General features: G+C 68.9%; 50 protein-coding genes, 1 tRNA gene and 9 pseudogenes (1 of these 60 cut by a window edge). 25 read left to right on the top strand and 35 right to left on the bottom strand.

The annotated features are described in order from the left end of the window. The 19 genes and pseudogenes from IPG65_RS03695 to IPG65_RS03605 all read right to left on the bottom strand — a co-directional run. Positions 1–339: pseudogene (locus IPG65_RS03695) on the bottom strand (NADH-quinone oxidoreductase subunit J); the annotation flags it as partial. 78 nt (positions 340–417) lie between these two features. After that, a pseudogene (nuoI, locus tag IPG65_RS03690) lies at positions 418–912 on the bottom strand (NADH-quinone oxidoreductase subunit NuoI); the annotation flags it as partial. 15 nt (positions 913–927) lie between these two features. After that, positions 928–2002, bottom strand: a pseudogene (nuoH, locus tag IPG65_RS03685) (NADH-quinone oxidoreductase subunit NuoH). Further along, positions 1999–4111, bottom strand: a pseudogene (gene nuoG / locus IPG65_RS03680) (NADH-quinone oxidoreductase subunit NuoG). Before nuoG ends, nuoH begins: the two co-directional pseudogenes overlap by 4 nt. 25 nt (positions 4112–4136) lie before the next feature. Further along, entirely contained in the window at positions 4137–5480 is a 1344-nt protein-coding gene (gene nuoF, locus IPG65_RS03675; protein ID WP_293187911.1) for an NADH-quinone oxidoreductase subunit NuoF, read from the bottom strand. A 3-nt stretch (positions 5481–5483) separates the two neighbouring features. Continuing rightward, positions 5484–5972, bottom strand: coding sequence for an NAD(P)H-dependent oxidoreductase subunit E (locus tag IPG65_RS03670; RefSeq protein ID WP_293187950.1), 489 nt, complete (start codon positions 5970–5972; stop codon positions 5484–5486). A gap of 26 nt (positions 5973–5998) precedes the next feature. After that, positions 5999–7252 (bottom strand): NADH-quinone oxidoreductase subunit D, encoded by a 1254-nt coding sequence (locus IPG65_RS03665; RefSeq protein ID WP_293187910.1) that lies wholly within the window; start codon positions 7250–7252, stop codon positions 5999–6001. A 22-nt stretch (positions 7253–7274) separates the two neighbouring features. Beyond that, positions 7275–7883, bottom strand: coding sequence for an NADH-quinone oxidoreductase subunit C (locus IPG65_RS03660; protein ID WP_293187909.1), 609 nt, complete (start codon positions 7881–7883; stop codon positions 7275–7277). Positions 7884–7885: 2 nt separating this feature from the next. Further along, positions 7886–8365: an NADH-quinone oxidoreductase subunit B family protein gene (locus IPG65_RS03655; protein ID WP_293187908.1), complete on the bottom strand. Its 480-nt coding sequence runs from the start codon at positions 8363–8365 to the stop codon at positions 7886–7888. Between the two features lie 36 nt (positions 8366–8401). Beyond that, complete coding sequence (locus tag IPG65_RS03650; RefSeq protein ID WP_293187907.1) at positions 8402–8761, bottom strand: NADH-quinone oxidoreductase subunit A; 360 nt, start codon at positions 8759–8761, stop codon at positions 8402–8404. Between the two features lie 57 nt (positions 8762–8818). Further along, positions 8819–8903, bottom strand: a tRNA-Leu gene (locus tag IPG65_RS03645). Between the two features lie 126 nt (positions 8904–9029). Continuing rightward, positions 9030–9467: a preprotein translocase subunit SecG gene (gene secG / locus IPG65_RS03640; RefSeq protein ID WP_293187906.1), complete on the bottom strand. Its 438-nt coding sequence runs from the start codon at positions 9465–9467 to the stop codon at positions 9030–9032. Between the two features lie 38 nt (positions 9468–9505). Further along, positions 9506–10250 (bottom strand): annotated as a pseudogene (gene tpiA, locus IPG65_RS03635) (triose-phosphate isomerase). Continuing rightward, positions 10247–11266 (bottom strand): NAD(P)H-quinone oxidoreductase, encoded by a 1020-nt coding sequence (locus tag IPG65_RS03630; protein ID WP_293187905.1) that lies wholly within the window; start codon positions 11264–11266, stop codon positions 10247–10249. The pseudogene tpiA and the gene IPG65_RS03630 overlap by 4 nt, the downstream one beginning before the upstream one ends. 60 nt (positions 11267–11326) lie before the next feature. Continuing rightward, a complete protein-coding gene (pnp, locus tag IPG65_RS03625; protein ID WP_293187904.1) occupies positions 11327–13528 on the bottom strand; it encodes a polyribonucleotide nucleotidyltransferase in 2202 nt (733 codons plus the stop codon). 218 nt (positions 13529–13746) lie between these two features. Next, positions 13747–14013, bottom strand: a complete 267-nt coding sequence (gene rpsO, locus IPG65_RS03620; RefSeq protein ID WP_293187903.1) for a 30S ribosomal protein S15 — start codon at positions 14011–14013, stop codon at positions 13747–13749. Positions 14014–14104: 91 nt separating this feature from the next. Continuing rightward, positions 14105–15030, bottom strand: a pseudogene (locus IPG65_RS03615) (DMT family transporter). A gap of 77 nt (positions 15031–15107) precedes the next feature. Next, entirely contained in the window at positions 15108–15899 is a 792-nt protein-coding gene (locus IPG65_RS03610) for an AraC family transcriptional regulator (RefSeq protein WP_293187902.1), read from the bottom strand. After that, a pseudogene (locus IPG65_RS03605) lies at positions 15899–17057 on the bottom strand (pyridoxal phosphate-dependent aminotransferase). The gene IPG65_RS03610 and the pseudogene IPG65_RS03605 overlap by 1 nt, the downstream one beginning before the upstream one ends. A 76-nt stretch (positions 17058–17133) precedes the next feature. On the opposite strand from IPG65_RS03605, the gene IPG65_RS03600 reads away from it, so the two are divergent. The 7 genes from IPG65_RS03600 to IPG65_RS03570 all read left to right on the top strand — a co-directional run bounded on the left by IPG65_RS03600 (position 17134) and on the right by IPG65_RS03570 (position 23938). Further along, positions 17134–17403 (top strand): hypothetical protein, encoded by a 270-nt coding sequence (locus IPG65_RS03600; RefSeq protein ID WP_293187901.1) that lies wholly within the window; start codon positions 17134–17136, stop codon positions 17401–17403. Between the two features lie 339 nt (positions 17404–17742). Next, positions 17743–20664: a monovalent cation/H+ antiporter subunit A gene (locus IPG65_RS03595; RefSeq protein ID WP_293187900.1), complete on the top strand. Its 2922-nt coding sequence runs from the start codon at positions 17743–17745 to the stop codon at positions 20662–20664. Then, positions 20664–21077 carry a Na+/H+ antiporter subunit C gene (locus IPG65_RS03590; RefSeq protein WP_293187899.1) on the top strand — a complete coding sequence of 138 codons (414 nt, stop codon included), beginning with the start codon at positions 20664–20666 and terminating at the stop codon, positions 21075–21077. The genes IPG65_RS03595 and IPG65_RS03590 overlap by 1 nt, the downstream gene beginning before the upstream one ends. Next, a complete protein-coding gene (locus tag IPG65_RS03585; protein WP_293187898.1) occupies positions 21077–22783 on the top strand; it encodes a monovalent cation/H+ antiporter subunit D in 1707 nt (568 codons plus the stop codon). The genes IPG65_RS03590 and IPG65_RS03585 overlap by 1 nt, the downstream gene beginning before the upstream one ends. After that, positions 22780–23274 (top strand): Na+/H+ antiporter subunit E, encoded by a 495-nt coding sequence (locus tag IPG65_RS03580; protein WP_293187897.1) that lies wholly within the window; start codon positions 22780–22782, stop codon positions 23272–23274. Before IPG65_RS03585 ends, IPG65_RS03580 begins: the two co-directional genes overlap by 4 nt. Beyond that, positions 23271–23549, top strand: a complete 279-nt coding sequence (locus IPG65_RS03575) for a K+/H+ antiporter subunit F (protein WP_293187896.1) — start codon at positions 23271–23273, stop codon at positions 23547–23549. The genes IPG65_RS03580 and IPG65_RS03575 overlap by 4 nt, the downstream gene beginning before the upstream one ends. Then, on the top strand, positions 23546–23938 hold the full coding sequence (locus IPG65_RS03570) for a Na+/H+ antiporter subunit G (RefSeq protein WP_293187895.1): 393 nt from the start codon (positions 23546–23548) through the stop codon (positions 23936–23938). The genes IPG65_RS03575 and IPG65_RS03570 overlap by 4 nt, the downstream gene beginning before the upstream one ends. 127 nt (positions 23939–24065) lie before the next feature. Here the strand turns inward: IPG65_RS03570 and IPG65_RS03565 are convergent, their stop codons facing one another. The 3 genes from IPG65_RS03565 to IPG65_RS03555 form a co-directional block, all read right to left on the bottom strand. Beyond that, complete coding sequence (locus IPG65_RS03565) at positions 24066–26423, bottom strand: YgiQ family radical SAM protein (RefSeq protein ID WP_293187894.1); 2358 nt, start codon at positions 26421–26423, stop codon at positions 24066–24068. Positions 26424–26548: 125 nt separating this feature from the next. Then, positions 26549–27049: a CHRD domain-containing protein gene (locus tag IPG65_RS03560; protein ID WP_293187893.1), complete on the bottom strand. Its 501-nt coding sequence runs from the start codon at positions 27047–27049 to the stop codon at positions 26549–26551. A gap of 34 nt (positions 27050–27083) precedes the next feature. After that, positions 27084–27689 carry a CHRD domain-containing protein gene (locus IPG65_RS03555; protein WP_293187892.1) on the bottom strand — a complete coding sequence of 202 codons (606 nt, stop codon included), beginning with the start codon at positions 27687–27689 and terminating at the stop codon, positions 27084–27086. Positions 27690–27939: 250 nt separating this feature from the next. On the opposite strand from IPG65_RS03555, the gene IPG65_RS03550 reads away from it, so the two are divergent. Further along, a complete protein-coding gene (locus tag IPG65_RS03550) occupies positions 27940–28371 on the top strand; it encodes a PaaI family thioesterase (RefSeq protein ID WP_293187891.1) in 432 nt (143 codons plus the stop codon). A 339-nt stretch (positions 28372–28710) separates the two neighbouring features. Beyond that, positions 28711–33213 carry a right-handed parallel beta-helix repeat-containing protein gene (locus IPG65_RS03545; RefSeq protein ID WP_293187890.1) on the top strand — a complete coding sequence of 1501 codons (4503 nt, stop codon included), beginning with the start codon at positions 28711–28713 and terminating at the stop codon, positions 33211–33213. Positions 33214–33483: 270 nt separating this feature from the next. On the opposite strand, the gene IPG65_RS03540 is transcribed toward IPG65_RS03545, so the two are convergent. After that, complete coding sequence (locus IPG65_RS03540) at positions 33484–33945, bottom strand: histidine phosphatase family protein (protein WP_293187889.1); 462 nt, start codon at positions 33943–33945, stop codon at positions 33484–33486. 58 nt (positions 33946–34003) lie between these two features. Beyond that, positions 34004–34843, bottom strand: a complete 840-nt coding sequence (locus IPG65_RS03535; RefSeq protein ID WP_293187888.1) for a GNAT family N-acyltransferase — start codon at positions 34841–34843, stop codon at positions 34004–34006. A 133-nt stretch (positions 34844–34976) separates the two neighbouring features. Here IPG65_RS03535 and IPG65_RS03530 point away from each other — a divergent pair, with 133 nt between their 5' ends. The 4 genes from IPG65_RS03530 to IPG65_RS03515 all read left to right on the top strand — a co-directional run bounded on the left by IPG65_RS03530 (position 34977) and on the right by IPG65_RS03515 (position 38429). Then, a complete protein-coding gene (locus IPG65_RS03530) occupies positions 34977–36755 on the top strand; it encodes an exo-beta-N-acetylmuramidase NamZ domain-containing protein (protein ID WP_293187887.1) in 1779 nt (592 codons plus the stop codon). Between the two features lie 14 nt (positions 36756–36769). Next, entirely contained in the window at positions 36770–37156 is a 387-nt protein-coding gene (gene arsC, locus IPG65_RS03525) for an arsenate reductase (glutaredoxin) (RefSeq protein ID WP_293187886.1), read from the top strand. A 65-nt stretch (positions 37157–37221) separates the two neighbouring features. After that, positions 37222–37836 carry a chromate transporter gene (locus IPG65_RS03520; RefSeq protein ID WP_293187885.1) on the top strand — a complete coding sequence of 205 codons (615 nt, stop codon included), beginning with the start codon at positions 37222–37224 and terminating at the stop codon, positions 37834–37836. Next, positions 37833–38429 (top strand): chromate transporter, encoded by a 597-nt coding sequence (locus IPG65_RS03515; RefSeq protein ID WP_293187884.1) that lies wholly within the window; start codon positions 37833–37835, stop codon positions 38427–38429. Before IPG65_RS03520 ends, IPG65_RS03515 begins: the two co-directional genes overlap by 4 nt. Positions 38430–38503: 74 nt before the next feature. Here the strand turns inward: IPG65_RS03515 and IPG65_RS03510 are convergent, their stop codons facing one another. Beyond that, positions 38504–39154 carry a TetR/AcrR family transcriptional regulator gene (locus IPG65_RS03510; RefSeq protein WP_293187883.1) on the bottom strand — a complete coding sequence of 217 codons (651 nt, stop codon included), beginning with the start codon at positions 39152–39154 and terminating at the stop codon, positions 38504–38506. 113 nt (positions 39155–39267) lie between these two features. Between IPG65_RS03510 and IPG65_RS03505 the strand changes: the two genes are divergently transcribed. From IPG65_RS03505 to IPG65_RS03460, 10 genes and pseudogenes are all read left to right on the top strand, one after another. Beyond that, positions 39268–39642, top strand: a complete 375-nt coding sequence (locus IPG65_RS03505) for a VOC family protein (protein WP_366932114.1) — start codon at positions 39268–39270, stop codon at positions 39640–39642. Between the two features lie 165 nt (positions 39643–39807). Beyond that, complete coding sequence (locus tag IPG65_RS03500) at positions 39808–40257, top strand: VOC family protein (RefSeq protein ID WP_293187882.1); 450 nt, start codon at positions 39808–39810, stop codon at positions 40255–40257. A 7-nt stretch (positions 40258–40264) separates the two neighbouring features. Then, the gene (locus tag IPG65_RS03495) at positions 40265–40852 is read left to right on the top strand and encodes a dihydrofolate reductase family protein (RefSeq protein WP_293187881.1); all 588 of its coding nucleotides are present in this window, start codon (positions 40265–40267) and stop codon (positions 40850–40852) included. 39 nt (positions 40853–40891) lie between these two features. Then, positions 40892–41302: an SRPBCC family protein gene (locus IPG65_RS03490; protein ID WP_293187880.1), complete on the top strand. Its 411-nt coding sequence runs from the start codon at positions 40892–40894 to the stop codon at positions 41300–41302. A 31-nt stretch (positions 41303–41333) separates the two neighbouring features. Then, positions 41334–41720, top strand: a complete 387-nt coding sequence (locus IPG65_RS03485; protein WP_293187879.1) for a VOC family protein — start codon at positions 41334–41336, stop codon at positions 41718–41720. Between the two features lie 57 nt (positions 41721–41777). After that, complete coding sequence (locus IPG65_RS03480) at positions 41778–42125, top strand: GFA family protein (RefSeq protein WP_293187878.1); 348 nt, start codon at positions 41778–41780, stop codon at positions 42123–42125. Positions 42126–42167: 42 nt separating this feature from the next. Continuing rightward, complete coding sequence (locus IPG65_RS03475; protein ID WP_293187877.1) at positions 42168–42614, top strand: SRPBCC family protein; 447 nt, start codon at positions 42168–42170, stop codon at positions 42612–42614. Between the two features lie 82 nt (positions 42615–42696). Beyond that, the gene (locus IPG65_RS03470; RefSeq protein ID WP_293187876.1) at positions 42697–43074 is read left to right on the top strand and encodes a DUF1428 domain-containing protein; all 378 of its coding nucleotides are present in this window, start codon (positions 42697–42699) and stop codon (positions 43072–43074) included. Between the two features lie 37 nt (positions 43075–43111). Further along, a pseudogene (locus tag IPG65_RS03465) lies at positions 43112–43561 on the top strand (SRPBCC family protein); the annotation flags it as partial. Positions 43562–43601: 40 nt separating this feature from the next. Continuing rightward, positions 43602–44446: pseudogene (locus IPG65_RS03460) on the top strand (MFS transporter). On the opposite strand, the gene rlmB reads toward IPG65_RS03460, so the two are convergent. The 10 genes from rlmB to IPG65_RS03410 form a co-directional block, all read right to left on the bottom strand. After that, positions 44443–45198: a 23S rRNA (guanosine(2251)-2'-O)-methyltransferase RlmB gene (rlmB, locus tag IPG65_RS03455; RefSeq protein ID WP_293187875.1), complete on the bottom strand. Its 756-nt coding sequence runs from the start codon at positions 45196–45198 to the stop codon at positions 44443–44445. The pseudogene IPG65_RS03460 and the gene rlmB sit on opposite strands and share 4 nt — an antisense overlap. Positions 45199–45396: 198 nt before the next feature. Next, on the bottom strand, positions 45397–46662 hold the full coding sequence (locus tag IPG65_RS03450) for a DUF1254 domain-containing protein (RefSeq protein WP_293187874.1): 1266 nt from the start codon (positions 46660–46662) through the stop codon (positions 45397–45399). 145 nt (positions 46663–46807) lie between these two features. Then, the gene (locus IPG65_RS03445; protein ID WP_293187873.1) at positions 46808–47845 is read right to left on the bottom strand and encodes a DUF1254 domain-containing protein; all 1038 of its coding nucleotides are present in this window, start codon (positions 47843–47845) and stop codon (positions 46808–46810) included. 118 nt (positions 47846–47963) lie between these two features. Then, positions 47964–48128, bottom strand: a complete 165-nt coding sequence (locus IPG65_RS03440) for a hypothetical protein (protein WP_293187872.1) — start codon at positions 48126–48128, stop codon at positions 47964–47966. A gap of 15 nt (positions 48129–48143) precedes the next feature. Further along, a complete protein-coding gene (locus tag IPG65_RS03435) occupies positions 48144–49427 on the bottom strand; it encodes a DUF1254 domain-containing protein (protein WP_293187871.1) in 1284 nt (427 codons plus the stop codon). Then, positions 49424–50728: a DUF1254 domain-containing protein gene (locus tag IPG65_RS03430; protein WP_293187870.1), complete on the bottom strand. Its 1305-nt coding sequence runs from the start codon at positions 50726–50728 to the stop codon at positions 49424–49426. Before IPG65_RS03430 ends, IPG65_RS03435 begins: the two co-directional genes overlap by 4 nt. Before the next feature lie 4 nt (positions 50729–50732). Next, positions 50733–51710, bottom strand: a complete 978-nt coding sequence (locus tag IPG65_RS03425) for a tripartite tricarboxylate transporter substrate binding protein (protein ID WP_293187869.1) — start codon at positions 51708–51710, stop codon at positions 50733–50735. 32 nt (positions 51711–51742) lie between these two features. Then, a complete protein-coding gene (locus tag IPG65_RS03420) occupies positions 51743–51868 on the bottom strand; it encodes a hypothetical protein (RefSeq protein WP_293187868.1) in 126 nt (41 codons plus the stop codon). A gap of 36 nt (positions 51869–51904) precedes the next feature. Next, positions 51905–52714, bottom strand: coding sequence for a helix-turn-helix domain-containing protein (locus tag IPG65_RS03415; protein ID WP_293187867.1), 810 nt, complete (start codon positions 52712–52714; stop codon positions 51905–51907). A 168-nt stretch (positions 52715–52882) separates the two neighbouring features. After that, a complete protein-coding gene (locus IPG65_RS03410; protein WP_293187866.1) occupies positions 52883–53614 on the bottom strand; it encodes an ATP-binding cassette domain-containing protein in 732 nt (243 codons plus the stop codon). A gap of 33 nt (positions 53615–53647) precedes the next feature. Between IPG65_RS03410 and IPG65_RS03405 the strand changes: the two genes are divergently transcribed. Together IPG65_RS03405 and mnmH are read left to right on the top strand one after the other, a co-directional pair. Next, a complete protein-coding gene (locus tag IPG65_RS03405) occupies positions 53648–54256 on the top strand; it encodes an arylesterase (protein WP_293187949.1) in 609 nt (202 codons plus the stop codon). Then, positions 54253–54955, top strand: partial view of a tRNA 2-selenouridine(34) synthase MnmH gene (gene mnmH / locus IPG65_RS03400; protein ID WP_293187865.1) — the 5' portion only. It continues 356 nt past the right edge of the window; 703 of the gene's 1059 nt are visible here — the first part of the coding sequence; its start codon is at positions 54253–54255; its stop codon lies beyond the right edge, outside the window. The genes IPG65_RS03405 and mnmH overlap by 4 nt, the downstream gene beginning before the upstream one ends.

Here is a 54955-nt window from a genome sequence, read left to right as displayed (position 1 = left end):
CGCGTTGGTGACCGTCTCCGGCACCACCGGCGCCCGCCCCGCCCGGAAGCCACCGAACAGTACACGGCCATCTCCAGCGAGATCAGGCACCGATCGCCAGCGCCAACGGAAAGTGGCGCTATAAGCTCCGCCGCAGGCTGTCGATGTGGATGTCGAGCATCATCACGACGAACAGGAACAGCACCATCACCGCGCCCAGGTAGACCAGCACCAGACCGCAAGAACCTTGGCCTTGAGCAGCAGCCAGATCCCAGCAGCCTGCGAGAAGGCCAGCATGAGGAACAGGACCGCATGCATCGGTTGCGTTGCCGTGATCACCCTGAATGCCGCGAACAGCATCACCAGGGAGAACACGTAGAAGAAGCCGGTCTGACGTCCATGAATCTTTATCGGTAGTGCAAGCCCGCGTTCAGCGGTTTTGGCGTCCGCCGCCTTGGCTGCGGCGATTTCGGGTTCGTAGCGGTCGCCCACGGCCAGCAGCATGTCCTTGGAAGTACAGATCGCCGCGCTTCGCCGTGGTATTCGAGGATGTGGTCCGACGATGGGAGTCCACCGGGCAGCTTTCCTCGCAGAAGCCGCAGAAGATGCACTTGGTCAGGTCGATGTCGTAGCGCGTGGTGGCGGCGGGAGCCGTCGGCTCGCCCTGCCGGCCTCGATGGTGATGGCCAAAGCCGGACACACGGCTTCGCACAACTTGCAGGCAATGCAGCGCCCTCGCCATTCTCATAGCGGCGCAGGGCGTGCAGGCCGCGAAAGCGCGCGACAAGGGCGTTTTCTCCTCCGGGAACTGAATCGTGACCTTGCGGCTGAACGCGTAACGGCCAGTCAGGGCCATGCCTTGAACAGTTCCACGAGCATGAAGCTCTTGAAGAAATCGCGGATCGAAAAAGGTGAAGCAGCAACGGAAGCCATGACTTGTCCTGCCCTTCAATGCCAGATGTTCCAGGGGCTGAGCAGCCAGCCCCCGACGATGACCAGCCAGACCAGCGTGACCGGAATGAATATCTTCCAGCCGAGGCGCATGATCTGGTCGTAGCGAAAGCGGGAAGGTGGCGCGGATCCAGATGAACATGGACACCACCACGAAGGTCTTCAGGCCCAGCCAGATCCACCCCGGGATGAAGCCCAGCGCCTCGAAGGGCGGCAAACCAGCCGCCGAGGAACATCAGCACCGCCAGAATGGACACCAGCCACATGCTGGCGTACTCCGCCAGGAAGAAGATGGCGAAACCCATGCCCGAGTACTCGACCGTGGCCGGCCACGATCTCGGCCTCGCCCTCGACCACGTCGAAGGGATGGCGGTTGGTCTCCGCCACGCCGGAAATCAGGTAGACCAGAAAGATCGGCAGCAGCGGCAGCCAGTTCCAGGAAAGGAAAGCGAGGCCCTTGCCCGGCCATGCCCTTGGCCTGCCCCATCACGATGTCAGGTGAGGTTCATGCTCCCGGACACCATCAGCACCACCAGGAAGCAGAAGCCCATGGCGATCTCGTAGCTCACCATCTGCGCCGAGGCGCGCAGCGCGCCGAGGAAGGCGTATTTCGAGTTGGATGCCCAGCCGGCGATGATGACGCCGTACACCTCGATCGAAGTGATTGCCATCACCACCAGCAGACCGGCATTGACGTTGGACAGCGCCGGTCTCGGGCCCGAACGGAATCACCACCCAGGCAGCCAGCGCCGGCATGATGGCCATGAGCGGCCCCAGGAAGAACAGGCCCTTGGCCGCCGCCGTGGGCTGGATGATCTCCTTTGGTCAGGAGCTTGACCGCATCGGCGATCGGCTGCAGCAGGCCCCAGGGACCGGTGCGGTTGGGGCCATGGCGCACCTGCATGAAGCCCAGCAGCTTGCGCTCCCAGAGCGTCAGGTAAGCCACCGCGCCCATCAGAGGCAGCAGCACCACCACGATCTTGATCAGGTTCCAGACCACCGGCCAAACGATGCCTGACCACCACGTGCCCGCGAACAGGTGCAATCCGAAGTTGTAGATCGCGTCGATCATGCCCCGGCTCCCTGGCGCGCATCGGCCGTCATCTGCAGCGAGAGCGCGCGGCGCACGATGCCATCGAGCTGATAGATGCCCACCGGCTGCAGCGCCACCGGCTGCGGCCGGACTTCGATGGGCGCGGAAGTGCGGTTGCTCAGGCGCTCGCCAGCGATCGACCCCATGGCCGCGCCTTCCATCGCCTGCGCCAGCACTTCCTGCGAGGTCTGGTACGCAGGCTGGACCACGCCCAGCATGTCGCCGAGGACTCGCAGCACCTTCCACCCCGGACGGGTTTCACCCAGCGGACGGACGACCGCGTGGAAGCCCTGGGCCCGGCCTTCCGCGTTGACGAAGGTGCCCGATGTCTCCGGTGAACGGCGCAATCGGCAGCAGCACGTCGCTGACGTCCAGGTTGGCCTTGAACGGACTGAGCGTGACGACCATGTCGCAGCCGCTCAGCTCCACGCCCCGGCTGTCGGGTCCGGGCTCGCAGTGGAGCAGCAATGCCGCCTTCAGGCCGCCCGCCAGCATCTGGCCGGCATTCAGGCCGCCAGCGCTCGGTAGCGCCCACCGCCTGGGCGCCGACCGTGTTGGCCGCCTCGGTCAGGTAGCCCACGGTGGCGCCGGTCTGCTCGCCGATCCATTGGCACAGCGCCAGCAGGCTGGACGCCGCTGGATGCTGCGCCGCCGCGTTGCCCAGGAGGATGGCCTTGCGTTCGCCCGACAGCAAGGCCTCGGCGATCGCCTGCGCCTCTTCGGTCGCCTGGCCCGGCACGGGCGCCACGTCGCCTTTGCCGCCCGCGACGGCAGCCGCCACGTCGGCCAGCAACTGAACCCACTCGCCGGGCTCGCCGATGGAGGCCGCCGCCAGGGGCATGGCCCAGGCCCCGGACTGGCCGAGAAGTGCTACCGAAGTAATAGCCGCCACCGCTGCACCGTTGCGGGCTGCCTGCCGAATTCGCCCTGCAAACAGCGGATGGTCCTTGCGCAGGTTGGACCGACGATCAGGGCCGCCTGCAGTTGCGACAGCGAGGCGATCGACGTGCCCAGCCAGCGCACGCCCTCGGCCGGCGCGAACTCCGTGTGCCGCAGGCGATGGTCGATGTTCTGGCTGCCCAGGCCGCGCACCAGCGCGCCGGCGAGGTAGAGCTCCTCCAGCGTGCTGTGCGGGCTGACGAGGGCGCCGATGCGCTCCGCGCCATGCTCCGACTTGATCTGATTCAGGCCGTTGGCGACGTACTCCAGCGCAGTCTGCCAATCAACCTCCTTCCACTCGCCGCCCTGCTTGAGCATGGGCCTGGTCAAGCGGTCCTCGCCGTTCAGCGCCTCGTACGAGAAGCGGTCGCGGTCGGCGATCCAGCACTCGTTGACGTCCTCGTTTTCCAGCGGCACCACGCGCATGACCTGGTGGTTCTTGACCTGCACGATCAGGTTGGCACCCGTGGAGTCGTGCGGGCTGATGCTCTTGCGACGCGACAGTTCCCAGGTGCGGGCGCTGTAGCGGAACGGCTTGCTCGTCAGCGCTCCGACCGGACAGATGTCGATCATGTTGCCGGACAGCTCGGAATCCACCGAATTGCCCACGAACGTCGTGATCTCGGAATGCTCGCCGCGGTGGGCCATGCCCAGTTCCATCACCCCGGCGATCTCCTGGCCGAAGCGCACGCAGCGCGTGCAGTGGATGCAGCGGTTCATCTCTTTCATCGAGATCAGCGGCCCCACGTCCTTGGGGAACACCACGCGCTTCTCTTCCTCGTAGCGCGAACCGGAATCACCGTAGCCCACCGCCAGATCCTGCAGTTGGCACTCGCCACCCTGGTCGCAGATCGGGCAGTCCAGCGGGTGGTTGATGAGCAGGAACTCCATGACCGATTTCTGCGCCTTGAGCGCCTTGCCGGTTTGGGTGCGCACGATCATGCCCTGCGTGACTGGCGTGGCACAGGCGGGCATCGGCTTGGGAGCCTTCTCAACGTCCACCAAGCACATGCGGCAGTTGGCGGCGATGGACAGCTTCTTGTGATAGCAAAAGTGCGGGATGTAGGTGCCGGCTTTCTCGGCCGCATGCATGACCATGCTGCCTTCGAGCACCTCCACCTTCTTGCCGTCGATTTCGATTTCAACCATGGGCTTAGAGTCCGGTTCCGTTCGCTCAGGCGGGGTGCTTCTGCGCGGCTTCGATCTTGGCCGCGAACTCGTGGCGGAAGTGCTTGAGCATCGCGCGCACCGGCATGGCCGCGGCGTCGCCGAGCGCGCAAATCGTGCGACCCATGATGTTCTCCGCCACGTTGTCGAGCTTGGCCAGATCCTCCGGCTGCCCTGACCATGCTGGATGCGATCGACCATGCGCCACAGCCAGCCCGTGCCTTCCCGGCAGGGCGCACTGGCCGCAGGATTCGTGCATATAAAAATACGATAGGCGCAGCAGCGTCTCCACCATGTCGCGCGAATCGTCCATCACCATGACCGCGCCGGAGCCCAGCATGGAGCCCGCCTTCGCGATGGAGTCGTAGTCCATCGTGCACTGCATGATGAGTTCAGCCGGCAGCACCGGTGACGAGGAACCGCCGGGAATCACCGCCTTCAGCGGTTTGCCACCGCGCATACCGCCAGCCAGTTCCAGCAGCTTGGCGAACGGCGTGCCCATCGGGATTTCGTAGTTGCCAGGACGCTCGACATCGCCCTGGATCGAGAAAATCTTGGTCCCGCCGTTGTTCGGCTTGCCGCACTCCAGGTACGCCGGGCCGCCATGGCGAATGATCCATGGCGTCGCGGCAAACGTCTCGGTGTTGTTGATCGTGGTCGGCTTGCCGTACAAGCCAAAGCTGGCAGGGAACGGCGGCTTGAACCGAGGCTGCCCTTTCTTGCCTTCGATCGATTCGAGCAGCGCAGTTTCTTCGCCACAGATGTAGGCACCGAAGCCATGGTGCGCTTGCAACTGGAAGCTGAACGCGCTGCCCATGAGGCCCTGGCCCAGGAACCCTGCCTCGCGCGCCTGCTCGATCGCGGCCTCGAAGCGCTCGTAGACCTGGAAAACCTCGCCGTGGATGTAGTTGTAGCCCACGCTGGCGCCCATGGCGTAGCCCGCGATGGCCATGCCCTCGATCACCGCATGCGGGTTGTACATGAGGATGTCGCGATCCTTGAAGGTACCGGGTTCGCCCTCGTCAGAGTTGCACACCACGTATTTCTGCCCGGGGAAGTTGCGCGGCATGAAGCTCCACTTCAACCCCGTCGGAAAGCCCGCGCCGCCGCGCCCGCGCAGGCTCGAAGCCTTGAGTTCGGCAATGACCTCGTCCTGCGTCATCCCGGCTCCGCCGTCCCGGCCCAGAATCTTGCGCAAGGCCGCGTAGCCGCCGCGCGCCTCGTAGTCCTTCAGCCCCCAGTTGCTGCCGTTCAGATCGGCGCAAATCTGCGGGTTGATGTGACGGCCATGGAAGCAGGTCTCAACGCCCTTGGCCTGGAACTGCGCGAGGATGTCATTTACACGCGCCATGGCTCAGTCCTCCGCCTCGCGCAAGCCCTCGACCAACTGGTCGAGTTTGTCGTTGGACATGAAGCTGCACATGTGCCGGTCGTTGACCAGCATCACGGGCGCATCGCCGCAGGCACCCAGGCACTCGCTGGGCTGCACGGTAAACACGCCGTCGGCGGTGGTGCCATAGGGCTCCACGCCCAGCTTGCCGCAGAGATGCTCCAGCGCCTGCGGGCCACCGGCGAACATGCACGGTGCATTGGTGCACACGTTCAGCTTGAAGCGGCCCACCGGCTTCTGGTTGTACATGTTGTAAAACGTGGTCACTTCCTGCACGGCCATGGGCGCCATGCCCAGATAGTCGGCAATCGCCTCCTCGCTCTCAGGGGTGACCCAGCCCTGCTCCTGCTGCACGATGGCCAAGCACGCCATCACGGCGGACTGCTTGCGCTCCGGCGGGTACTTGGCGACCTCGCGCGCAAAACGTGCGCGCGTGGCCTCCGACAAGGGCATTGAAGCCACGGAAACGGCGGATGCGCTCATCGATCGATCTCTCCAAACACGATGTCCAGCGTGCCGATGATGGCCACGGCGTCAGCCAGCATGTGGCCCTTGGCCAATTCGTCCAACGCAGCCAAGTGGGCAAAGCCGGGGGGCCGGATCTTCAAGCGATAGGGCTTGTTCGCGCCGTCGCTGATCAGGTAGATGCCGAACTCACCCTTGGGGTGCTCCACCGCCGCATAGGCTTCGCCCTCGGGCACATGCATGCCTTCGGTGAAGAGCTTGAAGTGGTGGATCAACTCTTCCATGCTGGTCTTCATCGCCTCACGGGAGGGCGGCGCGACCTTGTGGTTGTCCACGATCACGGGGCCGGGATGGGCGCGCAGCCAATCCACGCATTGCTTGATGATGCGGTTGGACTCGCGCATCTCCTGCACGCGCACGAGGTAGCGGTCGTAGCTGTCACCGGTCTTGCCGATGGGAACGTCGAAATCGACCTGATCGTAGACGTCGTACGGCTGCTTCTTGCGCAAGTCCCAGGCGATGCCCGAACCCCGCAGCATGGGGCCGGTCAATCCCAGATTGAGCGCGCGCTCGGCCGTCACGACGCCGATGCCCACGGTGCGCTGCTTCCAGATGCGGTTGTCGGTGAGCAGGGTCTCGTACTCGTCCACGCACTTGGGGAAGCGCCGGGTGAAATCCTCGATGAAGTCGAGCAGTGAACCCTGGCGATTGACGTTCAGATCGTCGATCACCCTGGCATTGCGGATCTTGCTGGCCTTGTATTGCGGCATCGTGTCCGGCAGGTCGCGGTAGACGCCGCCCGGACGGAAATAGGCCGCATGCATGCGCGCGCCCGACACCGCCTCGTAGACATCGAACAGATCCTCGCGCTCGCGGAAGGTGTAGATCAGGATGGTGGACGAGCCGCAGTCGTTGCCATGCGAGCCCAGCCACATCAGGTGGTTGAGGATGCGCGTGATCTCCGAGAACATCACGCGGATGTACTGCGCCCGGATCGGCACCTGGATGCCCAGCAGTTTCTCGATGGCCAGGCAGTAGGCGTGCTCGTTGCACATCATGGACACGTAGTCGAGACGGTCCATGTAGGGCAGCGACTGGATGAAGGTCTTGTACTCGGCCAGCTTCTCGGTCGCGCGATGCAGCAGGCCGATGTGCGGGTCGGCGCGCTGCACGACCTCGCCGTCCAGTTCCAGCACCAGGCGCAGCACGCCGTGCGCGGCCGGGTGCTGCGGTCCGAAGTTCAGGGTGTAGTTTTTGATCTCGGCCATGGAAATGTGACTCGCCTGCGGCTCAGTGCAATCCGCCGTAGTTGTCCTCGCGGATCACGCGGGGCGTGATTTCGCGCGGCTCGATCGACACCGGCTCGTAGATCACGCGCTGGCGCTCGGGGTCGTAGCGCATCTCGACGTGGCCCGAAAGCGGGAAGTCCTTGCGGAAGGGGTGGCCGATGAAGCCGTAGTCGGTCAGGATTCGGCGCAGGTCGGTGTGCCCCTCGAACATGATGCCGTACAGATCGAAGGCCTCGCGCTCGAACCAACTGGCCGAGTTCCAGAGGTCGGCGACCGAAGACACGGCCGGAAACTCGTCGTCGGCGCAGAACACGCGCACCCGCAGACGCTGATTCAGGCTGACGGACAGCAGGTGGGACACCACGGCGAACCGGGCGCCCTCCCAGCGGCCATCGCCGTAAGCCGAATAGTCCACCCCGCACAAGTCGAGCAATTGCTCGAACCGGCAGCCTGCCGCGTCGCGCAGCGTCTTCATGGCAGCGGGGTAGCGGTCGGGCGCGACGGTCACCGTCACCTCGCCCAGCGCCACGGTCACGTGCAGCGCCTGGTCGCCCAGTGCGGCAGCGACCGTGTCCTTCAGGGTGTCGGGGGCAATGGCGTAGTCGGTCATGCTCACACCCTGGCGATCGTGTTGGTGCGGCGCACCTTCTGCTGCAACTGGATGATGCCGTAGAGCAGCGCCTCCGCCGTGGGCGGACAGCCCGGCACATACACGTCCACCGGCACGATGCGGTCGCAACCGCGCACCACCGAGTAGCTGTAGTGGTAGTAGCCGCCACCATTGGCGCAGGACCCCATGGACAGCACCCAGCGCGGCTCGGCCATCTGGTCGTACACCCTGCGCAGCGCCGGCGCCATCTTGTTGCACAGCGTGCCGGCAACGATCATCAGGTCGGACTGGCGCGGGCTGGCACGAAACACCTCGGCGCCGAAGCGCGCGATGTCGTAGCGGGCGGCGGCCGCGTGCATCATCTCCACCGCGCAGCAGGCCAGGCCGAAGGTGACCGGCCACAGCGAACCGGTCTTGGCCCAGTTCACCGCCGTGTCGATGCCGGTGAGCAGAAAGCCTTTTTGCTGAAGCTGATCATTCATGTGCGAGGTTCCGGTGACTGGCTTCAAAGAGGCGCATCACTCCCAATCCAGGGCGCCCTTCTTCCATTCGTAGACGAAGCCCACGACCAGAATGGTCAGGAAGATGAGAACGGCGACGAATCCGGTCATGCCCACCTCCTGGAGCGCCACGGCCCATGGAAACAGGAAGGCGATCTCCAGATCGAACAGGATGAACAGGATGGCGACGAGGTAATAGCGCACGTCGAACTTCATGCGCGCGTCCTCGAACGCCTCGAAGCCGCACTCGTAAGGAGAATTCTTGGCCGCGTCGGCCTTGTGGGGCTTCAGGAACGCCCCCATGCCCAGACACAGCGCGCCGACGCCCAGGCCCACCAGGATGAAGAGCAGAACAGGAAGGTACTCGGCGAGATTCATCGTGCGCTCTGATTCGGTTACCTCGGTGGCATTGAGCCCCTTGGCGTCTTGTATTTCTGGTGCCGTCGGCGAGACTCGAACTCGCACAGCTTTCGCCACTACCCCCTCAAGATAGCGTGTCTACCAATTTCACCACGACGGCTTTTGTACCCCGGGCGAAGACCCACTTGAAGTTGGCCTTGCAAGTGCCCTGAGCGTGGCGGAGTTTACCCGGAAAACCGCCGGTTACAGCCGATGGCAGCGGTTTTCGGATCACCTTGATGACAGCTCATTTCGTCGGGATCTGCGCGGCGCCCGATGCCGGGACGGCGGGCACGGCCGCGCTGGTGCCGACCGCGGGCGGCGCACCCGACGGAATGGCCGCCGCGGCGGCGGCCGACGCCGCCGGCGAAGCGCCGGACGCCTCCCCTGCGGGCGCGCTGACCGCGGCGCGATCCAGCACGCTGCCGCCCGACGGCTCGGTGCGGATGCTGAAGCCGAAGTAGGCCAGGGCCAGCGTGCAGACGAAGAACACCACCGCCAGCCCTGCAGTGGCGCGCGACAGGAAGTTGGCGCTGCCGCTGGCGCCGAACAGGCTGCCGGACGCGCCGCTGCCGAAGGCCGCGCCCATGTCGGCGCCCTTGCCGTGCTGCATCAGGATCAAGCCGACCATGCACAGCGCCGACAGGATCTGCAGCACCAGCACCAGGTTCAACACGAAATTCATTCGATTACTCCAAAATCAATAGCACTTGGCGCACGCCCTCAGCCGGCGGCGGCCACGATCTTCAGAAAGTCCGGCGCCTTCAGCGAGGCGCCGCCGATCAGCCCGCCGTCGATGTCGGGCTGGGCCAGCAGTTCGGCCGCGTTGGCCGCGTTCATGCTGCCGCCGTAGAGGATGCGCACGCGCTCGGCATGCTCGGTGGCGGCCTTGAGCTGCGCGCGCAGCACGGCGTGCACCTGCTGGGCCTGGCTGGGCGTGGCGGTCTGGCCGGTGCCGATGGCCCACACCGGCTCGTAGGCCACCACGATCTCGCTGATGCAATGGCCGTTGAGGTGGACCACCGCCGAAAGCTGGCGCTTGACGATGAACTCGGTCATGCCCTCCTCGCGCTCGCGCAGCGTCTCGCCCACGCACACGATGGGCGTGATGCCGGCGGCCAGCGCGCGCTGGACCTTGAGCGCCACATGCACGTCGCTCTCAGCCTGGTGCTGGCGGCGCTCGCTGTGGCCGACGATGCAGTAGCGCACGCCGAAGTCCTTCAGCATCGCCGCCGACACGTCGCCCGTGTAGGCGCCGCTCGTGCCGAGACACGTCCTGCGCGCCCAGTTCGACCGCCTTGGAGCCCGCCAGCAGCAGTTGCACCTGGCCCAGGTAGGGCGCCGGCGGGCAGACCGCCACGTCGCACGCGGGCTGGCCGATACCGGCCAGCAATTCCAGCACCAGCGCCTGGTTGGCATCCAGGCCACCGTTCATCTTCCAGTTGCCCGCGATCAGTTTTTTGGTCATGACGAACCCCAGGTCAATACGATCTTGCCCACGTGCTGGTTGCTCTGCATCAGCGCGTGCGCGCGCGCCGCCCCGCTGGGCAGCCCGCCTTCCGCCTGCAAGGCGGGAAACGTGCTGTGAATGACGGGCCGGATGCGTCCTTCGGCCAGCCAGGGCCACACGTGCTGGCGCAGCGCCTGCGCGATGGCGCCCTTGAACGCAATGGGGCGCGGGCGCAGCGTGGAGCCGGTGATGACCAGGCGCCGGCGCAGCACCAGCCCGGCGTCGAAGCCGGACTTCACGCCGCCCTGGACGGCGATGATGACCAGGCGGCCATCCTCGGCCAGGCACTCGACCTCGCGCTTCACGTAGTCGCCCGCCACCATATCGAGGATCACGTCCACGCCGCGGCCGCCGGTCAGCCGGCGGGCTTCCTCGGCGAAATCGGCTTCGCGGTAGTTGATGGCGTGGTCGGCGCCCAGCTTCAGGCAGGCGGCGCACTTGTCTTCGCTGCCCGCCGTGGCGATGACGATGGCGCCCGCCGCCTTGGCCATCTGGATGGCCGTCACGCCGATGCCGCTGGTGCCGCCCTGCACCAGCAGGGTTTCGCCGGCCTGCAGGCGACCGCGGTCGAAGACGTTGCTCCAGACGGTGAAGCAGGTTTCGGGCAGCGACGCGGCCTCGGCGTCGGTGAAGCCCCGCGGCACCGGCAGACACTGCGCCACCGGCGCCACGCACAACTCGGCGTAGCCGCCGCCGGCCACCAGCGCGCAGACGCGGTCGCCCACGGCCAGGCCCGCCGCGCGCAGCGCGGCCTCGTCGCCGGACGCGATCACACCGGCCACTTCCAGCCCCGGCAGATCCGACGCACCGGGCGGCACCGGGTAGTGACCCATGCGCCGCAGCACGTCCGGCCGGTTCACGCCCGAGGCCATGACGCGGATCAGCGCCTCGCCGGCGCCGGCCACCGGCGCGGCGCGTTCGGCGAGCACCAGCACCTCGGGGGCGCCGTATTCACGGATCTCGATGCATTTCATGGTCTTTTTGGCCTCTAGCCCGCATCCAATCTACGCCACCAGCTATTCAAACAATAGCGATCATTGCTGCTGATGGCCGGCGTCGACGCTCTCGGCGGCCACCGCGCGCTCCTCGCGCTCAGCGCGCGGCGGACGCTCGCCGCGCTCTTCGCGCGCGGGGCGGTCGAGCAGCGCCTTCATCGACAGCTTGATGCGGCCTTTTTCGTCCGTCTCCAACACCTTCACGCGCACGACCTGGCCTTCCTGCAGATAGTCGGTCACCTTCTCGACGCGCTCGTGCGCGATCTGGCTGATGTGCAGCAGGCCGTCCTTGCCGGGCAGGATGTTGATGAGCGCGCCGAAGTCCAGGATCTTGACCACCGGGCCCTCGTACACCTTGCCCACCTCGGCCTCGGCCGTGATCTGCTCGATGCGGCGCTTGGCGTCGTCGGCCCTGGCGGCATCGGTGCTGGCGATGGTGATGGTGCCGTCTTCCTCGATGTTGATCTGGCAGCCGGTCTCCTCGGTCAGCGCGCGGATCACCGCGCCGCCCTTGCCGATCACGTCGCGGATTTTCTCGGGGTTGATCTTCATCGTGTAGAGCTTGGGCGCGAAGCTGCTGATCTCGGTCTTGGCCTCGCCCATGGCCTCCTGCATCTTGCCCAGGATGTGCATGCGCGCTTCCTTGGCCTGGGCCAGGGCGACCTGCATGATCTCCTTGGTGATGCCCTGGATCTTGATGTCCATCTGCAGCGCGGTGATGCCGTTGGTGGTGCCGGCCACCTTGAAGTCCATGTCGCCCAGGTGATCCTCGTCGCCCAGGATGTCGGTCAGCACGGCGAAGCGGTTGCCCTCTTTGATGAGGCCCATGGCGATGCCCGCCACATGCGCCTTCATGGGCACGCCGGCGTCCATCAGCGACAGGCAGCCGCCGCACACCGAGGCCATCGACGAGGAGCCGTTGGATTCGGTGATCTCGCTGACCACGCGGATGGTGTAGGGGAACTCGTCCTTGGGCGGCAGCAGCGGGATCAGCGCGCGCTTGGCCAGGCGGCCGTGACCCACCTCGCGGCGCTTGGCCGAGCCCATGCGGCCCACCTCGCCGGTGGCGAAGGGCGGCATGTTGTAGTGGAACAGGAAACGGTCCTCGAACTCGCCGGCCAGCGCGTCAATGCGCTGCGCATCGCGCTCGGTGCCCAGGGTGGTGACCACCAGCGCCTGCGTCTCGCCGCGCGTGAACAGCGCCGAGCCGTGGGTGCGCGGCAGCACGCCGTTGCGGATCTCGATCGGGCGCACGGTGCGCGTGTCGCGGCCGTCGATGCGCGGCTCGCCGGCCAGGATCTGGCTGCGCACGATGCCTGCCTCGATGGTGAACAGCAGGTCTCTGACCTTGCCGGTGTCGAACTCGGCGCCTTCGGCCTTCAGCGCCTCGAACACGCTGGCGTTGGCCTCGCGCAGCGCCTGGGTGCGGGCCTGCTTGCTGCGGATCTGGTACACGGCGCGCAGCTTGTCCTCGGCCAGCGCGCTGATCCTGGCGATGAAGGCCTCGTCCTTGGCCTCGGGCGCCCAGGTGCCGGTCTCGGTCCACAGCGGCTTGCCGGCCTCGCGCGCCAGCTCGTGGATGGCGTTGATGGCGACCCGACCCTGTTCGTGGCCGAACACGACGGCGCCCAGCATCACGTCCTCGGAGAGCTGGTAGGCCTCGGACTCGACCATCAGCACGGCGGCCTCGGTGCCGGCCACCACCAGGTCGAGCTGGCTGCTCTTGCGCGCGGTCGGGCCGGGGTTGAGCATGTACTCGCCGTTGATGTACCCCACGCGCGCGGCGCCGATGGGGCCGTTGAACGGGATGCCGGAGATGGTGAGCGCGGCGCTGACGCCGATCATGGCGGCGATGTCGGCGTCCACCTCGGGGTTCAGCGACACGGTGTGGATCACCACGTGCACTTCGTTCAGGAAGCCTTCGGGGAACAGCGGGCGGATCGGGCGGTCGATCAGGCGGCTGGTCAGCGTCTCCAGCTCGCTGGGCTTGGCCTCGCGCTTGAAGAAGCTGCCGGGGATCTTGCCGGCGGCGTACGTCTTCTCGATGTAGTCCACGGTCAGCGGGAAGAAATCCTGGCCCGGCTTGGCGGTCTTGGAGGCCACCACGGTGGCCAGCACCACGGTGCCGTCGATGTCCACCAGCACGGCGCCGCTGGCCTGGCGGGCGATCTCGCCGGTTTCCATGACGACAGTCTTGTCGCCCCACTGGAAGGACTTGGTGACTTTGTTGAACATGCTCATGAGATTACTCCTTGTTTTATAGCTGCAGACGTAATATCCGCGCTGGCTGGAGCCCGATTCATCTCAGAACACGATGCCATTCCGACAGGTGGCCACCGTGGCGGCGCGCCTCTTGGAATGACATAGCTTCGATCTGAAAAACCGCAGCCCCCGGGGTTGAAAAAGACAAAAACGCCTGAGCCTCGCGCGGCGTCAGGCGTTTGCGGCCAGCATGGCGCTTACTTGCGCAGGCCCAGCTTGGCAATCAGGGCCAGGTAGCGGTCGGCGTCCTTGGCCTTCAGGTAGTCCAGCAGCTTGCGGCGGCGGCTGACCATGCGCAGCAGGCCGCGGCGGCCGTGGTGGTCCTTGGCGTGCGTCTTGAAGTGCGGGGTCAGCTCGTTGATGCGGGCCGTGAGGATGGCCACTTGCACTTCGGGGCTGCCGGTGTCGTTGGCGGCGCGGGCGTTGCCCTGCACCACGGCGGCCTTGTTCTCTTTGGAGATCATTGCTCGAATCCTTGCGTTCCAAATGATTTGACTTGCGTGGCGCGCCGGAACTGCATACCACGTGCGTTTCGCGAAATGCAAAACCTGTGGATTATAGCCGGGTGCGCGGCGGCACGGCGACGGCCAGCACCGCCAGCAACACCAGGGCGCAGCCGCCCACCTGCCAGGCCGACACCCGCTCGCCCAGCACCAGGACGGCCAGCGCCAGTGCCGACACCGGCATCACCGCCGTCATCAGCGACGCCTGCGCGCCCGCCAGTCGCTGGCTGCCTGCGAACCACAGCCAGAAGCCCAGCACGCCGGGCACCAGCGCGTAGTACACCGCCGCCCACACCGCCGCCGGCACCGGCCGGGCCCAGGCGCGCTCCAGCAGCGCCGGCGGCAGGCAGACCAGCAGCCCCAGCGCGCTCATCACGGCCGACAGCGCCAGCGGCGGCACCGGCACCCGCAGCCGCTTGCTGACCAGGATGAAGGTCGCCTCGCACGCCACCGCGCCCAGCACCAGCGCGTGGCCGATCAACACCCGGGCGCCCTCCCCGCGCGCGGCGCCCAGCGCCTCGGGCAGCGCGATGGCCAGCACGCCGGCGCTGGCCAGGGCGCTGCTGGCCAGCAGCGCTCGGGACGGCCGCTCGCCCAGCGCCAGCACGGCGAACAGCGACGCCACCGCCGGCAGCGTGCCGGCCACCACACCGGCATCGGCCGCCGGCGCGTGGCGCGTGGCGCGTGCCCGATCAGCAGCACCGTGTAGCCCACGCTGCCGGCCGCCGCCTGCACCAGCAGCAGCGCGCCGTCGCGCCGGCCGGGGCGCGGCCAGGCGCTGCGCGTGAGCCGCATCAGCCCCCACAGCACGGGCGCGGCGACGGCGAAGCGCAGCGCGGTGGCGGTGGCGGTGGCGGTGAAGGGTGGCAGGCCGCCGGCGATCAGGCGGCTGGCCACCACCGTGCTGCCGATGGTGGCCATGGCTGCCGCGCACAGTGCCATGCCGAGCCAGCGCTGCTGGCGCGCGTCGTGTGTCATGAGGTCGGATTGCGGGAATGGAGGATGCGTCGAGCATCCCGCCCCGCGCCGGCACCGTCTTGAACGGTATTGCGGGTTCAGCGCCCTCGGGCCGCGTACTGCCCGGGCGTGTAGCCGCGAAAGCGGCGGAACGCCCGCGTCATGTGGCTCTGGTCGGCAAAGCCGCTGGCCGCGGCGGCATCCGCCAGCGCGGCGCCGCGGGCCAGCAGCGCCTCGGCGCGGGCCAGGCGCTGCTGCTGCGCCCAGGCGTGCGGCGGCAGCCCGAACGCGGCGGCGAAGGCGCGCAGGAAGGCGTAGCGGCCCAGGCCCGCGCCGCGCGCCAGCTCGGCCAGGCTGGGCGGCGGGGCGCCGTCGGCCAGCCGCTCGCGCGCCCGCAGCAGCGCGCGGGACGCAGCGCCGCCCGCCACGCGCGGCGCGGGCCGGGCCGCCGTGCTGGGCGCGTGGTGCAGCAGTGCGGCCAGGTGTTCTTCCAGCGCCAGCGCGTCGCCGCCGCGCGCCGCGCAGGCGAAGGCGGCTTCGAGCAGCGCCGCGAGGCGCGCATCGCGCAGCACGGGCAGCGTCCATTCGGGTGCCGGACGCTCCTGATTCCAGAGCGAACTCTCCAGGTTCAGCATACGCCATTGCCGTTTTTTGCCCTGCATCGGCACGCCGTCGTGCACTTCGCCCGGGTTGACGGTGATGACCTCGCCGCGCAGCGCCTGCACCGGCCCGCGCCCGCTGGCCGAGGTCTGGTCGCCGGCGTCGATCAGCCCGATGCCGTGCACGGCGTGGGTGTGGCGCGCGAAGCGCCAGCTGGTGTGCGCCGCCACCAGCGTCAGCCCCGCCAGCGCGGATGGCCGGACGGTGAACTCGGGCAGCGCGGACGCCATCAGCCCAGCCAACGGCGCAGCCGCGCCACGCCCTCACCCAGCCGCGCCACGTCTTTCGAGGCGAAGCACCAGCGCAGCCAGCCCTCGGCCTCGGGGCCGAAGGCCACGCCGGGCGCCAGGCCGAGGCTCGCCTCGGCCACCAGCCGCTTGGCCAGGTGCAGCGAGTCATCGAAGCCTGCGATGCGCAAAAAAGGCGTACATGCCACCCGGCGCGGCGCAGGCGGCGACACCGGGCACGGCCCGCAAGAGCGGCACCAGCGTGTCGCGGCAAGTCCGAAGGTGCGCCACGATGCGCGGCGTGATCGCCTCGGTCCGCGCCAGGGCGACCAGCGCGGCGCGCTGCACGAACACCGGCGCGCAGGAGGTGTTGAACTCCAGCAGCTTGCCCATATGCGGCGTCATGCCGGGCGGCATGGCCAGCCAGCCCAGCCGCCAGCCGGTCACCAGGAAAGACTTGGAGAAGCTCTGCGCCACCACCAGCCGGTCCTCCGGTTGGGCAATGTCCAGGAACGAGGGCGCGGCGCCGCTGGCGGTGTCGCCGGCGTAGTACAGACGCTCATACACCTCGTCGGACAGGATCCACGTGCCCGTCTCGCGGCAGCGCGCCAGAATGGTTTGCTGCTCGGTGCGCGCCAGCGTCCAGCCCGTGGGGTTGTTGGGCGAGTTGACCACCAGCAGCCTGGTGCCCGGCGTGATGGCTGCCAGCAGCGCGGGCAGGTCCAGCGCCCAGGCGCCGTTGGCGTCGGGCCGCAGCACCACGCAGCGCAGGCGCGCGCCCAGGATGCGCGGCTGCGCGGTGAGGTTGGGCCACACGGGGGTGACGACCACCACCTCGTCACCGGCGTCGAGCAGCGCCTGCATGGCCAGCATGAGGGCGTTGACGCCGCCGGAGGTGATGGCGATGCGCCCGGCGGCCAGCGGGCCGTGCAGCCGGCCGGCGCAATCGGCCACGGCCTGGCGCAGTTCGGGCAGGCCGAGGTTGTGCGAATAAAAGGTCTCGCCCGCCTGCAGCGAGGCGATGGCCGCCAGGCGCACCGCCTCGGGCGTGGGCTCATCGCTCTCGCCGAACCAGAACGGCAGCACGTCGCCGCGCCCCAGGCCGGCGTTGGCGACTTCGCGGATCCTGGATTCCTCCAGGTCGAGGATGGCTTGACGCATGGGGCCCGGCGCCTTTGTAATGAGGTGTGAACGAACAGCCTCGCATCGTAGCGGGGCCAGCCCGAGGAGCCTTTGCATGCCACACCGCCGCCGCCCGCACCTGATCGCCTGCGCCCTGGGCGCGCTGCTCGCCGCCAGCCTGCTGGTCCCCGCGCCGGCCGAGGCGGCGCGCAAGGGCAAGAAGGCCGGCCCCGCCACCGTGGCCGACGCGCCGCGCAAGGCTCAGCGCAGCAAGAAGATGGTGTTCAACGGCAGCGCCGAGACCACCGCCGACCGCGACCGCCGCCTGCGCCGCGAATGCCGGGGCCGCCCCAACTCGGGAGCCTGCCTGGGCTACGCGTACTGACGGGCCGCGCGGGGCGCCGTTTGCTCATCTATTAATAGCAAATAACACAATACCCACGCCAACTATAGGCATTTTTTACCTGAAATTCTCCCTCCCCCGCCGCCCACGCCAGCGGCGGCCATCAGGAGGGCGCCAGAGCGAGGGTGAAGGCAGGCGCAGGCTCGCGCCGGCACTCTTGTTTTTGTAGCTGACGAGCAATGCCCCGCGCGGACTACACGTCTTTTGTTCACTGATATAGTTGAGCATCCGCGTCCCGGGGGCTGACCCGCCCGAGGCGCCCGCGACCTGACCGCCAGCCTGCAGCCCGCAGCGCCGGCCACCCCTTGGACTCACGACTGGATGGACCTGGTTTACCTGCTTCTCCTGCCCTTCGCCGGCAGCCTGGTGGCGGCGCTGATGCCGACGCACGCGCGCACGGCCGCGGCCCTGTGGACAGCGCTGGTGGCCGCCGCGGCGCTGGCCTGGGTGGCGCTGCTGACGCCGCAGCTGCAGAACGGCCTGGTGCTGCGCGAGGAGTACCGCTGGATCCCGTCGGCGGGCCTCAACTTCGTCATCCGCATCGACGGCTTCGCCTGGATGTTCGCCCTGCTGGTGACGGGCATCGGCATGCTGGTGGCGGTGTACGCGCGCTACTACATGTCCAAGGACGACCCGGTGCCGCGCTTCTTCTCGTTCTTCCTGGCGTTCATGGGCGCCATGCTGGGCGTGGTGCTGTCGGGCAACCTGGTGCAGATCGTCTTCTTCTGGGAGTTGACCAGCCTGTTCAGCTTCCTGCTGATCGGCTACTGGCATCACCGCAAGGACGCGCGGCGCGGCGCGCGCATGGCGCTGACGGTGACCGGCGCCGGCGGCCTGGCGCTGCTGGCGGGCATGCTGATGCTGGGCCACATCGTCGGCAGCTACGACCTGGACGCGGTGCTGGCCGCCGGCGAGCGCATCCACCTGCACCCGCTGTACACCACCATGCTGGTGCTGGTGCTGCTGGGCGCGCTGACCAAGAGCGCGCAGTTTCCCTTCCACTTCTGGCTGCCGCACGCCATGGCGGCGCCCACGCCGGTGTCGTCCTACCTGCACTCGGCCACCATGGTGAAGGCCGGCGTGTTCCTGCTGGCGCGCCTGTGGCCGGCGCTGTCGGGCACACCCGAATGGTTCTGGCTGGTCACCGGCGCGGGCGTCATCACCCTGGTGCTGGGCGCGGGCGCGGCCATGTTCCAGAACGACCTGAAGGGGCTGCTGGCCTACTCGACCATCAGCCACCTGGGCCTGATCACCCTGCTGCTGGGCCTGAACCGCGACCTGGCGGCGGTGGCGGCGGTGTTCCACATCATGAACCACGCGACCTTCAAGGCCTCGCTGTTCATGGCCGCGGGCATCATCGACCACGAAACCGGCACGCGCGACGTGCGGCGCCTGTCGGGGCTGTTCAAGGCGATGCCGATCACGGCCACGCTGGCCTTCGTGGCCAGCGCCGCCATGGCCGGCGTGCCGCTGCTCAACGGCTTCCTGTCCAAGGAAATGTTCTTCGCCGAGACGGTGGATCTCAGCAGCATCCCGTGGCTGGACTACGGCCTGCCGGTGGCGGCCACGGTGGCCGGCATCTTCGCGGTGGTGTATTCGCTGCGCTTCTCGGTCGACGTGTTCCTGGGGCCGCTGGCCAAGAACCTGCCGCTGGTGCCGCACGAGCCCGCGCGCTGGATGCGCGTGCCGATCGAGGTGCTGGTGCTGCTGTGCCTGACGGTGGGCATCTTCCCGCAGTGGTCGATCGGTCCGGCGCTGGACCTGGCGGCGCAGCCCGTGGTGGGCGGCGCCCTGCCCAGCTTCAGCCTGGCGATCTGGCACGGCGTGAGCAAGCCGCTGGTGATGAGCCTGATCGCCCTGGCCGGCGGCATCGCGCTGTACCTGGCGATGCGCCAGGCACGCGCGCATGGCCACTTCCGGCGCCCGCCGCTGGGACGCCTGCTGGACGGGCAGCGCCTGTTCCACGGCGCGCTGTACGGGCTGGACCGCGCCAGCCGCGCCGGCGTGCGCTGGCTGTCCACCTATCGGCTGCAGCCGCAGGTGCTGCTGCTGGTGTTGGCGGCGCTGGCGCTGGCGGCGGCCTCGCTGTGGCGCGGCGGCGTGAGCTGGGGCGACCGCACGCGCGTGCCGGCCAGCCTGGAGTTCGCCCTGCTGTGGCTGATGGGCTGCGTGTGCGCGCTGGCGGCGGCCAACCAGGCCAAGTTCCACCGCCTGGCGGCGCTCATCATGCTGGGCGCCGTGGGGCTGGCGGTGAGCCTGACCTTTTTGTGGTTTTCGGCGCCCGACCTGGCGCTGACGCAGTTGACGGTGGAGGTGGTGACCACCATCTTGTTCCTGCTCGGCATGCGCTGGCTGCCCAAGCGGCTGCAGGACGAATCGCCGCACCTGGGCCCACGCGTGCGCGCCCGCCGCGCGCGCGACCTGCTGGTGTCCGTGGCCGCCGGCGGCGGCATGGCGGTGCTGGCCTACGCCATGATGACGCGGCCGGCGCCGCAGAGCATCTCGCCCTTCTACATCGACCGCGCGCTGCCCGAGGGCGGCGGCACCAACGTCGTCAACGTGATGCTGGTGGACTTCCGCGGTTTCGACACCATGGGCGAGATCACCGTGCTGGGCATCGTGGCGCTGACGGTGTACGCGCTGCTGCGGCGCTTCCGCCCGCCGCGCGAGGTGGTGGAGCTGCCGCCGCAGCAGCTGGCGGTGCCACCCGACCTGATGTCGGACCTGATCAACCCGCGCACCGCGCAGGACACGGCGCTGGGCTACATGATGGTGCCCGCCGTGCTGGTGCGCCTGCTGATGCCCATCGCCATCGTGATCGCGGCGTACTTCTTCATGCGCGGGCACAACGAGCCGGGCGGCGGCTTCGTCGCCGGGCTGGTGGTGGCCATCGCCTTCCTGACGCAGTACATCGTGGCCGGCACCCACTGGGTGGAGGCGCACCTGCAACTGCGGGTGATCCGCTGGATCGCCACCGGCCTGCTGCTGGCGCTGGCCACCGGCCTGGGCTCGCTGTGGTTCGGCTACCCGTTCCTGACCACGCACACCGCCCACCTCACGCTGCCGGTGGTGGGCGAGATCCACGTGGCCAGCGCGCTGTTCTTCGACGCGGGCGTGTTCAGCGTGGTCGTGGGCTCGACGCTGCTGATCCTGATCGCGCTGGCGCACCAGTCGGTGCGAAGCCACCGCAAGGCCCCCGAGAAAACGGTGACGCCCAGCACCGGACCGAGGGAGGTGGGCTGATGGAAGTCATCCTGGCGCTCGCCATCGGCATCCTGGGCGGCTCCGGCGTGTGGTTGGTGCTGCGCCCGCGCACCTTCCAGGTGCTGATGGGCCTGTCGCTGCTGTCCTACGCGGTCAACCTGTTCATTTTCGCCATGGGCAGCCTGCAGCTCGACCGCGAACCCATCGTGCAGCCCGGCCTCGCGCCCAGCCTGGACAACTACACCGACCCGCTGCCGCAAGCGCTGGTGCTGACGGCGATCGTCATCGGCTTCGCCACCTCGGCGCTGTTCCTGGTGATGCTGCTGGCCTCGCGCGGGCTGTCCGGCACCGACCACGTGGACGGCGAGGAGCCCGACGACGGCACGGCGCAGTTGCCGCGCTCCGGCGGCGCCGGCACCACCGCCGAAATCCACAACCAGGAGGAGCGCTGATGAGTCTGGCGGCCCCCCTGATCGAGCGGTTGATGCCGCACCTGATCGTCCTGCCGATCCTGCTGCCCATGGCCACGGCGGCGCTGATGCTGATGCTGGGCGACACGCGGCGCCCGCTCAAGGCGCTGATCAACGTGCTGTCGTGCCTGACGGGCGTGGGCCTGTCCATCGCCCTGGTGTACTGGGTGCTGCGCATGGGCGGCCCGCAGGCGGTGGGCGTGTACCTGCCTTCCAACTGGCCCGTGCCCTATGGCATCGTGCTGGTGGTGGACCGCCTCTCGGCCATGATGCTGCTGCTGACCAGCGTGATCGCGCTGGCCTCCGTGCTGTACGCCATCGCGCGCTGGGACAAGGCGGGCGTGCACTTTCATCCGCTGTTTCAACTGCAGTTGATGGGCTTGGCCGGCGCGTTCCTGACGGCCGACCTGTTCAACCTGTTCGTGTTCTTCGAGATCATGCTGACGGCCTCCTACGGGCTACTGCTGCACGGCTCGGGCTGGGCGCGGGTGCACTCCGGGCTGCACTACGTCGCCATGAACCTGATGGCCTCCACGCTGTTCCTGATCGGCGTGGCCATCCTGTACGGCGTGACCGGCACGCTCAACATGGCCGACATGGCCATCATGGTGCCCACCATCCCGCAGGACGACCGCGGCCTGCTGCACGCCGGCGCGGCGGTGCTGGCGGTGGCCTTCCTGGTCAAGGCGGCGGCATGGCCGCTGGACTTCTGGCTGCCCTCCACCTACGCCAGCGCCTCGGCGCCGGTGGCCGCGCTGTTCGCCATCATGACCAAGCTGGGCGCCTACGCGGTGCTGCGCGTGTGGACGCTGCTGTTCCCGCAGGACGCGGGCGTGTCAGCGCTGTTCGGCGGGCCGGTGCTGATCGGCCTGGGACTGGCGACGCTGGCCTTCGGCGCCATCGGCGTCCTGGCCACGCAGCATCTCGGGCGCATGGTGGCGTTCTGCGCCATCCTGTCGTCGGGCACGCTGCTGGCGGCGCTGGGCTTCGGACAGCCGGCAGTCACCGGCGGGGCGCTCTACACGCTGGGCTCGACGCTGGCCATCAGCGCCTTCTTCCTGCTGGCCGAGCTGATCGAGCGCGCGCGCGAGGTCGAGGAGCAACCGCTCTACGTCAGCGACACCGAGCCCGACGACGCCTTCGCCTACCCGGTGGACCTGATGCCCACGCGCGACGTCAACCTGGACGACGACGAGCAGGCACTGATCGGCCGCGCCATTCCCGCCGCCATGGCCTTCATGGGCCTGGCGTTCATCGTCTGCGGGCTGACCATCGCCGGCCTGCCGCCGTTCGCCGGCTTCGTCGGCAAGGTGGTGATGCTGTCGGCGCTGCTGAACCCGGCCGGCTTCGGGCAGGACGCGCAGGTGTCCCTGGCCGCCTGGGCGCTGCTGGCGCTGCTGGTGGCCGGCGGGCTGCTGACCACCATCGCCCTGTCGCGCGCCGGCGTGCGCTACTTCTGGGCACCGGCCGGCCGCCCAGTGCCGCGCCTGCGCTTCATCGAGACGCTGCCCATCGGCGTGCTGCTGCTGCTGGTGGGGGTGCTGGTGTGGCAGGCCGACGCGGTGCTGCGCTACGTCAACGCCACCGCGCGCGGCCTGCACGACCCGAAGGAATACATCGGCACGGTGGTCTCGACCCGCCCCGTGCCCTCGCCCACCGCCACCGGCGAAGGAGGACTGCGCCGATGATCAAGCGCTTGCTGCCCTCCCCGCTGCTCACCGCCGCGCTGATCGCGATGTGGCTGGTGCTCAACCGCTCGCTCAGCCCGGGACAGATCATCCTGGCGGTGGTGCTGGGCGTGGCCGCGCCCGCGCTGCTGGCGCCGCTGCGGCCGGCGCGCCCGCGCATCCGCCACCCGCTCACGCTGGCGCGGCTGATCCTGCGGGTCGGCCGCGACGTGATCGAGTCGAACCTGGACGTCTTCCGCACCCTGCTCGCCAGCCGCGTGCGGCCGCCGCACAGCCGCTTCGTGCTGGTCCCCCTGCAACTGCGCGACCCGAACGCGCTGGCCGCCCTGGCCGTCATCACCACCGTGGTGCCCGGCACCGTGTGGTGCGAGCTGGCGCGCGACGGCAGCGCGCTGCTGCTGCACGCCTGGAACGTGCCGGACGAGCAAGCCTTCGTCACCCACTTCAAGCAGTGCTACGAGCGCCCCCTGATGGAGATCTTCGAGTCATGAGCCCCGTGCTCTCGGGTGTCATCACCCTCACCCTGAGCGCCTACGGCGTCGCCGCGCTGCTGGCGCTGTGGCGCGTGCTGCGCGGGCCGGCGGCGCAGGACCGCGTGCTGGCGCTGGACCTGATCTACGCCATCGGCATGCTGACCGCGCTGGTGGTGGGCATCCGCTATGCCAGCAGCATGTACTTCGAGGCGGCGCTGCTGATCGCGTTGTTCGGCTTCGTCAGCTCCGCCGCCATGGCCAAGTTCCTGTTGCGCGGCGAGGTCATTGAATGACCGGCGAACCACTTCCCTTGTGGATCGAGATCCTGGTGGCCGCGCTGCTGCTGCTGAGCGCGCTGTTCACCCTCGTCGCCGCCTGGGGCGTGGTGCGGCTGAAGGATTTCTTCCAGCGCATGCACCCGCCGGCGCTGGTCTACACCTGGAGCGCGTGGTGCGTGACCTTCGCCTCCATCGCCTACTTCTCGGCGCAAAGCCACGGGCTGCAACTGCACGTCTGGCTGATCATCATCCTGCTGTCGATCACCGTGCCCGTGACCACGGTGCTGCTCAGCCGTGCCGCGCTGTTCCGCGGCCGGCGCCACGAGGGCAGAGAGGCGCTGCCGCCGGCGCTGCAGCCCAGGCAGCCCACGCCATCCGATTCGACCGATTTTCAAGCCAAATAGGTCGATAGCCTGCGCCGGTATTTCGCCAGTTGCTATCAAATCAGGACCTTCTCGCACCGGCGGAAGGCATCGGGATGCACACCTGCCGGCGTTGTGGCACGAGCCGCGGCAGGCGCTGGCATGGCGCCTAGCGCCGCCGTGGTGGGAGCCCGGTGTGCTGGGTCAGAACGGCGCCCCGCGCAGGCTGGGTGCGCGCCGGCCGCTTCTGATTCGATAGCGTGCGCGCGGATGCGGCGGTGGGCGTGGAGTTCTTGCGCCGCGCGCTCTGGTAGCCGCTGTCGGTGGCCGGCTGCCAGGTGGGGATCAGATGCTGCTTGCCGTTGCCGATGAGGTCGGCGCGGCCCATGTCCTTCAGCGCCTCGCGCAGGAGCGGCCAGTTGCCGGGGTCGTGCCAGCGCAGAAAGGCCTTGTGCAGGCGCCGGCGGCGCTCGCCCTTGACGGTGTCGACCTTCTCGCCGCGGTCGTCGCGGTGAATGCCCTTGAGCGGGTTCAGCCCCGTGTGGTACATGGCCGTGGCGGTGGCCATGGGCGACGGGTAGAAGGCCTGCACCTGGTCGGCGCGAAAGCCGTTCTTCTTCAGCCACAGCGCCAGGTGGAGCATGTCCTCGTCCGTCGTGCCGGGGTGCGCGGCAATGAAGTACGGGATCAGGAACTGCTGCTTGCCGGCCTCGGCGCTGTACTGCTCGAACAGCTGCTTGAAGCGGTCGTAGCTGCCGATGCCGGGCTTCATCATCTTGGACAGCGGGCCGTCCTCGGTGTGCTCGGGCGCGATCTTCAGGTAGCCGCCGACGTGGTGCTGCACCAGTTCCTTGACGTAGGCGGGCGACTGCACCGCCAGGTCGTAGCGCAGGCCGGAGCCGATCAGCACCTTCTTGACGCCGCGCAACTGGCGCACGCGGCGGTAGATCTTGATGAGCGGGTCGTGGCTGGTGGTGAGGTTGGGGCAGATGCCGGGGTAGACGCAGCTCGGCTTGCGGCAGGCGGCCTCGATCTCGGGCGTGCGGCAGCCCAGGCGGTACATGTTGGCCGTCGGCCCGCCCAGGTCGCTGACGACGCCGGTGAAGCCGGCCACCTTGTCGCGCATGTCCTCGACCTCGCGCACGATCGAGTCCTCGCTGCGGCTCTGGATGATGCGGCCCTCGTGCTCGGTGATGGAGCAGAAGGTGCAGCCGCCGAAGCAGCCGCGCATGATGTTGACGCTGAAGCGGATCATCTCCCACGCGGGGATCTTGGTGGCGCCGTCGTGGCGCCCGCGCTCGTCGGCGTAGCGCGGGTGCGGGCCGCGCGCGTAGGGCAGGCCGAACACCCAGTCCATCTCGGCGGTGGTGAGCGGGATGGGCGGCGGGTTCAGCCACACGTCGCGCGCGACCGAACCCTCGCCGTGCGCCTGCACCAGGGCGCGGGCGTTGCCGGGGTTGGTCTCCAGGTGCAGCACGCGGTTGGCGTGGGCGTACAGCACGGGGTCGCGCTTGACCTGCTCGTAGCTGGGCAGGCGGATGACGGTGCGCTCGCGCGCAGCGCGCGGGGCGCCGCCGGAGCGCGGCGCCGGGTTGGGGACGAAGCGCAGCGGCTGGACCGGGGATGCGGCGGATTTCAAGCCTTTTTGGCCTTCATCCAGCATGGAATCTGCGCCGACAGCTATTGAAAAAGGAGCATCCTTGCGCTCGCAGCTCGCGCCCCGGGCGGCCGCCTGCTCGCCGGTGGTCTGGTAGGGGTTCAGGTGCGCGTCCACGCGGCCGGGGATATCGACCTCGGTGGAGTCGATCTCGAACCAGCCCGGCTCCGACGCGCGGCGCACGAAGGCGGTGCCGCGCACGTCGGTGATCCGCTCAACGGGCTCGCGCCGCGCCAGGCGGTGCGCCACCTCGACCAGGGCGCGCTCGGCGTTGCCGTACAGCAGCAGGTCGCACTTGCTGTCCACCACGATGGAGCGGCGCACCTTATCGCTCCAGTAGTCGTAGTGGGCGATGCGGCGCAGGCTGCCCTCGATGCCGCCCAGCACGATGGGCACATCCTTGTACGCTTCGCGGCAGCGCTGGCTGTAGACGATGGCGGCGCGGTCGGGCCGCTGGCCGCCCACGTCGCCGGGGGTGTAGGCGTCGTCGCTGCGGATCTTCCGGTCGGCGGTGTACCGGTTGATCATCGAATCCATGTTGCCCGCCGTCACGCCCCAGAACAGGTTGGGCCGGCCGAGCAGCCGGAAGGGCTCGGCGCTCTGCCAGTCGGGCTGGGCGATGATGCCGACGCGAAAGCCCTGCGCCTCCAGCACGCGGCCGATCACGGCCATGCCGAAGCTGGGGTGGTCCACGTAGGCGTCGCCTGTGACGAGAATGACGTCGCACGAATCCCAGCCGAGCGCCTCCATCTCCGCCCGGCTCGTGGGCAGGAAGGGCGCGGTGCCGAAGCGCTGGGCCCAGTAGGGCTTGTAGCCGGTCAGCGGCTTGGCGGCGCGCGGGAAGAAGGAGACGTCGATAGGGGCGTTCATGGGATGGCCGCGCACAGGGGCGGCCGGCAGGATGCGGCCGCGAACGCGCCAAAGGGGGGAGTGAGCCCTGGATTCTAGTTTTTTGGCGCCCGGCGCGCAGCCGCCGCGGATTCGGCGGCGCTCGGTCAGCGGCGCTCGATGAGCTGCCCGCGCAGCTCGCCCCGCGGGTAGCGCGTCGTGGGCAGGTTCACATACCACTGCCCGGCCAGCAGGTTGGCGCGCTGGGCGGACGTCAGCATGGCGCGGCCTTCGTAGGGGCTGACGATGCCGCGGCCCAGCGGCAGCACGGCGGGGGCCACCTCGCCGTCCATGCCGGGGCTGTGGAAATGGCCGCCCCGCACCGGGCCGCTGAGCTGGCTGAAGCTCAGCTTCCAGCGCAGCAGGCCGGTGTTGCGGTTGAGCACGGCCACCAACTCGCCCTGGGCCGCGCTGTCGTTGGACGGCACGGCATCGCGGCCGCTCAGCCGCGCACTGAAGGCAGCCAGCTCGGGCAGAGGGGTGCGCTCCGTCGGTGCCGGCGCGGAGCGGGGCTCGGGGGCACTGGCGCAGGCCGCCAGCACGACCGCCAGGGCGAGCGCGCCCCAGACGCGCCGCGCCGCAGGATGGGAAGGCAGTTGATGATGCATGCCCCGACCTTGGCAAAGCGACCGGGGGCAGCGGTCAGTTCACCACCCGCAACTGGCCGCGCATCTCGCCCTGCGAGTAGTTGCCGGTGTACACGTTGACATACCACAGTCCGTCCAGCAGGTCCGTCGCCTGCTGCGGCGTCAGCGTGGCCCGGCCCTCGTAGCGCGCGCCGAAGGGGCCGGGCCAGACCATGGCTGGCGGCCCGTTCTGGCCCATGTCGGCCGGGCCGTGGAACTGGATGGAGGTGATGGCGCCCGACAGCCCGGACCAGGACGCCTTCCAGCGCAGCAGGCGGCGGCTGGCGTCGTACAGCGCGTCGAGCTGGCCGGCGGCGGGGCTGCGCGCGGGCGGCAGCACGCTGGCACCGTCCATGCGCGTGGTCAGGGTCACCAGGTGGGCGCTGGGGCTGGCCGGATCGACCGGGGGCAGCGGCTGCGGCACGGGCTGCACCGGCGGCACCGGCTGCGCCTGCGCCCCGGACGGCAGTGGTGCCGGCACGGGAGGCAGCGGCTCGGGCAGGCGCACCGGCGGCGGGTCGTAGCGCGGCCCGAGATCCACCGAGGCGCAGGCGCTGGCCAGACAGGCCGCGGCCAGCACGGCGAGCGAGGGGCGCGAAGGGATCCAGGCGGACGTGGGCATGGCGGGACTCCTTGTGATGAGGCGGGCGGTCACGGCCCCGACTGTAGCGGTCGGCGCGCGCGCAAATTGTAGGCAGACGCCGTGCCCGCCCGGCATGGCCCTGACCGGACCGCCGTCCGCTCCTTGATCGATAGCGGCCGGCGCAATACAGGTGCCGGCAAATGACCAATTTTCATTCAAAGGAGCATACCCACGGCAATTCCCTCGCCCTGCTATGCTGGCCCGTCGTCACGTCCCAGGAGACCCCGCCATGCTCGATCTGCCCGCTCTGCAACACCTGCTCGACCCGCTGCTGCCCGGCCTGATGGGCGTGCGCCTGCTGGAGGCCGCGCCCGAGCGGGTGCGCGCCGAAATGACGGTGCGGCCCGACCTGTGCACGGCCGGCGGCATCCTGCACGGCGGCGCCTACATGGCCTTCGCCGACACGCTGGGCGCCGTCGGCACGGTGGTGAACCTGCGGCGCGGCCAGACCACGACCACCACCGACTCCAGCACCAAGTTCATGGCCGGTGCCCGCGCCGGCACGGTGGTCACCGGCGAATCGGTGGCCCTGCACCGCGGGCGCACCACCCAGGTGTGGCAGACCAGCATCCGCAACGCCGACGGCAAGCTGTGCGCCGTGGTGACGCAGACGCAGTTGGTGAGGGAGGCCAGCCCCACTCCGGGCGTCCCGAATCAATAAAACAAGCTCTGTTAAATTTTCCGTCTCAGGCGGCGAGATCGCGCTCGGGTGCGTGGCGCACTCGGCAGCCGGTGGCACGCCTATGGCGGGGTGGCTGCGGCGCGCGGGACGCAATGGTTTCCTATCTGGCCCAGCCGGGGCCAGCGGGATTCGCGTGGATTTCTTGATCGAGCGTGGCGCACCCACTCCAGGGCAGCGAGGCATCCGTCCTGGGCAGGTGGCCGTGCCCGTGCTGCATTGCGCTCACTGGCCCGCAGGCTGTCTGGAGGCGCCGCCGGCCTGCGGTATGGTTGGTGGCAGCCTGGCGCCGGACGCCGCCAGTGGACTTTTCACAGGAGGGTGATTTCCATCATGGCGATTCGTGTGTGCGATCCCGCGCAGGGCTGGTGGGGGCTGCGCGAGGCGCTGACCGCGGCGCGGCGCGGCGACACCGTGCGCGTGCCGGCGGGTGAGTACGCGGGCGAGGGTACGCTGGAACTGCCCGCCGGGGTGGCGCTGGAGGGGGCACGAGGCGCTTGCCTGTGCAGTACCGGCCTCGGGCCGGTACTCTCCATCGGGGCCGGCGGCTGCCGCGTGTCCGGCCTGCGCTTTCTGCCCGCGGGGCACGACGGCCAGGTGTTCGTCCACATCCGGGGCACCGAGGGCGTGTTGGTGTCGCGCTGCCGCTTCGACGGCGGTGGCCGGGCCGGCGCCGCGGTGCTGGTGGAGGATGCGCGGGAGGTCGATGTCTCGAAGTGCTTGGCCGTCCGCTGCGGCGGCGTCGGCAGTGACGATAACGCCATCGAATTTCGGCGATCACAGGGACGGGTGCTGGGCAACCGCTGCGGGAAGGGAGGCAACGACGGCATCGCCATCGCCTCCAGCGCCGTGGAGGTGCAAGACAACAAATGCTGGGGGAATGGGAGGAGCGGCATTGTTGTGGCGCGAGACCCGTTGTGTCCCAGTCGCCCCTCCAAGGTCTCGGTCAAGGGCAACCGATGTCATGGCAACGAGGGGGACGGCATTACCTTTTCCTCCAGTGTCGGCGAGGCCTGGGGCAACGAGAGTTGGGGAAATGGGGCGAACGGCATTGCCGTGCAGCGAGACAAGGTCTCGCCCCGCCGACCCTCCAAGGTCTCGGTCAAGGGCAACCGCTGTCATGGCAACAAGGGGGGCGGCATTGCCTTCGTTTCCAGTGTCGGCGTGGCCCGGGGCAACGAGTGCTGGGGGAACGGGTTTTTCGGCATCCTCGTCAAGCGGGACGAGGAATTCACCGATCAGCCCTTGAAGGCGACAGTCGAGGGCAACCGTTGCCATGGCAACAAGCACAGCGGCGTTGCCTTCGGCTCCATCGAAGGCGAGGCCCGGGGCAACGAGTGCTGGGGCAATGAGACGGAGGGAATATTATTTGTTAGCAGCCAGGGTTTGGCGGTAAATAACCGTTGCCATGACAACGGGTTGAGTGGGATTACTTTTCTATACGTCGAAGGACAAGCCCGGGGCAACGAATGCTGGGGCAACAAAGAGGCGGGGATACTTTTCGACGGCAGCCGGGGCTTGGCCGAGAACAACGATTGCTGGCTGAGCAAGACCCGGTCGGGCATCTGTGTCCAGAGCGGCTCGACCGGCGTCCTGCTGCGTGGGAACCGCTGCCACGACAACAAGCACAGTGGCATTGCCTTTTCTTCCAGCGAAGGCGAGGCGCGAGGCAACCAGTGCTGGGGGAATGGGCTGCACGGCATTGACGTGCAACGAAACCAGGAATCCCCTGGCCGCCCGTCGAAGGTGACGCTCGAGGGCAACCGCTGCTATGGCAACACGGAGGTCGGCATCGTTTTTTCCTCCAGTGCCGGGGAAGCCCGAGGCAACACGTGCTGGGGAAACGGCCTAGGCAGCGGCGTTCACAGGGAAGGCCCCTCGGCCGTACTTGTCGAAGATCATCGCCAAGACCCCGATCTGGCGGCTGACATTGCCGGTCGGACGCGCCAACGCGCCGCGCATCCGCTGCAGGCCTGGCTGTCGGCGTGCGCGGGCAACGAAGCCAGGGCGCGTGCCTTGGCCGACTGCGTGTATTCCGGCGGCTGTGCCGACTGCTTTGCGCGCTTCTGGTCAGGCGGCGTCTCGGCGCTGGCAGTTGGCGAGTCAGAGCGGCGGAGCGGCAGCCGGCCGGCACAGGGCCGCGGCTCCGACGGGCTGCTTGTCCTCACCTACGACGTTGTAGTTGAGCAAAAGGGGCCGACCCATGAAACGCACATCGTTCGCAAGGCACCTTCGGGCCTGCAGACGATCGGGCGGGCGCTGTCATCGCAATGGCAGGATTTCAGTCGACGCGCAGGCAACGCAGCCGCCAGGCGCAGGCCCTGGAAACTGCTGAAGGCTTGGTGGAAGGGCGACAACAGGTTGCGCGCCGCGAGTGCGGCGCCGAAATGGACCGTGGCCCTGGTGTCGACCGACGAGGAGGCTTTCCGCCAATGGGTGAACCTGGGCCAGGGCGACAAGGCAGACTGGAAAAGCCGGCGGCTAGTGCTGGGGCCTTCGGCCGTGGCTCGGCGGAGCGGGGAGCGCGGCTTTCTAGAGCATGAACTGCTGGGCCAGCACGCCGGACACGGGTGGCGGCTCTGGCTGGCGCGGGTAGAGGCGCTACTGCTCGCGCCCGCCGGGCCAGCGAGCGCGCGTTTCCTCCTGTTTGCCGTGGTGCTGGGTCTGCTGGTGGCGTGGTTGATCGAGGTTCCTGGCGCGATCATTCACCAACCGGACCTGCTGATCAGCCATTGGCGGACGCAGACCGCCAATGCGTGGTGGGCAAAGTTGGCACTCTTCTATGGCGTTCTGGTGCCACTCGTTTTTGCAATGTTGGTGTGGAACCCGCTCCTGCCCCGCTGCTTGAAGCTGTCTCATCGCTTTCTTCTTGATGTTGTGGATTTGCCGGGCGCGGGGTTGGTGAAGACATTGTTCGAAGAAAAAGCTTGGCTGCGGCACTCGGAGCCTGGCCGGCGTTTCTGGCTGCGCCGCAAGCTGTACGGCTACCGCCTGTTCGGTGGCCTGTTCCGCGCGCCGCTTCCTGCCGTCGTGGCGGTGGAGCGTATCGACGAGCCTGGTAGCGATGACACCGACGACTTACGGGCGATCCTGGCGGTGGCGCCGCGCAACCAGCCGGTGTTTCTGGTCACCCGGATGCCGGGCCTGTCGATGCTGGTTGATGGGTATCTGGATGTCTGGTTCACGTCGTTGCCGGACGAAGGCGTTGCCTACCCGGGTCGCATGGTGCACGACTCCGCATCGATCGCGCTGCGTCCTGCGGATGAGGACCAGGGCGGCATGAAGGCTGAAGCGCAGTTGGAGCGTCTGCTGGGCCTGAGCGCCCCTGAGCAAGCGCAGGCCCTGGCCGTCCCCGACAAATGGGTGCTGCACGAGGTGTTGCCGGCCTTGGTGCTGGGCTCCACGCCCCACATGCACGTGCAGGTGCGCCGCTGGCCGGGAGAGTTCGATCAGAACGAGGAATTCTTGGCAAAGGAGCTGGCGTTTTTCCTGCGCGTTCCACCTCTGCTGGAAGCGAACCACCTCGGACTGGATAAGAGCGGTGTCGACAACTTGAATGAATTCACCAAGCGTGGCGTGGCGCTGCTGAACGCGAAAGACTCCGAGGAAGGAACGCAGTGGATCGGCCAAGTGGGCCACCGGCTGCAGGTGGTTGGCGTTTTGCGTGCGTTGTACCGTGAGTACGCGGGCAAGAAGAAGCAGATGCGCCCGGACAGGCCGCCCATCGAGCCGCACAACGCGGAAACATATCTGTCCGAACTGCTGACTTGTGGCGAGTTGTACCACTTGGCCAAGGCGCAGGCATTGCTTGAAGCCAGGGACGACGACCTGAAGGCGGCGCAGCGGGTTCCCTTGCATCTGGAGGCGGCGCTGTTCTTGCTCGAAGACCAAAGGACGCTGAATTCGCAGCCGGCGAAGTTGCGCGAGACCGTGGCGGAGGAGTGGGAAAAATTGGCCGGGGCGGTTCTTCGATCGAACAAGGTGTTGCTCGAGCGCAGCGAGGCATGGGGCGAGCGCGTCTGTCTGCCCGTGCTGCTGGCCATGCAGCGACTCGGCGGCCGGCCCGCGTTGGCCAAGTCGCTGCAAAAGGCCATCGAACAACCGTGGTTCGGTGAGGCGCGGGACGGCGAGCCTGACAGCCTTTGGCGGCGATTTCTGTGCGGAGTGTCCCGGTATCTGGGCACAACGCTGGCGCGGCTCGATGAGGCGGAGGCCGGGAAGTGGTTGGACGCCCGGCTGGCACAGGACTGGCATCTGCTGCCCGACGCGCACAAGACCCTGTTGCGTGAGCAGTTGCCGAGCCTGGGCTGGCGGTATGCCAGCCATCTCGCCCGACACGTGGATTCGGCTGCGGCGCTGAAGCGGGGCATCGCCAGCCTGCGCCTGCGGCCAGCTTTGGCCGTGCTGCTGTTCGTGCACCTGGGGGCGGCCGAGGCGCGTTCGCGCGCGCGGGCTGGTGGAGAGGGCGAGGCCTCGAAGGAGGCAATGGCCGATCTGGAACTGGTGGCGCAGACCGCTTTTCGTCTCGGCGGGAGCGCCGGCTATCGCGGTCTGATCCATCTGGAGCCGGGACCGATGCCTGTGTTTTCCCCTGGTCCGCAGGCCTTGGCCGCCGCGCTCGATCTGGCGAGGGACAAGGGGTTGCTCAGGGAGTTGTGCGCCGACCTCGTTGCCGCAGAGGAAGAGGCGCAGCGCATGGAAGCAGCGTCCGCGCAGCTTGCGGGCGAGATCGAGGGCGTCGCGCTGGGCCGCCACAGCGGTCAGCGATCGCTGGAGGAATATGCACTGATCGCTGCTGCTCCATCCGAGGGTGGCGCTGGTTGAAGGCTGGTTCTAGAGTTTTTCGGGCTTTTCGGCCTTGAGGGCGCTGGAGCCATCCGAGACAATTTCAGCCGAACCACACAGAGCCTGAACCGATGAGCCGCTTCGTTCCCGTAGACCGACACCGCCTACCTGCGCGAAGTCTTCAGCGGCGAAGACCGCCAACGTCGCCACGAGCAGGCGGTGCGGGTCATCGATTACACGCCGCAAGAGTTGGCCACACCGGCGCAGGACAGTTACCGGCTGGTGATTCGTATCTGAACAGTATTGACGCTAAAGCAGCTCCGCCGCCTGCACCGTGACCACCACCGTCTGCGGTGCGCCGTCGCGCTCGCGGCGGCGCAGCCACCACACGGCGCCCTTCTTCACCGCGCAGTCGCCGCCGGGCAGGCCCAGCAGCTGCGCCACCGTCTGGCCCAGCGCGGGCTGATGGCCGACGACCAGCACCGGCGCCCGGGCCGTGGGCCAGCCGGCCAGCCGCAGCAGTTGATCGGCCGTGGCGCCGGGCCGCAGTTCGTCGTGCAGCCGGTACTTGCGGCCCAGCGCGCCCACGGTCTGCTCGGTGCGCACGGCGGGGCTGGCGAGCACGCGCGCGCCCTCGGGCAACTGGCGGTCGAGCCAGGCGGCCATGCGCGCGGCCTGCTTCTCGCCGCGCCGCGTCAGCGGGCGGGCCAGGTCGCTCATGCCCTCGCCGGGGTCTTGCGCCTCGGCATGGCGCCACAGGATCAGGTCCATGCTTGCTTGCTGTTGATGCGTGCTGAAACGCAGCTTACGCCGATGATCGCCGCAAGGCTCAAGCGCCGAGGAAGTGCCAGCGGTAGCGTGGCGGCAGGTCGGCGATGCGCATCAGCATCGGCAGGTCGGCGGTGTTGAAGTCGGGGTCCCACGCCGGTGCGCCCAGCACCCGCGCGCCCAGGCGCAGGTAGCCCCGGATCAGCGCCGGCGGCTCCACCGGCAGCGTGCCGTCCAGGCGCTCCACCGGCAGCGGCAGACGCGGGCGCACGCGGTATTCGACCGGGGCCATGTGCGTGCGCTCCAGCTGGCGCCAGATGCTGGCCGCCGCGTCGCCGCCGACCACGCCGCCGTGCAGCATGGGGATGCTGGCGCAGCCGATCATCGTGTCGAGCTGGTTGCGCACCATGAACTCGGCCAGCGCGCCCCACAGCGCCATGATGACGCCGCCGTGGCGGTGCGCGGGGTGCACGCAGCTGCGGCCCAGCTCCACCATGCGGGGGCGCAGCGCACGCAGGCGGGTCAGGTCGAACTCGGTGTCACTGTAGGCGCCGCCCACGCGCCGGGCCTGGGCCGGGGTCAGCACGCGGTAGGTACCGATCACCTCGCGCGTGGCGGCGTCGCGCACCAGCAGGTGCTCGCAGAAATCGTCGAACAGGTCGATGTCGTGGCCGGGCTCGGGGGTGGACAGGCGCGCGCCCATCTCGCCCGCGAAGACCGCGTGGCGCAAGCGCTGCGCCGCCCTCACTTCGTCCTGGTGGCGCGCCCAGGCCACCTCGATGCCCTGGGTGCCCGGCCCTTCAGCAAGGCCCTGACCGCGGCGATGAAGAGCCCCCCGGGGCGGGCGGGCGGGCGGCGCCATCGGCGACAGCGCGAAGGTGGGCGTGGGCAGTTCTTTCACGGGCGGCGCTCCTGTGCACGGGATTCCATGCGGCCATGGTCGGCCCCGCGCGTGACGGCGCCATGTCGAACGGATGAAGGATTCATGACGCAGTGCCCTTGCCCGCCACACCGCTGAGACAATACGCGCCACCATGACGGACCAGCCCGCCGCCCACGCGCTTTCGCCCCACCCCGGCACGCCCTGCGCCGCCGTCCAGCGCCTGGAGGTGACGCTGGCCAACGCCGCCTCGGGGCAAGCATGGCACCTGCGCTACGAGCTGACGGGCGACCTGGACCGGCTACGCGTGCCGCCCGCGTCCGGCCAGCCGTCGCCCAAGGACGGCCTGTGGCGCCACACCTGCTTCGAGGTCTTCGTCGGTTCGGCGGGGAGCGCGGCGTACCGTGAATTCAACTTCAGCCCCTCGGGCGACTGGGCGGCCTACGCCTTCAGCGTGCCGCGCGTGCGCGACGCCGCCGCCGAGCCCTTGCCCGCGCCGCGCTCTGGCCTGCACGCGCGCGCCGCGCCGCCTGACGCTGGAGGCCTGGCTGCCCTGGTCCGCCCTGCCCCCGCCCGGCGACGGTGGCGCGCTGGTCGGCCTCAGCGCCGTCATCGAGACCCTGGACGGCGGCCTCGCCTATTGGGCGCTGCGCCACCCCGCCGCCCGCCCCGACTTCCACGACCGCGCCGGCTGGACCGCGCGCGGACCGCACCCTCACCCGCTCACCCCATGAAAACCGGCCTCGAACGCTTCCTCGACGACCCCGCCCTGCACGCCCCGCTGCAAGGCCGCCGCGTGGCGCTGCTGGCGCACCCCGCCTCCGTCACGCGCGGCCTCGCGCATTCGCTCGACGCGCTGGCCGCGCTGCCGGACCTCCAGCTCACGGCCGCCTTCGGCCCGCAGCACGGCCTGCGCGGCGACAAACAGGACAACATGGTCGAGTCGCCCGACTACACCGACCCGCGCCTTGGCATCCCCGTGTTCAGCCTGTACGGCGACGTGCGCCGCCCCACCGAGGCCATGCTGGACAGCTTCGACGTGCTGCTGGTCGACCTGCAGGACCTGGGCTGCCGCATCTACACCTTCATCACCACCCTGCGCTACGTGCTGGAGGCCGCCGCCCGCACCGGCAAGGCCGTGTGGGTGCTCGACCGCCCCAACCCCGCCGGCCGGCCGGTGGAGGGGCTGACGCTGCACCCCGGCTGGGAGAGTTTCGTCGGCGCCGGCCCCATGCCCATGCGCCACGGCATGACGATGGGCGAACTGGGCCACTGGTTCATCGCCCACCTGGGCCTGCGACTGGAGTACCGCGTCATCCCGATGGAAGGCTGGCGGCCCGACGCCGCCCCGGGCTTCGGCTGGCCGCCCGAGCGCACCTGGGTCAACCCCAGCCCCAACGCCGCCAACCTGAGCATGGCGCGCGCCTACGCCGGCACCGTGATGCTGGAAGGCACCACGCTGAGCGAGGGGCGCGGCACCACGCGCCCGCTGGAGCTGTTCGGCGCGCCCGGCCTCGACACCGGCCGCCTGCTGGCCGGCATGCGCGCGCTGGCGCCCGAATGGCTGCGCGGCTGCGTGCTGCGCGCCTGTTGGTTCGAGCCCACCTTCCACAAACACGCGGGCCAGCTCTGCGCCGGCATGCAGATCCACGTCGAAGACCCCGCGCACTACGACCACGCCGCCTTCCGGCCCTGGCGGCTGCAGGCGCTGGCCTTCAAGGCGCTGCGCGCGCAGGCGCCCAGCTACCCGCTGTGGCGCGACGTCGCCTACGAGTATGAGCACGGCCGGCTGGCTATCGACCTCATCAACGGTAGCCCGCTGCTGCGCGAATGGGTGGACGACCCGGCCGCCGCGCCGGCCGACCTGGACGCGCTGGCGCGCGCCGACGAATCGGCCTGGATCGAGGAGCGCCGCCCGTTCCTGCTGTACTGACCGAAAGCCACGCCATGAGCGACATCACGATCTTCCACAACCCCCAGTGCGGCACCTCGCGCAGCGTGCTGGCCCTGATCCGCGCCAGCGGCGCCGAGCCGCGCATCGTCGAGTACCTGAAGACCCCGCCCTCCGCCGCCGAACTGCGGGCCCTGGCCCGGGCCACCGGCGAGCCGCTGCGCGCCCTGCTGCGCACCAAGCAGCCCGAGGTCCTGGCGCAGGGCCTGGACGACCTCGCGCTCACCGACGGCCAGCTCGCCGCCGCCATGGCGGCCACGCCCGTGCTCATCGAGCGCCCGATCGTGGTGGCGCCGCGCGGCACGCGGCTGTGTCGCCCGGCCGACCGCGTGCGGGACTTGCTGCCGCGCCAGGAGAGCGGCTCCGGGCCGGCCGCAATTTGAATCAAATTGTCTTCAATCCCGCGTCCATATTGCGCTAACAGCTATTTTTTAAATAGCACTTCGCCATGCCTGCCTCCGACCCGCCCCTCGGCGCCCCGCGCTCGCGCGCCGACCTGTTCTGGTCCTTCACCACGCTGGCGCTGCAGGGCTTCGGCGGCGTGGTGGCGGTGGTGCAGCGCGAACTGGTCGAGAAGAAGCGCTGGCTCTCGCGCGAGCAGTTCCTCGAGGACTGGGCGGTGGCGCAGATCATGCCCGGCCCCAACGTCGTCAACCTGTCGATGATGATCGGCGGCCGGCACTTCGGCGTCGCCGGCGCGCTGGCGGCGCTGGCCGGCATGCTGGCCGTACCCACCGTTCTGGTGCTGGCGCTGGCGGCGCTGTTCGCCACCGTGGCCGACGCCGAGGTCGCGCAGCGTGCGCTGCGCGGCATGGGCGCCGTCGCCGCCGGGCTGGTGCTGGCCACCGGCATCAAGCTGGTCGGCGCGCTGCGCGCCAACGTCATGGGCCTGCCGGTCTGCGCGGCCGCCGCCATCGCCGCCTTCGTCGCCGTGGCCCTGCTGCGGGTGCCGCTGGGCTGGGTGCTGGCCGTCGTCGGCGGCGGCTGCTGCCTGTGGGCCTGGCGCTGCCTGGGCCGCGCGTCGCCGGCGCCCGGCGACGCCCATCCGGCCAACCCCTCATGACCATCAGCCTCGCCCCCGCCGACTGGCTGGACCTGCTGGCGCACTTCCTGTCGCTGTCGCTGCTGGCGGTGGGCGGCGCCATTTCGACCGCGCCGGACATGCACCGCTACCTGGTCGATGCGCGCCACTGGCTGAGCGAGGGGCAGTTCACCTCCTCCATCGCCCTGGCCCAGGCAGCGCCGGGGCCCAACGTGCTGTTCGTCGCCCTGATGGGCTGGAACGTGGGGCTGAACGCCGGCGGCGGCCCGGCGGGCGGCTGGCCGGCTTACGGCCTGGCGCTGCTGGGCGTGGCCATCACCCTGGCGGGCATGCTGCTGCCCTCGTGCGTGCTGACCTACGCCGCCACGCGCTGGGCGCACAAGAACCGCGAGCTGCGCGCCGTGCGCGCCTTCAAGGCCGGCATGTCGCCCATCGTGGTGGCACTGCTGATCGCCACCGGCTGGCTGCTGACCGGCGCGCACGACCAGCCGGCGCGCGACTGGCGGCTGTGGGCGCTGACCGCCATGGCCACGGTGCTGGTGTGGCGCACCCGGCTGCACCTGCTGTGGATCATCGGCGCCGGAGCGATGCTGGGGGCGCTGGGCTGGGTGTAGCGCCTGTTTCAGATCGAATCGGCCTATAGCCCGCGCCCATCAACAGCAGACAGCTACTATTTCAGGAGCATTCATCACAACCCCGCCTCGACCATGCGCAGCAGCCGACCGCCCAGCACCAGTCGCACGGCGGGCGGCGCGCGGCGCAGCGGCCCATCGATGATGAGCAGCGCCATGCCGTGCACCGACGACCACGCCAGGAACTCGGCGCCGGGCCGCCGCTCGGCGGGCAGCACGCCAGCCTGCACCATCGCATCCAGCGCGTAGCCCAGCAGCTCGAAAGGGTTGAGGCCCTTGGCGGCGGTGCGCGCCGGGTCGGTGGGCACCTCGACGTCGTGCGCGCCGAAGGCGAACGCGGTGCGAAACCACCCCGTCTCCGCCTGCGCGAAGCCCAGGTAGCCGCGCCCCACGGCGGCGAGCATGCCGCGCGCGCGGGTGGCCGCATCGGGCAGCGCCTCGGCCTGCCGCAGTTCGGCCTCGATGGCCTGCGCCAGCGCCCCCACGGCCGCCGCGCGCACGGCGTCGAACAAGGCCTGGTGGCTGGAGAAGTGACGGTACGCCGCGTTCGGCGCCACGCCGGCGCGGCGCGTGGTCTCGCGCAGCACCACGGCCTCCGGCCCGCCCTCGCGCGCCAGCGCCAGGCCCGCCTCGACCAAGGCGGCGCGCAGGTCGCCATGGTGGTAGGTCGCGCGTGCGCCGAGGATCGATTGCGAATCAGTGGCCATGAGCGGTTAGAGCAAAGGAACGAAGGATTACAACCACGTGAACCCTTCATGTGGACAGCGTCCATTTTAATGCCTAGGATATGTGTACGCCGTCCACAAATCAAAGGAGTCCCATGGCTCGCCTCACCCCACGCATCCAGCCCTGCCTCTGGTTCGACACCCAGGCCGAAGAGGCCGCGAACTTCTACACCGGCCTCTTTCCCGACTCGCGCATCCTCAGCGTCACGCACTACAGCGAGGCCGGGCAGGAGGAGCACGGCAAGCCCCCCGGCTCGGTGATGACCGTGTCCTTCACGCTGGACGGCCAGGAGATGCTGGCCCTCAACGGCGGGCCGCACTTCCAATTCACCCCCGCCGTGTCGCTGATGATCAACTGCGACAGCCAGGCCGAGATCGACCACTACTGGAGCCGCCTGGGCGAAGGGGCGATCCCGCCGCCCAGCAGTGCGGCTGGCTGGCGGACCGCTACGGCCTGTCGTGGCAGGTGACGCCACGCGACTGGGAGCGTCTGATGAACGCGCCCGACCAGGCCGCCTCGCGGCGCGCCATGCAAGCCATGATGAAGATGAAGAAGCTCGACATCGCCGCCCTGCAAGCGGCCTTCGACGGGCGCTGATCCAGCGCCCTGTAACCCCGCCACCCGGAGACCCACCATGCAATTCATTCCTTACCTCAACTTCGACGGCAACTGCGCCGAGGCCATGGCGTTCTATGCCAAGTTGTTTGGCGGTCAGATCGTGCACCAGATGACGTTTGGCGAGATGCCAGCGAGCGAAGGCATGCCGCCGTTGCCCGACGCCCTCAAATCGTGCCTCATGCACGCCCATTTGCAGATCGGCGCGCAGACCCTCATGGGCTCGGATGCCCTGCCCGCCATGCCGGGCCAAAGCGACGCCTGCGGGGGCGGCTACCAAAAACCGCAAGGCCTCTGGGTGTCGATCAGCGTGGACACCGTCGCCGAAGGCCAGCGCGTGTTCGATGGGCTGGCCGAGGGCGGCCAGGCGACCATGCCCTTCACCCAGACCTTCTGGTCGCCGGGCTTCGGCATGGTGACCGACCGCTTCGGCACGCCGTGGATGGTCAACGTCGCGACGCAGGGTTGAGGTTCGCATGGGCAGCGTGATCGTGGAACAGATCATCAGCCTCGACGGCTATGCCGAGGACTCGGACGGAGGCATCGGTTTTTTCGCCAACGCGGACTGGATCAACCAAGCCGATACCGAACAACTGCGGGTTCTGTCGGGCGTCGCGGCCATCGTCTTCGGCGCCAAGACCTACCGCATGTTCGCCGACTATTGGCCTACCGCGAATCCGGCGGTGGAGCCGGTCGCGACGCCGATCCGGGAGCGCCCCAAGTTCGTCGTTTCCTCCACCCTCGCATCGGCCCCCTGGGGAGCGGACGATTCGGCCGAGATCCTCAGAGGTGACGGCGTGGCTGCGGTCCGCGGCTTGCGCCGACGTTTTGCCGGCAACCTGATGATCTGGGGCAGCCTGACGTTGACCGATGCGCTGCTGCGCGCCAACGAGGTCGATGTGCTGCGTCTGCGTGTGCTCCCCCTGCTGCTTGGCCGCGGCCGATCCTTCACGCCGCCGGACCTGGGCTTGTGTCCGTTGTCCTTCGCTTCGGCGCAATCGTTCGCGGGAGGCTTGGTCGTGCTCGAATACCGCCGCCACCCGAGTCAAACCCCAGCCGCCTGATGACGATGGATGTCACTCGCGGAATCCTAGGAGTGTCTGATGAACATCACCATCGAAACCCTGGTCCAGGCACCCGTGGCCCAAGTCTGGGCGGCGTGGAACGACCCGCGTGCCATCGAGCGGTGGAACACCGCCTCGCCCGACTGGCACACGCCGCGCGCCAGTGTCGACCTGCGCGAGGGCGGGCGCTTCAACACGCGCATGGAAGCACGCGACGGCAGCGCCGGCTTCGACTTTGAAGGCACCTACACGCGCATCGACCCGCAGCGCCTGATCGAATACACGATGAGCGACCAGCGCCGGGTGCGCGTGGAATTCGCGGAATCGGCCGGCGGCACCACCGTGCGCGAGACCTTCGACGCCGAGAACACCCACACCGCCGAACAGCAGCGCGAAGGCTGGCAAGCCATCCTCGACAGCTTCGCGCGCTACGTCGAAACCCGGACCTGAAGAACGCTTTTCACTCACACAGGAGATTGCCATGAAGCCCAACCCCATCGTCTGGTTCGAGCTCTACGTGCAGGACATGACGCGTGCGCGCAAGTTTTACGAAGCCGTGTTCCAGCACAAGCTGGAGCCGCTGGCCGCGCCCGAGGGGGAAGCCAGTGGCATGGAGATGCTGAGCTTCCCCATGGAAATGAACGCCCCCGGCGCGGGCGGCATGCTGGTGCGCATGGAGGGCGTGGCGCCCGGCGGCGGAGGCACGCTGGTGTACTTCGGTTGCGAGAACTGCGCCGTGGAGCAGTCCCGGGTCGAGGCAGCGGGCGGCCAGGTGCGCAAGCCCAAGTTCTCCATTGGCCAATACGGCTTCTGCGCGCTGGTGGTGGACACCGAGGGCAACTGCATCGGCCTGCATTCCATGCAGTGACCAGGAAGGCGCCTGTCCTGGCAATTGAACCTTCGCTGACTTTCGAGGAGAAACCCCATGCGTTACCAAGCCAGTTGCCACTGCGGCCAGAACCGGCTCAGCTTCGAAGGCGACATCAATGAAGTGCTGGCCTGCAATTGCTCGATGTGCCAGCGGCGCGGCTCGCTGCTGTGGTTCACACCGCGCGAGGGCCTCCAACTGCAAACGCCCGAGGACGCCAGCCGCAGCTACACCTTCCACAAGCACGCCATCCGCCACCGCTTCTGCCCCACCTGCGGCATCCACCTGTACGGCGAGGCCCCCAGCCCGCAGGGCGTGCCGATGGCGGCCATCAACGTGCGCTGCGTGGAAGACATCGACCTGGCCGCCATTCCCGTGCGCCACTTTGATGGGCGAGCCGTGTGACCGCACCCCCCATTTCCCCATTTTTCCCAAGGAGACCCCGTCATGCCCACCGGAACCGTCCACCTTCACCGCGTCCTTCGCACCACGCCCGACAAGGTCTACCGCGCCTTCACGCATGGCCCGGCGCTGGCCAAATGGCTGCCGCCCTATGGCTTCATGTGCCACGTCCACCAGTTCGATGGCCAGGTCGGCGGCAGCTTCAGGATGTCGTTCGAGAACTTCTCGACCGGCCACAGCCATTCATTCGGCGGCGAGTACCTCAAGCTGACTCCCGGCGAACGCGTCGAGTACACCGACCGCTTCGACGACCCCAACCTGCCCGGCGAGATGCACGTGACCGTGACGCTGCGCGCGGTGTCGTGCGGCACCGAAGTCCACATCGAGCAGGCCGGCATCCCGGAACTCATTCCGGTCGAAATGTGCTACCTGGGCTGGCAAGAGTCGCTGGTGCAGCTTGCCCACCTCGTCGAGCCCGAGATTCCGAACTGAGGATCAACCCAGGCACGGCGTGATCCGGCACGCCGCCGACGATGGCAAACACATGCACCGGAAATTTTCACAGGAGAACCTCATGCACTACATCGATGGATTCGTCGTCCCCGTACCCCGCGCCAAGCTGGACGCCTACCACGCACTCGCGCAGAAGGCGGGGGCGGTGTGGATGGAATACGGCGCCCTGCAATATTTCGAATGCGTGGGCGACGATGTGCAGCCCGGCAAGCTCACCTCGTTCCCGCAGGCCGTGCAGCTCAAGGACGACGAGGTGGCCGTGTTCTCGTGGATCGTCTACGCCTCGCGCGCCGAGCGCGACCGCATCAACGCGCTGGTGATGAAGGACCCGCGCATCGACTGCAAGCCCGAGGACATGCCCTTCGACGGCATGCGCATGTTCTGGGGCGGCTTCACCGGGCTGGTGGAAATGGGCTGGGGCGCCGCGCCGGACGCCTGAGCGCGACGGCATTCGTCAAGGACTGTCGGACTCCGCGATGACGGCCACGCATTCCAGGCGCCATATCGCCGCTCCCCCTGAGCGGGTGTACCGCCTGCTGACGGATCGGGACGCCGTGCAGCGCTGGCGGGTTCCCGATGGCATGACCAGCCGCGTCCATGAATTCGACCCGCGTGAAGGCGGTTCATTCCGCGTTTCGCTGACCTACGCTTCTGCCGAACCCGCCGGCAAGACCAGCGCGCACACCGACACCTACCACGGCCGCTTCGTCTCGCTGCTTCCTCACGCTTGCGTCGTCGAGCGCATGGCGTTCGAGACGGACGATCCGGCCATGGCCGGCGAGATGACCATCACCTACACGCTGCTTCCCTCGGGCAGCGGCACGGATCTGCTGGCTGTCCATGAAGGGCTGCCGGCTGGCGTGTCGGCCGCGGACAACGAACTGGGGTGGCGCATGGCGCTGGACAAGCTTGCGGCACTTGCGGAAGGCCAGGCGGGCACGGCCGGCGCGGGGACCAAGGCATGCCATGAACCACCCCTACCGCTGGGTCATCGTCGCGGCCGGCAGCCTGCTGGGCTGTGTCGCGATGGGCGCGATGTTCTCGCTGCCCGTCTTCCTGCGGCCGATGGCGCAGGGACACCGGCTGGTCGGTCACCGGCATCTCCGCCGCGATGACCTTCGGCTTCCTCGCCATGGGCGCGGCCAGCCTGGCGTGGGGCACGCCTGTCGGACCGCTTCGGCCCGCGCCCGGTGGTGCTGGCGGGCTCGATCGTGCTGGCGGCCAGCTTGGCGCTGGCCAGCCGGGCCGAGTCGCTGGCGGAGTTCCAGCGGCTGTTCGGCCTGCTGGTCGGCGCGGCGACCGCCGCGATCTTCGCGCCGATGATGGCCTGCGTCACCGGCTGGTTCGACACGCAGCGCGGGCTGGCCGTGTCGCTGGTCTCGGCCGGCATGGCCGGCCGCATCGGTTTCGGCTTGGCGGGCGACCGCTTCGGCGCGCAGCGCGTGCTGGTCATCGGCCTGCTGGCGCAAGCCTTCGCCGTGCTGGCCTACGCATCGGTCAGCCGGCTCGGCGGCTTCTATACCGTGGCGGTGGCGGTCGGCTTCATCTATGCCGGCACGATGCCGCTTTACGCGGTGATCATCCGCGAGAACTTCCCGCTCAGGATGATGGGCACCATCATCGGCGGCACGGCGCTGGCCGGCAGCCTGGGCATGTCCACCGGGCCGCTGCTGGGCGGCCTGGTTTATGACCGCATGAACAGCTACACGCTGATGTACGTCGCCTCGTGGGGCATGGGGCTGGCGGCGATGGCGGTGCTGATGGCGTTCCGGCCGTTCCCGGCGCGGCGGGCCGGGCTGGCGCCGGCTTAAGCGCCCTGCCCGCGCTGGCGCAGCGCCTCGTACAGGCACACGCCGCTGGCCACCGACACGTTCAGGCTCTCGACCGCGCCGCGCATGGGGATGCGCGCCAGCACGTCGCAGGTCTTGCGGGTGAGCTGACGCATGCCGTCGCCTTCGGCGCCCAGCACCAGCGCGGTGGGCACCTTCAGGTCCATGTCGTACACCGTCTGCTCGGCCTCGCCGGCGGTGCCGACGATCCAGATGCTGCGCTCCTTCAACTCGCCCAGCGTGCGCGCCAGGTTGGTGACCATGAAGTACGGCACCGTCTCGGCCGCGCCGCTGGCCACCTTGGCCACGGTGGCGTTGATGCCGACGGCGTGGTCCTTGGGCGCGATCACCGCGTGCGCGCCGGCGCCGTCGGCCACGCGCAGGCAGGCGCCCAGGTTGTGCGGGTCGGTCACGCCGTCGAGCACCAGCAGCAGCGGTGCCGTGCCCGCGGCCTCCACGCCGTCGAGCAGGTCGTCGAGCGAGCGCGCCAGTTCGACGGGGTGCACGCGCGCGGCCAGCCCCTGGTGGCCGGCGCTGCCGGCCAGCCGGGCCAGACGCTGGGCGTCGGCCTCGATCACGCGCACGCCGGCCTCGGCGGCGCGCTGCAGGAACTGCCGCATGCGCGCGTCGCGCCGCGTGGGGTCGGCATAGACCTCGATGATGGAGGCGGGCGCGACCTTCAGTCGCACGCCGACGGCGTGGAAGCCGAAGATCACTTTGGGTAGGGTTGACATGGCGTGGGGATTATCGGCCGCGCTTGCCCGACCGCCCCGGCAACTCACGCGGCATCATCGGAGGACGCTCTGATTGCTATCTATTAGATAGCGCATGGCGCTTATTCCACGCTGGTCATCGGGCAAAAAATCTCAAAACACAGGCCGACCAGGGAGTTGCCGGTCGGCCTATTGAGAGCGACGACGATGGCGTTGGCCTCAAGCCGTCTGCACGGGAGGCAGCACGTAGCTGCCCGAAAGCAGCGCCGGCTTCGGCAGGTAGGCGCGCAGGATCAGCACGAAGTTGCCCTCGGCTGGCGCCGGCAACCAGTTGGCGTTCGCATCGGCGGGCGCGGTGCGCGACATGCGGATGTCGAGCGCGCCGTCGGCGCCCCGCTTCAGGCCCGCCGTGCGGTCGCCGATGGTGTAGCGATCGATGGGGTTGTCGGCAAAGAAGAGCTGGCCGTCGGACGTGAGGCGGTACATGGACAGCGACCAGAACGAATCCACCGGCGGCAGTTGATCGGCCGCGAAAGTCAGCTTCCAGGATTTCGCACCATCGAATCCGCGCCCTTCCGGCCCACCCACGCGCAGGTACATCGCCTCGACCGGCGGCAGCGCCGCCAGGCCGCCGACGGCGACGGCCGCGCGGTAATCGTAGTCTTGGCCAAAGTTGCCGATGGTGTCGCGCGGCAGGCTCCAGCCATTGCGCACCGGCAAGGTTCTGCGGATCTGCAGGAAGAGGCTGGCCGCGTCGGCCACGCCGGCCTTGATCTCGTCCACCTGGTCAAGCGAATACCGCGCGGAGTCGAAGGCTTTGCCGAATTGAATCAGCGGCGCCATGCTGTCCAGCATGCGCGCATCGGTCATCGGCGGCGGGCTTTCGTTCATCAGGGACTGGACGGACGCGAAATACTGGTCCCACGGCGCCGTTCGTTTCGCAAAGCTCCTGGGCGCGCCGGCCGCCGGGCCCTTGATCGACCAGCCGTCCTGGAAGGCGTGCGCCTTGGGCAGGTCCGCATCGCCATCGACGAGGGTGCGGCCCAGGATCCACGCCGAATTGGTCGGGGCGCGGATGGCCAGCGGGTCCGTCCGCTTGGCGTTGGGCCCGATGACGGTGAAGGTTCGCGCGGCGGCGCCGGACGTGCGGGTGCCCACGATGGCGAAGTTGTTGGTGTACATGTCCATCAACGGCACGCAGTAATAGCGCTCGCCCGACGCTGGCACGCTGATCGTCACCGGCCCTTTCTCCAGGTTCAGCCAGGCTTGCGAATACAGGGTGTCGTTGTTGGGGGTGGTGACGAACTGCCCCTTGGCCGTGACCAATGCGCGATCGTGCCGGAAGCTGTTGGGCTTGAGCCCTTCAGCAAAGCGCGCCGCGCGCTGCTCGGCGTTTTCAATCAGGGGCAGGCCCCAGATCCACGCATTGCGTGCGGCCACCCGCAGGCTGGCGGGAGCGGCGGCCTGGGATGCGACTTGGGCCAATGCCTGCGCGTAAATGCCAGTCGAAGCCAGTGCGCCTGCCGTGGCGGAAACGAATTGTCTGCGGTCCATGTTTGTCCCCTGGAGGGTAGGTATCAGGTATCGCTGGATATTGGGTTCAGGGGTTGGCGAGCCCGCAAGAAGCGCCTCAGTTCACCGGCTGCGCTTCCGGGAACTTCCAGGCGCCGCTGGCGGCTTCCGGGCGCGGCTGGTACAGGCGCACCAGGTAATTCCAGCCCGGCATGATCGGCAGGCAGTTGGGCGTCTTACCATCCTCGCAGCCGCCGAACTGGACGGTGACGTTGCCATCGCCGCCTCGCTTGGCCGTGATGTTGTTGACGGTGTAGGCGCCTTCGGGGTTCTTGTCGAAATAGCCCGCCGCGTTATAGACGCTGACCGACCAGAAGGCGTCCACAGGCACATCCTTGACGCTGAACCGATAGACCGTCTTGCCGTCGTTCTTCGGCGGGGTGACATTCAGGTAGATGGTTTCTTTCTCGGGCAAGCCGCCCCAGGCGGACGCAGCCCCGACGACGTGGCGGACGGGGTTGACCGTGGCCTTGGTGCCGAAGGCCTGCGTCAGGTCGGGCATGGTCGATGCCAGCACGATCAGCGCATCGCGCACCTTCTTGTGGCTGGCGGCATCCCAGGCTGGCAGTTCCAGCTTGCCAGCGTCTTTCTGGCTGACCTGCATCGCGTCTTGCAGCGCGTGGGCCTGCTTGAGGTCATCGGCGCTGGCGGGATCGACGAAGGTGCGGATGATGATGTAGGCGTAGCGCGTGCCAACGCTGTCCCGGGTCAGCGTGTAGGAACCGGCGCCGTGGAAGATGTTCGCCGTGTAGTGGTCCTGGTTGATGACGTGCAGCGACAGGTAGCGCTTGCCCGCGTCGGGCAGGGTGATGGTCGCCGGCCCGGCATCAAGGTCGAACACGACGCTGGAGTACAGCGTGTCCCGGTTCATGCGGATGACCCGCTGTTGGTCGATGGACGTCAGAGCGCGCCCGTGCCGCAGCTTGCCGAGCCCGGCGAGCTTGGACATCATGGTGAGGTAGGCGTCGGTTTCCACGCGCGGAAAATTGTCAACGCTCACGGGCACGGCAGCGGGTGCCGCCGTTTGCGCGTGGGCCTGGAACGCGGTGGTGCACGCTGCCAGTGCGGCAGCGGCGATGAAGGTGGTGGTTTTCATGGAGTCTCCTCTTGGTGGTGTGAATTCTGTGTATGTGCGCGGCCACGGTGATCGGTTGCCGCAGCCGTCGAGTTCTTGTCGCGATCTGCCTTCGCTGAATCGGCACAAGCCGATCGCCTCACTCGCCCTGGACGCCGACAACGCGGATCACCTCGCTCCAGCGCGTCATTTCCTGTCCGATATCGCTGGAGCCGCCCGCACCGTGGGGCGGCTCCACGCGCACGATTTCGTCGGGCCAGGCGGTGGCCTGTGCGGGCACGCCGACCAGGAGGCAGCTGGGCACGGTTGCATCCCTCTTTCATTCCAGCCGTGTGACCGGCGGATAGGTGAAGGTGAAATCCAGGTGCGCCTGGCGCGGCTGGTACAGGCGCAGGGCCACGTAGAACGGCTCGCGCGGCGCCGGCAGCCAGTTGGCGCGCGCAGCGGGATCGGCGGGCTCGTCATGCTGGATCGCGATGCGCAGGCCGCCATCCGCGTCCCAGCGCAGGCCGGGCGTGCGGTCGCCGATCGAGTAGCGGTCGATGGGGTTGTCCACCAGCAGGCAGTCGGACTTGCGGTACATCGTCAGCGACCAGAAGGCATCGACCTGCGGCGCCGCGCCCGGCGCGAAGCGCAGTTCGTAGCGGTGCGCGCCGTCGAGTGCCTGGCCTTGCGCATCGACCTCGGCCACGGGGTACATGGCCTCCTCGATGCCCAGCGCGCCGATCAAGTTGCGGGCCACGCGCGCGCGCAGCGCGATCTGCTCGCCCCAGTGGGTGCGGATGGTGACGGGCACGTTCCAGCCGCCGCCCAGGTCGGAGGCCTGCGCGCTCTGGCGCAGTTCGTCGCACACGTCGGCCAGCGCCTGTTGCAAGGCCGCATCGCCCGCCGCCACGGCCTCGCGCCACAAGGGCTGGGCGGCGGTGTCGTCCCGCGGCGCGGGGTTGCGCGCCCAGGCCGCTTCGACGACGGCACGGTATTCGGCGGCGTCGGGCGTGTCGGTCTTGCGGCCGTTCATCGCCGCGTCGACCTTGCTGGCGGCGGGCTGCATCGTGTCGGCGCGCAGGATGGCGAACTGCTGCTGCAGCGCGGCGACGCGGGCCAGGTCCTCGTCGTTGGGATCGACCAGCACGCGGCCGATGATCCACAGGTCCATGCCCGGCGCGGCGATTTCCACCATGCCTTCGGGCACCGTGCCTTGCCACCGCGGCCCGTGCACGAACAGGCGCTGCGCACGGTTGCCCGTGGTGCGGCGGCCTGCGTAGGCGAAGGGGTTGGTCCACATGTCGAGGAAGCCCAGCGTCCAGTAGCGCTCGCCCATGTCGGGCGCTTCGATGACCAACGGGCCATCGGACAGGTCGAGCCAGGTGTTGAGGTAGACCGTGTCGTTGTTGGGCGAGACAACGGCGCGGTCGGCCGGCGTGAGCAGGCGCTTGGAGTGGGTGAAGGTGTTGGCCCAGCGCAGGTTGGAGGCCTCATCGGCCCCCGCGAAGCCGAGCTGCGGGTGCTTGCGCGGCGCGGTGGCGGCGCGCATGCGCATCATCTCGAACAGCGGCAGGGTGTGGACGATGGCTTGGTGGGTGCGTGAGGTCGAGGTGTTCATGCGACGTGCTCCAGCGGCGGCATGCGGTAGCTGCCATCCAGGAAGGCGGGCTGCGGGTGGTAGAGCCGCAGGATGAGGTAGAAGCCGCCCGCGGGCGCGGGCAGCCAGTTCTCGCGCGGGCCGGGGGGCGGCTGCTGCGAGACGTACAGCGTCAGGCTGCCGTCGGCGTTGCGCTGGAGCGGGCTGCGGTTGCCCAGCGCGTAGCGGCCGATGGGGTTGGGCGCAAGGTAGCGGTCCTCGCCATACAGGGTGACCGACCAGAACGCGCCGGCAGGCACCTGGCCGCCGTCGGCGAAGTGCAGGCGGTACAGGCGCTGGCCGTCGAGCAGTTCGCCCTGATCGTCGTAGTCGGTCACGGCGTAGATGGCCTCGTCGGCGGCCAGCGCGCCCAGGCCCTTCCAGGCGGTGGCGGCGCGCAGCATCAGGTCGTCGCCGTAGCGGCCCAGGCGTGTGGAGTAGCGCCACGGGGCCTTGGAGGCGGCGCGCGTCATGCCTTCGATCGTCTGCATGGCCGTGGCGTAGGCGGCGCGCAGCCCTTCCAGCGTGGCGGGGCGCAGGTCGCCCAGCTTGCCATCCGGGCTCAGCCGCAGGTGCGCGCCGCGCAGCAGGTCGAACACCCCGCGCTGCGAGGGCGGTGGCGGAAAGTCGTGCAGCGCACGGGCCAGGTTGGCGAAGAAGTCCAGCACCTCGTCGCCGCCCTGCTGCCACTGCGCCACGCTGGGCGGCGGCGCGGGGGTGGCAGGCCCGTCGATGCGGAAACCGGCCTGAAAGCCGCGCGCGGCCTCCTCGTCCGCGTCGCCGTCCACCAGCACGCGGCCCAGCACCCAGACCAGGGCCGTGGGGCTGTGGATGGGCGTGGTTCCCTCGGGGACGGTAGCGTCGCTGCCGGGGCCGATGAGCGCAAAACGCTCGCCGCCCGGCGCCGTGTTGCGCGTGCCGATGTTGTGGAAGTTGTTGGTGTAGGCGTCCATCAACTCCAGCACGAAGTAGCGCCCGGTCTGCGGCGGCACGGTGATGACCACCGGCCCCTGGCGCAGGTCAAGCCAGGCGTTGCTGTAGAGCAGATCGTTGGCGGGGGTAACGATGTCTCGGTCGCGGTCGGTCCAGCGTTCGCGGCTGTGGCCGAAGGTGTTGAAGGGCGCGCGGCCGTAGGCCGACGCGCCAGGCGAGGTCTGCACATGGCAGGTGCGGATGGATTCCAGCAGCGGGTAGCCCGCGACGACGGCGGGCGCGGCGCTGTGGGCCATCCAGGCCGCCTGCGGGCTGTGGAATGCCTGGCTCAGGAAGGGCTGTGTGCTCATCTGCTCAACCCACCTTGGCGCCGCTTTGCTGCACCAGGCGCCCCCAGGTCACTATGTCGGCACGCCATTGTTTATCGAAGTCGGCGCGCCCGATGGGGTCGGCTTCCACACCCAGTTCCTTGATGCGCGCGATGACTTCGGGGTTGCGCAGCGCGCGCTCGGCAGCCCCGGCGATCTTTTGCGCCTCGGCCTCGGGCAAGCGCGCGGGGGCGAACAGGCCGAACCAGCTTTCGGTGTCGAAGGCGATGCCACCTTCCTTCAGCGTGGGCGTCTGCGGCAGGGCAGAGGAGCGCTTGCTCCCGGTCATGGCCAGTGCCTTGATCTTGCCCGCGCGGATTTGCGGCAGCGCGCCCGCGACGTCCACCATGCCCACCTGGACCTGCCCGCCGATCAGATCCTGCATCAGCGGGGCCACGCCTTTGTAGGGCACATGCTCCATCTTGATGCCGGTGAGCGTGCGGATGCTCTCCGCCGCCAAGTGACCGCCCGAGCCGTTGCCCCAGGAGGCGTAGACCACCGGTTCGCCCGTGCGCTTGGCCAGCGCCACCATCTCGGCAGCGGTGTTGGCCGGGTACTTGGGGTTGGCCGCCAGCACGTTGCCGGTATGGGCGACGCGGGCCAGGGCGATGAAGTCCTTGGCCGTGTCGTAGCGCAGGCCCTTGAACAGCGCCGGGGCGATGGCCATCGTGGCGCTGATGCCCAGCAGCAAGGTGCGCCCGTCCGGCGCGGCGCGCGCCACCTGGGCTGCGCCGATGGTGCCGGTGGCGCCGGCCACGTTGTCCACGATCACCGTGACGCCCAGTTCCTTGCCCAGCCCCTGGGCCAGCAGGCGGCCCATCACGTCGGCGCCACCCCCGGCGGGGAAAGGCACGATCAGCCGGATCGGCTGGTCAGCCGCCCGGACGGCCTGCCACGGCGCGGCGGCCAGCAGGGCTGCGCTTGCCAGCATGCGGCGGCGCGAGGGGATCATGTTGTTCGTCATGTCGCTTGTCTCCTTTTGGTTGGGAATGGAATTCAGGGGGCCGCGAAGCTCACCACGGCATCCACCGCGGCCACGCCGTCGGCGGTCATCTTCTGGGCGTTCTGCGAGGCGCCGACAGCTGCGCCGCAGGGGAAAAGAGGAAGTCCAGAATCATGCATTTTGCCTCCGGCAGGAACGTCTCGGGCATCAGGACGTCACGCGAAGCCTGCCGTGCGCTCGCAGTGCTGCACCAGCTCCACCAGCTGCGGGCCGACGGTGTTGCGCAGCTCGCGGGGCCGCATACGCGTGGGCGAGATGGCGCAGTTGAAGACCAACGGGCGCGTGCCGTGGCGAATGCGCGAACACAGCCCCACGCCGTATTCCCCGTACTCCGCGTCGCCGTAGTTCACCGCGAAGCCCAGGCGCGCCTGCGTGGCGAGCGAGTCCTCGATGCCCGCCGCGCAGCGCGCCATCTCGTCGGGGCGCTGGGCCTGAATCTGCCGCAGCACCTCGGCGCGCTTGTCGGCATCCAGCGTGTAGAGCCAGGCGCGGCCCATCGCCATTTCAGCCAGACCGCGCACCGCGCCCATGTCCGGCCGCGCCAGCGTGCCACGCTGCCAGGCGCAGCTCTCGACGTAGATCACGTCCAGCCCCAGCACGACCCCCATGGACACCGCCCCGCGCACCTGGTTGGCCAGTGCCTGCATGGCGGGCCGGGCCTGCGCGCGCAGGTCGATCGAGACGATGTACGGGTAACCCAGCGCCACCGCCGCCGGGCCGATGAGGTAGCGGTCGATGCGTTCGTCGTGGTCCAGGTAGCCCAGCGCCGTCAGCGTGCGGCACAGCCGCGACACCGTGGGCCGCGACAGCCCCAGCAGCGCGGCCAGTTCGCTGTTGGCATAGGGCCGGGGCTCGCGCACGAAGGCTTGCAGAATCATCAGGCCCTTGGCCAGCGTGCCCGCGAAATGGGGATCCTCCGCGCGGACGACAGCCAAGTCGGACTGGTGCTGGAGTTCGCGGATCATGGGGCGAGAATGTAGGGATAGGCCCTGCGTTCTCAAACCAGAGTTTCAATATTCAAAACACCTAGCGGGCAACCCGGCCAGCGGGGGGGCTGCGCACAAGCCGCCGCCTGATTGCTATGTTTTATGTAGCAACAAAGCCATGATGCACATGGGAAAATGACATAAATCTCAAGAAAATTCGGCCATGGCACCGTCCTGCACGATCCTGCCCGCCTCCACCGTCAGCCTCCGCTGGCACAGCGCGGCGATGGCGGGGTCGTGCGTGACCAGCACCAGCGTGGTGCCCTGCTCGCGGTTCAGGTCGAACATCAGCGCCATCACCTTCTCACCGGTGGCGAAGTCCAGGCTGCCGGTGGGCTCGTCTGCCAGCAGCACCGCCGGGCGCACGACGAAGGCGCGCGCCAGCGCCACGCGCTGCTGCTCGCCGCCGGACAGCAGGCGCGGGTAGTGGCCCAGGCGCTGGCTCAGGCCCACGCGCGCCAGCATCTCGGTGGCGGCGCGGCGCGCGTCCCGACGGCCGGCCAGCTCCAGCGGCAGCATCACGTTCTCCAGGGCGGTGAGGTTGCCCATGAGCTGGAAACTCTGGAACACGAAGCCGACCTGGCGCGCCCGCAGCCGCGCGCGCTCGTCCTCGTCCACGGCGAACAGGTCGTCGCCGCCCAGCCGCACCGTGCCGCGCGTGGGCGTGTCCAGCCCGGCGATGATCGACAGCAACGTGCTCTTGCCCGAACCCGAGGCGCCGACGATGGCCACTGTCTCGCGCGCGGCGAGGCTGAAGTGGACATCGCGCAAAATATCCAGCGTGCCGGAGGAGTCGGTGACCGACTTGGACACGTGCTCCACCGCGATGACGGGGGAGCGAGAAGCGTCGGGCCGAGGGCCGAGCGTTGCATCTGTCATGAAAAGGCCATCCGTTTGAACCGACGACACTTTATCCGCTGCACCCTGGCCGCGGCGCCGCTGGGCGCCCGCGCCGCCGCCGAGCCGCCCGTGGTCCTGGTGCTGGGCGATTCGCTCAGCGCCGAATACGGCATCGCGCGCGGCGCCGGCTGGGTGGCGCTGCTGGACCGCAAGCTCTCCGCCGAGAAGATCGCCGCCAGGGTGGTCAACGCCAGCATTTCGGGCGACACCACCTCGGGCGGGCGCGCGCGTCTGCCCGCGCTCCTGCGGACGCATCGCCCCGCCGTGGTGGTGATCGCGCTCGGCGGCAACGACGCGCTGCGCGGCCTGCCGCTGGACATGACGCAGGCCAACCTGGCGGCCATGGCGCAGGCCGCGGGTCAGGCCGGCGCCAAGGTGCTGCTGGCCGGCATGCAGGTGCCGCCCAACTACGGCGGGGACTACGGGCGGCGCTTCGCCGCCGTGTTCCCCAAGGTGGCGCGGGCGCAGCAGGCGGCCCTGGTGCCCTTCCTGCTGAAGGGCGTGGCCGACCGGCCCGACGCGGCGGCGCTGTTCCAGGCCGACCGCATCCACCCCACGGCCGAGGCGCACCCCGCCATCCTGGCCAACGTCTGGCCAGAACTGCGAAAACTGCTGAGATGAGCCTGCACCCGATTCCCGCCGCCGACGCCCTGGCGCGTCTGCACGAGTTCAGCGCCGTCATCGACGCGCGCAGCGAGAGCGAGTACGCGCTCGACCGCCTGCCCGGCGCCGTCAACTGGCCCAGCCTGCACGACGAGGAGCGCGTGCGCGTGGGCACGCTGTACCGGCAGGTCAATCCGTTCGAGGCGCGCAAGCTGGGCGCCGCGCTGGTGGCGCGCAACATCGCCGCCCACATCGAGCGCGAGGCCATGGACAAGCCCAAGCATTGGCAGCCCCTGCTGTACTGCTGGCGCGGCGGGCAGCGCAGCGGCGCGCTGGCGCTGGTGCTGGGACAGATCGGCTTTCGCGCGCACCTGATCGAGGGCGGCTACAAGGCCTTCCGCAACGCCATGCGGGCCGATTTGCCGGACCAGGCCCAGCGCCTGGGCTACCGCGTGGTCTGCGGCCCCACCGGCTCGGGCAAGACGCGCCTCTTGCACGCGCTGGCGCGCGCCGGCGCCCAGGTGCTGGACCTGGAGGCGCTGGCCAGCCACCGCGCCTCGGTGCTGGGGCTGATCCCGGGGCAGCCGCAGCCGTCGCAGAAGCACTTCGAGATGCGCGTGTGGGAGGCGCTGCGCGCGCTCGACCCGGCGCGGCCGGTGTTCGTCGAAGCCGAGAGCAAGAAGATCGGCAACGTCGCCCTGCCCGACGCGCTGGTCG

This window comes from Ottowia sp., assembly GCF_016703145.1.
Lineage (GTDB): Bacteria > Pseudomonadota > Gammaproteobacteria > Burkholderiales > Burkholderiaceae_C > Ottowia.
The sequence above is the reverse complement of the archived record's forward strand: the minus strand, read 5'-3'. Positions and strand labels throughout refer to the sequence as shown.

Excerpts from the sequence above, each read along its gene's own strand:
- nuoF (WP_293187911.1), bottom strand. The coding sequence starts at position 5,480 with ATGGCGCGTGTAAATGACATCCTCGCGCAGTTCCAGGCCAAGGGCGTT.
- IPG65_RS03670 (WP_293187950.1), bottom strand. The coding sequence starts at position 5,972 with ATGCCCTTGTCGGAGGCCACGCGCGCACGTTTTGCGCGCGAGGTCGCC.
- IPG65_RS03665 (WP_293187910.1), bottom strand. The coding sequence starts at position 7,252 with ATGGCCGAGATCAAAAACTACACCCTGAACTTCGGACCGCAGCACCCG.
- IPG65_RS03660 (WP_293187909.1), bottom strand. The coding sequence starts at position 7,883 with ATGACCGACTACGCCATTGCCCCCGACACCCTGAAGGACACGGTCGCT.
- IPG65_RS03655 (WP_293187908.1), bottom strand. The coding sequence starts at position 8,365 with ATGAATGATCAGCTTCAGCAAAAAGGCTTTCTGCTCACCGGCATCGAC.
- IPG65_RS03650 (WP_293187907.1), bottom strand. The coding sequence starts at position 8,761 with ATGAATCTCGCCGAGTACCTTCCTGTTCTGCTCTTCATCCTGGTGGGC.
- secG (WP_293187906.1), bottom strand. The coding sequence starts at position 9,467 with ATGAATTTCGTGTTGAACCTGGTGCTGGTGCTGCAGATCCTGTCGGCG.
- IPG65_RS03630 (WP_293187905.1), bottom strand. The coding sequence starts at position 11,266 with ATGAAATGCATCGAGATCCGTGAATACGGCGCCCCCGAGGTGCTGGTG.
- pnp (WP_293187904.1), bottom strand. The coding sequence starts at position 13,528 with ATGAGCATGTTCAACAAAGTCACCAAGTCCTTCCAGTGGGGCGACAAG.
- rpsO (WP_293187903.1), bottom strand. The coding sequence starts at position 14,013 with ATGATCTCCAAAGAGAACAAGGCCGCCGTGGTGCAGGGCAACGCCCGC.
- IPG65_RS03610 (WP_293187902.1), bottom strand. The coding sequence starts at position 15,899 with ATGGCGTCCGCGCTGCCCGAGTTCACCGTCCGGCCATCCGCGCTGGCG.
- IPG65_RS03600 (WP_293187901.1), top strand. The coding sequence starts at position 17,134 with ATGCCACACCGCCGCCGCCCGCACCTGATCGCCTGCGCCCTGGGCGCG.
- IPG65_RS03595 (WP_293187900.1), top strand. The coding sequence starts at position 17,743 with ATGGACCTGGTTTACCTGCTTCTCCTGCCCTTCGCCGGCAGCCTGGTG.
- IPG65_RS03590 (WP_293187899.1), top strand. The coding sequence starts at position 20,664 with ATGGAAGTCATCCTGGCGCTCGCCATCGGCATCCTGGGCGGCTCCGGC.
- IPG65_RS03585 (WP_293187898.1), top strand. The coding sequence starts at position 21,077 with ATGAGTCTGGCGGCCCCCCTGATCGAGCGGTTGATGCCGCACCTGATC.
- IPG65_RS03580 (WP_293187897.1), top strand. The coding sequence starts at position 22,780 with ATGATCAAGCGCTTGCTGCCCTCCCCGCTGCTCACCGCCGCGCTGATC.
- IPG65_RS03575 (WP_293187896.1), top strand. The coding sequence starts at position 23,271 with ATGAGCCCCGTGCTCTCGGGTGTCATCACCCTCACCCTGAGCGCCTAC.
- IPG65_RS03570 (WP_293187895.1), top strand. The coding sequence starts at position 23,546 with ATGACCGGCGAACCACTTCCCTTGTGGATCGAGATCCTGGTGGCCGCG.
- IPG65_RS03565 (WP_293187894.1), bottom strand. The coding sequence starts at position 26,423 with ATGAACGCCCCTATCGACGTCTCCTTCTTCCCGCGCGCCGCCAAGCCG.
- IPG65_RS03560 (WP_293187893.1), bottom strand. The coding sequence starts at position 27,049 with ATGCATCATCAACTGCCTTCCCATCCTGCGGCGCGGCGCGTCTGGGGC.
- IPG65_RS03555 (WP_293187892.1), bottom strand. The coding sequence starts at position 27,689 with ATGCCCACGTCCGCCTGGATCCCTTCGCGCCCCTCGCTCGCCGTGCTG.
- IPG65_RS03550 (WP_293187891.1), top strand. The coding sequence starts at position 27,940 with ATGCTCGATCTGCCCGCTCTGCAACACCTGCTCGACCCGCTGCTGCCC.
- IPG65_RS03540 (WP_293187889.1), bottom strand. The coding sequence starts at position 33,945 with ATGGACCTGATCCTGTGGCGCCATGCCGAGGCGCAAGACCCCGGCGAG.
- IPG65_RS03530 (WP_293187887.1), top strand. The coding sequence starts at position 34,977 with ATGACGGACCAGCCCGCCGCCCACGCGCTTTCGCCCCACCCCGGCACG.
- arsC (WP_293187886.1), top strand. The coding sequence starts at position 36,770 with ATGAGCGACATCACGATCTTCCACAACCCCCAGTGCGGCACCTCGCGC.
- IPG65_RS03520 (WP_293187885.1), top strand. The coding sequence starts at position 37,222 with ATGCCTGCCTCCGACCCGCCCCTCGGCGCCCCGCGCTCGCGCGCCGAC.
- IPG65_RS03515 (WP_293187884.1), top strand. The coding sequence starts at position 37,833 with ATGACCATCAGCCTCGCCCCCGCCGACTGGCTGGACCTGCTGGCGCAC.
- IPG65_RS03510 (WP_293187883.1), bottom strand. The coding sequence starts at position 39,154 with ATGGCCACTGATTCGCAATCGATCCTCGGCGCACGCGCGACCTACCAC.
- IPG65_RS03505 (WP_366932114.1), top strand. The coding sequence starts at position 39,268 with ATGGCTCGCCTCACCCCACGCATCCAGCCCTGCCTCTGGTTCGACACC.
- IPG65_RS03500 (WP_293187882.1), top strand. The coding sequence starts at position 39,808 with ATGCAATTCATTCCTTACCTCAACTTCGACGGCAACTGCGCCGAGGCC.
- IPG65_RS03495 (WP_293187881.1), top strand. The coding sequence starts at position 40,265 with ATGGGCAGCGTGATCGTGGAACAGATCATCAGCCTCGACGGCTATGCC.
- IPG65_RS03490 (WP_293187880.1), top strand. The coding sequence starts at position 40,892 with ATGAACATCACCATCGAAACCCTGGTCCAGGCACCCGTGGCCCAAGTC.
- IPG65_RS03485 (WP_293187879.1), top strand. The coding sequence starts at position 41,334 with ATGAAGCCCAACCCCATCGTCTGGTTCGAGCTCTACGTGCAGGACATG.
- IPG65_RS03480 (WP_293187878.1), top strand. The coding sequence starts at position 41,778 with ATGCGTTACCAAGCCAGTTGCCACTGCGGCCAGAACCGGCTCAGCTTC.
- IPG65_RS03475 (WP_293187877.1), top strand. The coding sequence starts at position 42,168 with ATGCCCACCGGAACCGTCCACCTTCACCGCGTCCTTCGCACCACGCCC.
- IPG65_RS03470 (WP_293187876.1), top strand. The coding sequence starts at position 42,697 with ATGCACTACATCGATGGATTCGTCGTCCCCGTACCCCGCGCCAAGCTG.
- rlmB (WP_293187875.1), bottom strand. The coding sequence starts at position 45,198 with ATGTCAACCCTACCCAAAGTGATCTTCGGCTTCCACGCCGTCGGCGTG.
- IPG65_RS03445 (WP_293187873.1), bottom strand. The coding sequence starts at position 47,845 with ATGAAAACCACCACCTTCATCGCCGCTGCCGCACTGGCAGCGTGCACC.
- IPG65_RS03435 (WP_293187871.1), bottom strand. The coding sequence starts at position 49,427 with ATGAACACCTCGACCTCACGCACCCACCAAGCCATCGTCCACACCCTG.
- IPG65_RS03430 (WP_293187870.1), bottom strand. The coding sequence starts at position 50,728 with ATGAGCACACAGCCCTTCCTGAGCCAGGCATTCCACAGCCCGCAGGCG.
- IPG65_RS03425 (WP_293187869.1), bottom strand. The coding sequence starts at position 51,710 with ATGACGAACAACATGATCCCCTCGCGCCGCCGCATGCTGGCAAGCGCA.
- IPG65_RS03420 (WP_293187868.1), bottom strand. The coding sequence starts at position 51,868 with ATGCATGATTCTGGACTTCCTCTTTTCCCCTGCGGCGCAGCTGTCGGC.
- IPG65_RS03415 (WP_293187867.1), bottom strand. The coding sequence starts at position 52,714 with ATGATCCGCGAACTCCAGCACCAGTCCGACTTGGCTGTCGTCCGCGCG.
- IPG65_RS03410 (WP_293187866.1), bottom strand. The coding sequence starts at position 53,614 with ATGACAGATGCAACGCTCGGCCCTCGGCCCGACGCTTCTCGCTCCCCC.